The organism is Clostridium sp., assembly GCF_051656525.1.
GTDB lineage: Bacteria > Bacillota > Clostridia > Clostridiales > Clostridiaceae > Clostridium.
In genome coordinates, this window is record NZ_JBOGCC010000151.1 from 1 (window position 1) to 48825 (window position 48825).

A 48825-nucleotide genomic window follows, 5' to 3' on the forward strand; every position below is an offset into this window, starting at 1 on the left:
ATCACTGTCAGATTTAGAGGAAGAGAAATGGAATTAACTCACATAGGTCAGAGAATTCTAGATAACTTCCTTGGAAAGCTTGAAGATGTTTGTATCATCGAAAAGTATCCTAAAAAAGAAGGAAGAAATATGACAATGGTTTTAGCCCCTAAAAAGGCATAACACTTGAGAGGAGGATTTTATCATGCCAAAAATGAAGACACATAGAGGTGCAGCAAAAAGATTTAGAAAGACAGGTACTGGAAAGTTAAAAAGAGGAAAAGCTTTCAGAAGCCATATACTAACTAAGAAAAGCCAAAAAACTAAGAGAAAACTTAGAAAAGGTGGATACGTAGATAGTACACAAGAAAAAGTAATGAAAAAATTATTACCATACTTATAAGATTAGGAAACAGGAGGTTTTTAAAGAATGGCAAGAGTAAAAAGAGCAGTTAATGCTCGTAAAAATCATAAAAAAGTTTTAAAGCTTGCAAAAGGATACTACGGTGGAAAGAGCAAGTTATTCAAAACTGCTAATGAATCAGTAATAAGAGCTTTAAGAAATGCATATGTTGGAAGAAGATTAAAGAAGAGAGACTACAGAAGACTGTGGATTACAAGAATAAATGCAGCTACAAGAATGAATGGTCTTTCATACTCAAGATTCATGAATGGAATCAAATTAGCTGGTGTTGACATAAATAGAAAAATGTTATCAGAAATAGCTATCAATGATGCAAAAGCGTTCGCTGATTTAGTAGAATTAGCGAAAAAACAAATAAACGCTTAATTATATAGGAATGCGACTTAGGTCGCATTTTCTTTATATATTTTTAAATTAAATTTTTATGAATAAAATAAAAAAATAGGGGCTAAACTTTGAGGTGAGTTAATGGAAAAAAAGGCTATTAAAAAAATCAACTTAAGTGGAGTGCAAGTTTTAGCTTTAGGTTTTGCAATCGTTATAATAATTGGAGCAATTCTTTTAAGCTTGCCAATATCATCTAAAAGTGGGGAATCAACAAACTTTTTAGATGCACTTTTTACATCCACATCAGCAGTCTGTGTTACAGGATTAGTTACACTTGATACAGGAACTTATTTCAATACATTTGGGCAAATAATAATAATGCTATTAATAGAAATTGGCGGTCTTGGCTTTATGTCCTTTGCTACGTTTATTGCAGTATTATTAGGAAAAAAAATCACTTTACGAAATAGATTATTAGTTCAAGAAGCTATGAATACTTTTAGCATTCAAGGACTTGTAAAAATGGTTAAATATGTTTTAGGATTTACATTTGCAGTTCAGTTTTTTGGTGCATTATTATTATCTACACAATTTATACCTCAATATGGAGTTTTAAAAGGAATATACTTTAGTATTTTTCATTCAATATCAGCATTTTGTAATGCAGGGTTTGATTTGTTTGGAAATTTTAGTAGTTTAACAAGTTATGTATATAATCCTGTAGTTATATTAACAATAAGTGCATTAATTATAATTGGAGGGCTTGGTTTTACTGTTTGGCTTGAAGTTTATAATTATAAAGGACTAAAAAGATTTTCAGTTCATTCTAAAATTGTTATTTTAGTTACAGTAGTATTAATTATTTTAGGAACTTTATTAATGTTTCTTTTTGAAATGAATAATAATGAAACAATAGGAACTATGGGTGTAGGTGGAAAATGGCTTAATTCATTTTTTGCATCAGTATCACCAAGAACTGCAGGATTTAATAGTGTATCAACAGATGCAATGACAACATCAGGGAAGTTTACAACTATACTTCTTATGTTTATAGGGGGATCACCAGGGTCAACAGCAGGAGGCCTTAAGACAGCAACTTTTGGGATAATTATACTTACTGTTATTTGTGTTATAAAAGGAAGAGAAGATACGGAGGCTTTTGGAAGAAGATTTTCAAAAGATTTAGTATATAAAGCATTTGCATTATTAATGATAGGGGCTTTACTAGTAATAGTAGTAACTATGTTGCTTGCAATTACTCAGCCAAAAGAAAGCTTTATAGATCTTTTATATGAGGCTACATCAGCCTTTGGAACAGTAGGACTTACAACAGGAGTAACTCAAAGACTTAATGATATAGGGAAAATTATAATAATGATAACTATGTATTTAGGGAGAGTTGGTCCTATGACTGTAGCATTAGCATTAGTTAGAAATAAAATGAAACAAACTCATAAATATCCAGAAGGTAAGATATTAATAGGTTAGGGGAGATTAAATTATGGCAAGAAAGCAATTTGTAGTTATTGGACTTGGAAGATTTGGCTCTTCAGTTGCAGAAACTTTGTGTAGTGTAGGACATGAAGTAATGGTAATAGATAAGGATGAAGATTTAATCCAAGATATATCAGATAAAGTAACTCATGCAGTTCAATTAGATGCAACAGATGAAAATGCATTGAGAAGCTTAGGACTTAGAAATTTTGATGTAGCAGTTGTGACTATTGGATCTAATATTCAAGCATCAGTAATGGCAACTCTTTTAGTTAAAGAACTTGGAATAAAATATATTATAGCAAAAGGAAATAGTGATCTACATGCTAAGGTTTTATATAAAATAGGAGCAGATAGAGTAATACTACCAGAGAAGGATATGGGGATTAGAGTAGCTCATAATTTAGTATCTGAAAGTATATTAGATTATATTGAATTATCACCAGATTATAGTATAATGGAAATTCAAGCGTTAAAAGAATGGCATGATAAGTCGGTAGGTGAATTAAAGCTTAGAAGTAGATATGGAATAAATGTTATGGCTATTAAAAATGGTAATGATATAAACTTATCGCCATCACCTGAAGATGTAATCCATGAAAAAGATATTCTAGTTGCAATAGGATCAGCAGAAGATTTAAGTAGACTAGAGGGTATGATAATAAAATTAAATTAAGACTAGAGGTGAAACTTTGATTTATATTGAAAGCAAAGAAAATAATTTCTATAAGGAAGCAAAAAAGCTTAAAGAAAGAAAAAATAGAAATAAATTAAATAAGTACTTTATAGAGGGGTTTAGACTTGTAGAGGAAGCTTTAAAAGCTAAAGCACCTATAGAGGCAATTGTAAGTATAAATGAAGCTCATGAAAAAGTCCTTGAAATTTTAGAGAAATATAATTATAAGGGTAGAGTTTTTGAAATGTCAAAAACTCTATTTTTAGATATATGTGGGACTGAAACACCACAAGGGATTGGTGGTATAGTTAAGATAGATGAGAGAAAAATAGATTTAAATGGAGGGTTTTATTTACTTTGTGATAAAATTCAAGACCCAGGAAATTTAGGAACTATTATAAGAACAGCTCATGCTGTAGGAGTGTCAGGAATTATTTTAACTAAAGGGACTGTTGATATATATAACGAAAAAGTTATAAGATCAACAATGGGTTCAATTTTTTATGTAGATATATACATGGATGACGATAATTTTACAATGATTAAATCATTAAAGGAAAAAAAATATAAAATTATAGCAACATCGTTAGAGGAAAGTTATGATTTCTTTAAAGCAGATTTAAGTGGAAATGTTGTATTAACAGTTGGGAATGAAGGTAATGGAGTATCAAAAGAAATTTTTGAGTTATCTAATTTAAAAGTTAAAATTCCAATGCCAGGTGGATCTGAATCATTAAATGTTGGTGTTGCAACATCTGTCATTCTTTATGAAAAATTAAGACAAAATCTAACTAAGTAAAACATTTTCTTGAAATTATATAAAAAGGAAGGTATAATTTATTTAGTAAAATATAATAAAAAAAGCAATGATGGAGAGAGTAGGTATAGTTTAACTTTAAGGGAGAAAAAATCTTAGACTGGAAGTTTTTTTAAGTGTAAATATACTGAAGTTCACTCTAGAGCTCTAGCTGTGAAAAAATAGTAGTAGCTAGCGGGAAACCGTTAAATTATACGAGATGAGTTTATAGAGGTTTTTATAAACTAATTAGGGTGGTAACGCGGATTCTCCGTCCCTTTGTTTAGGGGCGGTTTTTTTTATGCAAAAATATTGGTAATTAAGAAAGGAGATTTAAAATGCAAGAACAACTTAAAAACATTAAAGAGTTAGCTTTAGAACAAATAAGAAATGCTAAATCTTCAAATGAACTTGAAGAAATAAGAGTAAAATATCTTGGTAAAAAAGGTGAGCTTACAACTATATTAAGAGGTATGAAGGATGTATCACCTGAGGAAAGACCATTAGTAGGAAAAATGGTAAATGAGGTTAAATTTGAAATAGAAGAAAGCCTTGAAGAAAATTTAAAAGAAATAAAAAATAAAGAAAAAAATGAAAAGTTAGCTAATGAAATTATAGATATTTCATTACCTGGGAAAAAAGCCAAAATTGGAAAAAGACATCCACTTGACTTAACTTTAGAAAATATGAAAAATATTTTTGTATCTATGGGATTTACTATTGAAGAAGGTCCTGAAATAGAATTTGATAAATACAATTTTGAAGCTTTAAATATACCAAAAAATCATCCAGCTAGAAGTGAACAAGATACTTTCTACATAAATGATAATTTAGTATTAAGAACACAAACTTCTCCAGTTCAAGTTAGAACTATGGAAAAACAGAGTTTGCCTATAAAAATGATATCGCCAGGAAAAGTATATAGATCAGATGATGTAGATGCTACACATTCACCTATATTCTATCAAATGGAAGGATTGGTTATAGATAAAGGTGTAACTTTTGCAGATTTAAAAGGAACATTAGAGTTATTTGCTAAAAAAATGTTTGGAAATAATGTTAAAACTAAATTTAGACCACATCATTTCCCATTTACAGAGCCATCAGCAGAAATGGATGCAACTTGCTTTGTTTGTGGTGGAGAAGGTTGTAAAGTATGTAAAGGGAGTGGCTGGATAGAAATTTTAGGATGTGGAATGGTTCACCCAGAAGTTTTAAGAAATTGTAATATTGATCCAGAAGTGTACTCAGGTTTTGCATTTGGATTTGGTGTAGATAGAATGGTTATGCTTAAATATGGAATAGATGATATAAGATTATTATATGAAAGTGATATGAGATTTTTAGATCAATTTTAATAGATAAAGTATTGGAGGGAAAAAGATGAAAGTACCATATAGTTGGTTAAAAGATTATGCAGATATAAATGTAGATGCTAAAGAATTAGGTGATTTATTAACGTTATCAGGTTCAGCATTAGAAGGAATCATAGTTCAAGGAGATAAAATAAATAGAGTTATTGTTTGTCAATTTAAAGAAATAGAAAAGCATCCAGAAGCAGAAAGACTAAATGTATGCCAAGTTGATATTGGAGAAGATGAATTACTTCAAATAGTAACTGCTGCAACAAATATGAAAGTAGGAGATAAGGTTCCCGTAGCACTTCATAAGTCAACACTTGCAGATGGAACTGAAATTAAAAAAGGAAAATTACGTGGAATAGTATCTAATGGAATGTTCTGTTCAGAAGCTGAACTTGGCTTAAAGGGTGAAGATGAAGTTGATGGATTAATGATTTTAGATACGGATGCTCCAATTGGAAAAGAAATAAAAGAGTATCTAGGACTTAAAAAAGAAACTTTAGATTTCGATATAACATCTAATAGACCAGATTGTTTAAGTATGATTGGAATGGCAAGAGAAACGGCTGCAACTCTTAGAACAAGTTATAAAATGCCTAGCTTAGAATTTGAAATAAAGAATACTGATAATATAAATGATATTTTAAAAGTTAATGTAAATGATAAGTTATGTAGAAGATACATGGCTAGAATGATTAAGAATGTAAAAATAGGACCTTCACCTAAATGGATACAAGATAGACTTCTAGAAGCAGGAGTAAGACCTATAAATAATATAGTTGATATAACTAACTTTGTTATGCTTGAAACTGGGGAGCCTATGCATGCATTTGATAGAAGATTTATAAAATCAGGTGAAATTGTTATAGAAAAAGCAAATGATGGAGTTAAATTTACAACATTAGATGAAGTAGAAAGAACTTTAACTAATGATACATTATGTATAAAAGATGGAGATGAAATTATAGCTCTTGCAGGAATAATGGGTGGATTAAACTCAGAAGTTAAAGAAGATACTACTGAGATAATTCTTGAATGTGCAAATTTTGAAGGAACTAATATAAGAGTTAATTCTAAAAAATTAGGTGTAAGAACAGAAAGTTCATCAAGATTTGAAAAAGATATAGATCCAAACTTAGCAGAAATAGCTATTGATAGAGCATGTGCATTAATTTGTGAATTAGGTGCTGGAGAAGTTTGTACTGGAACTATTGATGTTTATAATGAAGTTAAAGAAGAGAAAACTATAACTGTTGATTATAAATGGATAAATAAATTCTTAGGAACAGATATTTCAAAAGAAGAAATGAAAAGATGCTTAGATTCTTTAGATCAGAATACTGTAATTGATGGAGATAATTTAGTTGTAACTATTCCAACATTTAGAGTGGATTTAAATATAAAAGAAGATATAGCTGAAGAAGTAGTTAGAATATTTGGGTATAATAAAGTTGAGGGAACTATATTTAAAGTTCAAACAGAAAGAGAACCTAAATATAGAAATGAAATATTAAATGAACAAACTATTGAGATAATGACAGCTAGTGGATTAAATCAAAGTATTAGTTATTCATTTATCTCACCAAAAGCTTTTGATAAAATTTGTCTTTCAGAAGATGACACTAAGAGAGAAGCAGTTAAGATTAAGAATCCACTAGGAGAAGATTATAGTATAATGAGAACAACAACTATAGCTTCTATGATGGAATCTTTAGCAAGAAACTACACTAGAAATAATAGTGAAGCTTTACTTTTTGAAATAGGAAAAGTATATATAAAAGCAGAGAATGAAGAAGATATTCCAACTGAGAGAAATATTTTAACAATAGGAATGTATGGAGATGTAGATTACTTAAATTTAAAAGGAGTAGTTGAAAATCTTATTGATGGTTTAGGAGTTAAAGGAGTTAAAGTTTTAAGAGAAAGCGAAAATAATAGTTTTCATCCTGGGAAAACTGCAAAACTTATTGTAGGAAGAAAAATTGAAGCAGGAGTATTTGGAGAAGTTCATCCAGATGTAAGTGAAAACTTTGGTATTGATAAACCATGTTATATTGCTGAATTAGATTTAGACGCTATATATGATAATTCAGTAACTGATAAAAAATATACACCACTTCCAAAGTTTCCAGCTGTAACTAGAGATATAGCGCTTTTAGTAGATGATGAAGTTTTAGTTCAAGACATTGAAGATGCAATAGTTAAAGCAGGTGGAAATTTAGTTGAGAAAGTTCAATTATTTGATATTTATAAGGGTGAGCAAATACCAGAAGGTAAGAAGAGTATAGCTTATGCAATTTGGTATAGAGATGCTAAGAAGACTCTAAATGATAAAGAAGTTAATAAAGTTCATGATAAAATATTAAAAGCTTTAGAATATAAATTAGGTGCTATTTTAAGATAATTTATGAAACCATCCAAGATTTTGGATGGTTTTTTCCAGTTCTTAATTAAAATTTACTTAACATAATTGTTAAAATGACAAATTTACAATATAATTAAAGGTAGAACAAATTTAATTGAGGGAGTATCAGGGATGAAAAAAATAACTGTTAACATAAATGGGGTAGAATATAATTTAAAAGGAAAGGAAAATGAAGAGTACTTAAGAGAAATAGCATCCTATGTAGATGGAAAGATAAAGGAAGTATTAGGAGTGAATCCAGTTCTTAGTACATCACAAGCATCTGTATTAGCATGTGTAAATATGGCAGATGAGTTACATAAACTAGATAAAAAGCTTGTAGATTTTTTAAGTACTAATAAAAATTTAAATAATGAAAAAACAACTCTTTTTAAATCAATAGATGATTTAAAAAAAGATATAGAGGATCTTAAAGAGGAGAATGCTAATTTAAGAGAGACAAAAGAAAGTCAGTTAGTAGGGTTTAAGAAGGATAGAGAGGATTTAATAAGGAAGAATGAGGAATTAAAAAATAAACTAAGTATAGAAAAGAAAGAAAGAGAATCTCTAGATGGAAAAATCAAAAATAGAGAAGCGGAAATAAAAGCGTTAACAAATAATAAAGTTATTTTAGAAGGAGAGAATGACAGGCTTTTAAAAGAACTTAACAAAAGTAAAAAAAATGAAGAAAATTTATTAAAAGAGAATGAAGATAAAACAAGTAAAATACTGAAGTTAAATGAAGAAGTTTTAGTAAAAGAAAAAGGTCTTATTGAAAAAGAGAATACAATAAAATTAAAAACAACTACCATAGAAGAGGCTTTAAAGAAAGAGGAACTGTTAAAGGCTGAAGCTATGCAAATGAAAAATAAAAAAGAACTTGAATTTAAAGATATGAAAGTATCAAAGGAAAGAGAAATTAAAACTTTAAGAGAAGAAAAAGATAAAGAAATAAGTAAATTAAAGTTTGAAAAAGAAAGTGATGTAAAAAGTTTAACTATTTTAAAAGATAACGAAATAAGAAATTTAAAAGTAGAAAAAGAAAAAAGAATAGAGGAACTTAAGAAAGAAAATGCTAGAAAAGTAGAAGCATTAGCAAGAGAATATAATGAAAAATTAAATTCAAAAGAGAAGGAAATTCAAAAAAAGGAAGAAGGTAAGAAAATATTAGAAGAGCAAATAATAACTATAGAAAAGAACTTCAAATTAGAATTAGAAGGTAAAGAAAATAAATTAAAAGATTTAATGAAAAATATTGAAGAAAAAGATTATAAAATAAGTGTTTTAAGTAAGGAAGTTGATGAAAATAGTAAAGAGATTCAAAGATTGGAAAGTGATATAGAGATTTTAAATACTTCAAAAGCATCGTTAAAAGATGAGATGGATATAGTATTAGCTAAAAAAGATGAATTACAAGATGAGGTTAATATATCAAATGAGTATATTAAAGAGTGTGAAGAGTCTATTGAAAAAAGAAAAGTCGAGATAAAAGCACTGAATTATGAAATAGATAGTTTAAATAATAAACAAAAAGAGCTAATAGATAATATAGAAAGACTGAAAGATGAAAAAAATTCATTAAAAATTAAAGTAGATGAATTAGAGTCCGATCTTTCTGATGAGGTAAATAAGAATTTACTAAAAGAAGAGGAAGGAAGACGTGAAATAAAAAATATAAGAAAAGAAATAGATGAAAAAAATGAAGAGATAAAAGCATTAGAAGAAGGTGTAGATAAGCTTAAAAATGATAGAAAAAATTTATTTGAGTCAGGAAAAGAAATGAGATTAACTCTTCAAACATATAAATATAAAGCAGTTGATCTAGAGAATAAATTAAGAGAAAAGAGTATAGAGCTTGCAGTAGAAAAAAGTAAAAATCAACCGGTATTATTAAAAAAGAAAAAAGTGAAAAATAAATAGTTAGAGAAAATAATAGAAAATAACATGGAAAACAGGAGAAGAAGATGACTAGAGTAGAAATTTTAGCACCAGCAGGAAGTATGGAAAGTCTTTATGCAGCAATAAACAATGGAGCAGATGCAATATACTTAGGAGGAGATAAGTTCTCAGCAAGAGCTTATGCATCTAATTTTGATAATGAAAAAATGAAGCTTGCAGTAGATTATGCTCATAGCTATGGAGTATCAATTTATGTAACAATGAATACTTTAATGAAAGAAGAAGAATTAAAGAAAGCTATTAAATATGTAGGATACCTTTATGAAATAGGAGTAGATGCTCTAATAATTCAAGATTTAGGTCTTTATGAAATGATTCGTGAAAAATATAAAGATTTTGAAATTCATGCATCTACACAGATGAGTATTCATAATGGAGAGGGGGCTGTTTATTTTAATGATAAAGGATTCCATAGGATTGTATTATCTAGAGAGTTATCATTAGATGAAATTAAGTATATTTCTACAGATTTAAAAATAGAAACAGAGATGTTTGTTCACGGTGCACTTTGCGTATCATATTCAGGACAATGTTTAATGAGTTCTATGATAGGTGGAAGAAGTGGAAATAGAGGAAGATGTGCACAGCCATGTAGAATGGAATATGTTTTAAAAGGGGATATTAGCCCAAATGAGAAAAAAGGATATCTTTTATCACCTAAAGACATGTGCACATTAGAAGATGTAAAAGGAATAATAAATAGTGGAACATATTCATTAAAAATAGAAGGTAGAATGAAAAGACCAGAATACGTTGCAGGAGTGGTTAGGAATTATAGAAAAGCTGTAGATAAGGAGCTTAAAAAGGAAAGCTTTGATGCGGAAAAAGGAAAGAGAGAACTTCTTCAGTTATTTAATAGAGGAGGATTCTCAAAGGCTTACTTAAAAAAGAATGTTGGAAGCGACATGATGAGTTACTCATTCCCAAGAAATACGGGAATGTTAATAGGAAAAATAGAAAAGAACGGAGAAATATTACTTGAAGAAGACATTAACTTAGGTGATGGAATGAGAGTAAATGATGGAGGATTTTCACTAAGTAAGATAGTTAAAAATGGGGATGAAGTAAAAACTGCCAAAAGAGGAGATAAAGTTAAGTTATTTCCTGCACAATATAAAAAAGGTGATTTAATTTATAGAATGTCTAATAAGGTTTTAACTGATGATTTAAGTTTAACTGTAAAACCATACTATAAAAAACTTTCTTTAGAAGTGGAAGTTTATTTTAAAGCACTAGAAAATGTAAAATTAAAAACTACCTTTAATGGAAATGAATATGAGGTTGAAGGTAATGAGGTTCAACTTGCATCAAAAAGTCCATTAGATATGGAAAGAATAGAAAAAGCTTTATTTAAATCAGGAGATTATCCATATAAAATAGATAGAGTAATATTTGAAGAGTTTAATGATGGATTTATGAGAGTTGGAGAATTAAATGAACTAAGAAGAGAGCTTTTCTTAAAAATAATGAAAAGTGAATGTTCTAAGTATAGAAGAAGAAGAGACAATATTGAAGAGATAAGGGATATAAATATTAAAAATAGAAGTAATCTAGATATGTTAGTTAGAATATCAAAGATAGAGCAATTAGAGGCAGTTAAAGATAGAGTTCAAAATATTGCAGTAGATGTTTTTAATAGAAATAGAGAAAGTTTAAGGTTAAATCATATAAAGGAATTAAGTGAGACTAATAATGTTTATTTAGCATTACCAAGTATTGTGAAGGCTGAATTTGATGTTGTAGTTAAAAAGATAGAAGAATATAAGCCATATATAAAGGGAATACTTACAGCAAACTTAGGTATTATAAATCTTTATAAAGAAGAGCTAGAAATAATAGGTGACTATAAGCTTAACATATATAACTCTAAAGCATTTAAGTTCTATACAGAAGATATGGATGTAATAACTATAAGTGAAGAGTTAAATAGAAAAGAAATTAAAGAAGTCTTAAAAGGAAAAAAAGGAAAGGCAGCTTATGTTATTTATGGAAAACCAGAAGTAATGATAAGTGAGTACTGTCCAATTGGTAGTACTTTTGGAGGTAAAAATTCTAAATGTGAGTGTACAAAACCTTGTGAAAAAGAAAATTATACACTTATTGATAGAATGAATGAAAGATTCAATATAAAAACAGATATATTTTGTAGAAGTCATATATTAAATAATTTACCAATAAACTTAATAAATGAAAAAGATGATATAAAGAGTTTGGGGATAGATGTGTTAAGGTTAGAATTTACAGATGAAAACTTTGAGGAAACAAAAAAAGTCCTAGATTATCTAGATGGATATAAAATTCCAGAGGATGAGAAATTTACTAAGGGACATTATAGAAGAGGTGTAGAATAAAAAATGAATAGTAAAGCTAGTGTAGCATTAGAATTTGATAAAGTATTAGATATATTAAAAAGTTATGCAAAAACAACAAATGGAAAAAGGTTTGTTGAAAAATTAAGTCCATATGATAATAAGTATGAGGCAACTAATGTTTTGATTGAAACAAATGAAGCATTAGATATTATATCTTCAAAAGGAAAAGCTCCATTTGAAGGTTTAAGAGATTGTTATGAGGCTATTTTAAGAGCGGCTAAAGGTGGAACTTTAAGTATTGAAGAAATTCTTTATGTAGGAAGTATGCTTAGAGTTGTAAGAGAATTTAAAGAGTATGTAAACTTTAAAGCAGAAGGAATAACTCATGAAAAGATAGAAGATTTAGCATCTATTCTTGTACCTGTAAAGAGATTAGAAGATGAAATTGAGAAAGCTATTCTAAGTGAAGATGAAATAAGTGACTCTGCAAGTCAAACTCTTTATAAAATAAGAAAAGAATTAAAAGCAAGAAATTATTCAGTAAGAGATAAAATTAATAGTTATGTAAGAAGTACAGCAGAATATTTACAAGAAAATTTATATACTATGAGAGGTGATAGATATGTATTACCAGTTCGTGCTGAATTTAAAAATAAGGTAAATGGAATAATTCATGATCAAAGTTCTACTGGAGCAACAGTTTTTATAGAACCTATGGAAATTGTAAATTTGAACAATGAAATAAAAGAGTTAGCCTTAAAAGAGAAAGCAGAAATTAATCGTATTTTAAAAGAATTTTCATTAAAAATTTTTGAGAGTAAAGATGTATTAAAAGCTAATAATAAAATACTTGGGATTTTAGATTTCATTTTTGCAAGAGGGGCATATGCAAGAGATATAAAAGGAACTATGCCTAGAATAAATGAAGATAGAAGTTTTAATCTTAGAGATGCAAGACATCCTTTAATTGATGAAAAATTAGTTGTTGAATCAGATATTTATATGAATAAAGACATAAATGCATTTATGATTACAGGTCCAAATACAGGGGGAAAAACTGTAACATTAAAAACTATTGGACTTATGCATATGATGGCATTAAGTGGAATTTTAATACCAGTATCTGAAGGGTCTAGTATTGGGATGTTTAATAAAATATATGCAGCCATTGGAGATGAGCAAAGTATAGAGCAAAATTTATCAACTTTTTCATCACATATGACAACTATAATTAAAATAATAGATGAAGCAAAGATTGGAGATTTAGTTTTGTTTGATGAGATTGGTTCAGGAACAGATCCAGTAGAAGGTGCAGCACTTGCAATGGGAATAGTAGAGGAACTTAAAGGAAGAGGCATTAAAATTGCTTTAACAACTCACTATAGCGAACTCAAAGGTTATGCATTAGAGACTGAAGATGTAGTGAATGCATCAGTTGAGTTCGATATAAAAACTTTAAAACCAACATATAGATTAATTGTTGGAATACCAGGAAAGTCTAATGCATTTGAAATATCAAGAAGACTTGGTTTAAGTGAAAGTGTAATAAAAAAGGCAAAAGGATTTGTATCAGACGATAATAGAAGGTTTGAAGATCTTATAAGTGAACTTCAAGAAAAAAGTATAAAAGCTAATAAAGATGCAAAAGAAGCTGAGTATATGAAAAATGAAGCAAAAAATCTTAAAGCTAAATATGAGGAAAAATTAAAGCGAATAGAAGTAGTTAGAGAAAATACTTATGAAGATGCTAGAATTAAAGCAAAAGATATTATAAGAGAAGCAAAAGAAGAAGCAGATGAAATATTAAAAGCTATGAGAGAACTTGAAAAGCTTGGTATTTCAAATGGTGGAAGAAATAGATTAGAAGAAGAAAGAAAAAAATTAAAAGATAGTTTAGAAAAGAAAGAAAGTAAAATAAAGAAAGAAAAAGTAGAAGGAAAAGAACTGAATAAGTTTAACTTAGGAATGGAAGTATTTTTACCTTCTTTAAATCAAAATGTAATATTATTATCATTACCTGATAATAAAGGGGAAGTACAAGTTGAGGCAGGGATTATGAAAATTTCTGTAAAGGCAAAAGATTTAAGACAAGTAGAAAATAAGAAAGAAGTTAAAGCTAAGAAGAAGAGGGAAGTAAAACTAAATATAGGGACTGTAGAAAGTAGATTAGATTTAAGAGGGCTTGATGCAGAAGAAGCTTGTTATAGAACAGATAAATATTTAGATGATGCATATAGAGGAAATCTAGGAGAAGTTACTATTGTTCATGGAAAAGGAACAGGTGTTTTAAGGAAAGCTATAACAGATATGCTTAAAAGACATCCACATGTTAAAGACTATAGACTTGGAGTTTATGGTGAAGGTGGAGATGGAGTTACAATAGTAAATTTAAAATAAAATTTACTATTTCTTAAAAAACGCGAAAAATATTCGCGTTTTTTCATTTAATTAAAAGAAAATGTAAAAAACTTAAGAAAAATGTAGAAAAAACTTTATTTTTTTTAGTATGTAAATTATAATGTTTATATGTTTTTAAAATAGGGAATGAAAGTGAGCGATTAATAAAATGATAAACAATGATTCATACATACTAGTAATGGGAGCTTCTATAGTTGATATCTTAGGGTTTTGTAAAAACAATTATAAGCAAAAAGACTCTATACCAGGAAATATAAAAATTTCATTAGGCGGTGTATGTAGAAATATTGCAGAAAACCTTGCAAGAGTTGGAGTGAATACAAAATTTATATCAATAATTGGTGATGATGAAAATGGAAGAGGAATTTTAGCAAATTCAAAAACTATTGGATATGATATGAAAGACTCTCTTATTATAGATAGTGGATGTACACCAACATATATGGCGATTTTAGATGAGAAAGGTGAAATGATTTCAGCAGTAGTTGATATGGAAAGCTTAGGAGCTATGGATAAAGATTTTATAGATTCAAAAGCAGAGAAAATTAAAAAGGCTGAGTATACTATATTAGATGCAGATGATGCAGAACTTTTAGAGTACATATTAAAAACATATGAGGGAGAAACAAAATTTGTTTTAGATCCTGTATCAGCAGTAAAAGCAGAAAAATTACCTCATTTAGTTAAATATTTTCATACTATAAAGCCAAATAGATTTGAAGCAGAAATTCTTTGTGGATTTAAAATAGAAAATGATGAAGATTTAAAAAAAGCGGGAAGATATTTCTTAAGTCAAGGAGTTAAAAATGTTTTTATAAGCTTAGATGCAGATGGGATATATTATCTTAATGACAAAGAAGAAGGAAAAATAAAAGCACTTGATGTAACAGTAAAGAATACAACTGGAGCTGGAGATTCTTTTGTGGCTGGAGTTGGATATGGATATATGAAGGACATGTCTTTAAAGGAAACTGTTAAATATGCAATAGCAATGTCTGTTGTTACAATTTCACATGAAGAAACGATAAATCCAAAAATGTGCGAAGATTATGTAGATTATTATTTAAATAAGATGAAGTGGCATGAAACAGAAATTTAAATAATAAAAACCTCTTTCAAAATTTTGAGAGAGGTTTTTTGTTATAATTAAGTAAAATAATTTAAAGGAGAGATAGTAGAAATGATTTTAGTAAGTGCATGTTTAATTGGAGTAAATTGTAAATATAACGGAGAAAATAATTTAAATGAAGATGTATTAAAATTTTTAAAGGAAAAAGAATATATGATTGTATGTCCAGAGCAGTTAGGAGGATTACCTACACCAAGAATTCCAGCTGAAATAAATAACAATAAAGTTATAAATAAAAACTTTGAAGATGTAAGTACTTTGTTTTTAAGAGGTGCAGAGGAAACAGTAAAAATTTCGAAACTAGTAAATGCAAGAGTGTGCATATTAAAAGATGGAAGTCCTTCTTGTGGAGTAAATTTTATATATGATGGAACCTTTACAAAGAATAAGATAGTGGGAAAAGGGATTACGGCAAGATTATTAGAAGAGGAAGGAATAGAAGTACTGTCAGAAAAAGATATTAAATAAAAACATATCCTTAAAATGAATAAAAAAAGTTTTTTATAGAGATAATAAAGAAGACTTTTAAAATTTTAAGGAGGTTTTTATTTAAATGAGTAGCTTAAATGCAGAAATAAGAAAAAAGGAATGTAAAAGTGCTAGAAAATGTAGAAAACAGGGCAAGGTGCCAGGAATATTTTATGGAAAGGAAGCTTCAAATTTTATGTTTGAATTTTCAGAACTTGAGCTAAACAAAGAGGTAGGTGCTGTAGGAGAGCATGGTGTATTAGATTTTAGTATAGGAAATGAAGAAAAAAAAGCACTAATAAAAGAAATACAAAGAGACCCTGTAACTCATAAGATAGTTCATATAGATTTAAATGAAGTAGGAACATCAAATGAAATTCAGACTGATGTAGCTATACAGTATGTTGGAGAAGGAAATCTTTTAAGTAATGGAACTGTACTTCAAAAAGAAAAAGACTCAGTTAAAGTATGTTGTAAGGTAGAAGATTTACCAAAGCATATAAAAATAGATGTGTCTAAAGGAATTGCTGGATCAGTATTTAAATATTCAGACTTAGAAGTAGGAGAAGAAATTTCAATTATAGATAGTATAGACTGTGTTATTGCATCTGTAAGTAATGAAAAAAAGATTAATGTAGAAACTGAAGAAGAAAATGTAAATAATACTATAAATTCAGAAGAAAAATAATATTTGAAAGAGATTCTTAAAAAAAAGAATCTCTTTCATCTTTTTCTTGAAAAAAAAAGATAGAAAAAAATAGAAATTAGTAAATAATAAGATATTTCTATTTACTATTTCATGTAGTATAATAAAGCATGTACAGAATTTTAGGAGGTATACAGATGAATTATAAAGAAAAATATAATGGTTGGTTAACTTCAGATATAATTTCACAAGAAGTTAAAGAAGAATTAAAGGGTATAAATGATGAAAAAGAAATAGAAGATAGATTCTACAAAGATTTAGAGTTTGGAACTGGTGGGTTAAGAGGAATAATAGGTGCAGGAAGTAATAGAATGAATATTTATACTGTATCTCAAGCAACACAAGGGTTTGCAGATTATTTAAATGAAAGTTTTAAAGAAGCAAAAGTTGCTATTGCATATGATTCAAGAAATATGTCAAAAGAATTTGCAGAAGCTACAGCATTAACTCTTGCTGGAAATGGAATAAAAGTATATTTATATGAAAGTTTAGAGCCAACTCCAGTATTATCATATACAGTAAGACATTTAAATTGTCAGGGTGGGGTAGTTATAACTGCATCACATAATCCAAAAGAATACAATGGATATAAAGTATATGATGAGTTTGGTGGACAAGTTACTGATGAAAAAGCAAATAAAATAATATCATGTGTAAGTAATGTAAAAGATTTTAGTTGCATAAAAAAAGCAGTAAAAGAGGAAGCTATAAAAGATAATTTATTAGTTTATATAGGTGAAGATATATTAAAAACATATATAGAAAAAGTAAAATCTTTAACAATAAGAGAAGAGTTAGTAAAAAATAAAGCAAAAGATTTAAAGATAATATATACACCAATTCATGGAAGTGGAAATATTCCTGTAAGAAGAGTTTTAAATGAGCTTGGATATTCAAATCTTACAGTAGTAAAAGAGCAAGAAGAACCAAATGGGAACTTCCCAACAGCACCATATCCAAATCCAGAAGATCCAAAGGTATTCCAAATTGCATTAGACATGGCAAAAACTGAAAATCCAGATATAATATTTGGAACTGATCCAGACTGTGATAGAATAGGAGTAGTTGTAAAAGAAAACTCAGGAGAGTATACTGTATTAACAGGAAATCAAACAGGTTTACTTTTAACTGATTATGTTCTTAATAGTTTAAAAGAAACAGGGAAATTACCTGAAAATGGATTAGTTATAAAAACTATTGTAACAACAGAGGGTGCAAGAGAAATTGCAAACTATTATGGTGTTGAAATAATGGATGTTTTAACTGGATTTAAATATATAGGTGAAAAAATTAGAGAGTACAATGAAACTGGAGAGAAAAAATATTTATTTGGTTTTGAAGAAAGCTATGGATATTTAGCAGGAGATTTTGTACGTGATAAAGATGCTGTAATTGCAGGAATGTTAATTGCAGAAATGACACTTTATTATAAAGAAAAAGGATTAAGTCTTGCAGAAGGTCTAAATAGTCTTTATAATAAATTTGGATTCTTTAAAGAAGATTTAGTATCATTAGAATTAAAAGGAAAAGAAGGTCAAGAGCAAATAGCTAAATGTATAGATAGTTTAAGAGAAAAAGAAATAAAATCGATAGGTGATGCAAAAATAAATATAAAATTAGATTATAAATTAAGTACTGAGGAGAATTTTGAAGAAGGATTTAAAAAAGAAATAAATCTTCCAAAATCAAATGTGCTTAAATTTATATTAAATAATGGATCATCATTTGTAGTTAGACCTTCAGGAACAGAGCCTAAAATGAAAGTGTATCTTGCAGTAAAAGGAAGTAGCCTTGAAGGTGCAAAGGACGATATGGAAGCTTTCAAAGAAAATGTTATGGCTGTAATAAATGAAAATTTAAAATAATTTAATATTGCTGCTATCTTTTAAAGATAGTAGCAATAATTTTTATGAGGTGAAAATATGGATTATAGAAGTTTATTCAAAGAAAAATTAGGGAAATTATTATTTATAGAAGTTGAAAAAGAAGGATTTAAAAAAATGGTTCAAATTCCAGAATACATAGAATTTGAAGAGAAAGAGTTATTCTTACCAATACCGGCAGAGTACTTAACAGAAAATATTGGAGATATATTAAAAATTAAAAACATACCAATATATTACATAATAGAAGGAATATTATTGACTCTAGGAGCAGATGAAAATATAAGATTTAAAAATGATTATATAAAGCTTATAAGACAAATACCAGAAGCAGAAGAGTGTGGTAAGTCATTAGTATTTAAAAAAATAAATTCTAATGAGTTAGTAGATGGTTACTTAATATTAAAAGGTCTATCTTTAATCTTTGAAGATGAAGAGTATATTAAAAAATTATTATTAATAGGAACATCTATAAGAGAAGAAAATAAAGATTTTGAAGATATTTTATTAGAAGATATTGAGAGAGCTAAGAAAGAATATGAAAAATTAAAAGAGCCATATCTTTATAAAAGCATTATATATAGAGATTTAGGAGATTATCAAGGTGCAAGAGTTGAAGTAAATGAGTATTTAAGAAGAGGTGGAGAGCAAACATCAGAAATAGCACTATTAATGAAAGATATTGAAAATATAACATCATATGAAGAAGCAATAGAATTATTAGATAAAAATACAGAAAAATCAATAGGAATACTTTTAGATTTAGTAGAAAAATTTGATGATAATCCATTAATGTATTATTATTTAGGGGTAGGCTATAGAAAAATAGGAAAGCATGAAAAAGCTATAGAATATCTTTTAGAAAGTTTAAGAATTGATAGTGGCATATTAGAAGTTGTAAATGAGATTGGAATTAATTATGCATGCTTAGGGGATTATGAAGAAGCTTCTAAATATTTAAGGAAAGCATTTGAAGCATCAAAAGATGTAGAAATTTGTACTAATTTAATTATGTGTTATATAAATCTTGGAAAAATAGAAGAAGCTAAAGTACATTTAGAAATAGCAGAAAAATTAGATAAAGATGATGAAATAGTAGTAAAAATAAGAAAATTTTTAGATAAAAAATAAAATAATAAAAGAGGTGGATTAATGAATTTTGAGAATTATACAATAGAAAAATTTATAGAAGAGCTAGGATCTGATTTAGAAGCACCAGGTGGTGGAAGTACAAGTGCATTAGTCCTTGCTTTAGCGGGAAGCTTAAATAAAATGGTGTACTCATTAACATTTGGGAAAAAGAGCTTTGATAGGCTAGATGAGAATAAAAAAAGAGAATTAGAAAAATTTAATGAAGAAGGAAATAAATTCATTAAAGAATCTCTTAATCTTATGGAAGAGGATAGGAGAGCATTTAAAGCTTTAATGCAAGGATATAAAATTCCTAAAGAAGAAGTAGGAAGAAAAGAGAAAATACAAAGTTTAACTTATGATGCTATGAATGCACCATTAAAAATGGCTAAACTTGGAATTAGATTTTATGAAAATATAAAATTTGCAGCAGAATATGGAAATAAAGGATTAATAACAGATGCAGGTGTTAGTAATATTTTATTAAACAGTGCAATAGAAGCTTCAATTTTAAATGTACGAATAAATCTTAAATTTATAGCAGATGTAAATTTAAAGAAGAATATAGAAGAGGAAATTGAATTTATTTCAAAAAACTCTAATTTAAGAAAAAAAGAAATAAATGAAATAGTTAATAACGAAATAATATAAAGAGGATGGCAAAAATTTGCCATCCTTTTATAAATCATTTAAAGATTTAAAGCTATAACCTTCTTTTTGTAAGTGGATAATAACATCTTTTAATATTTTTACATTTGTATCAGAAACAGCATGTAAAAGTAAGATGCAACCTGGATGAATTGAAGAGGTTATTTTTTTAAAACCTTCCTCTGGATTAGGTTGGGCATTTATAAGCCAATCTTTATATGCAAAACTCCAAAATATTGTTTTGTATCCAAGGTTTTTAGTTCGCATTAGAGAATCTTCTGAATATTTTCCCATTGGAGGTCTAAAAAATTTAGGAATGTTTTGACCTGTTAAAGCTTTATAGGAATCTTCAACATCTTTAAATTCTTGTTTAAAAGAATTATAGTCGAGTCCTGGCATTGAAAGATGTTTTGATGAATGATTACAAACTAAGTGACCTTCTGAAACCATTCTATTTATAAGATTGGGCTCTTTTTCAATATAAGGTTTAACTACAAAAAAAGCTGCTGTAACATTAGTTTCTTTTAAAATATCTAATATTTTGTTAGTATTTCCATTTTCATAGCCTTCATCAAAGGTAAGAAAAATATCTTTACTATTAGTATTTCCAAGGAAATAAGAATTAGTTGTAGATAAAAAACTTTCTGTTTCTCGAGGTGGAGAAGGTGGTGAATTTTTTCCAGTTGGCATGAAATACCAACCATGCTCAGAATTTGAATGGGAAAAAACATAAATGGTAGGAATAAAGATAGTAAAGATAACTAAAATTAATCCAATTAGAAAAAGTTTTCTATTTTTCATGAAAAAAACCTCCTTTATTATTTAGTATGTAAAATAATAAATTAAATAAACGTGGAAAATTTACTCTATTACATAAGTTTAGGTTCATTATCTTGAAATAAGAGGGATAGTCTAGTATAATCTATAAGTATAGTTTAACAAAGAAAGGAATGTACATAGATGAAGTTAGGAATTGTAGGGTTACCAAATGTAGGTAAAAGTACGTTATTTAATGCAATAACAAAAGCAGGAGCAGAATCTGCTAACTATCCATTCTGTACAATAGAGCCAAACGTAGGTGTTGTAAGTGTTCCAGACAAAAGATTAGATGTATTAGAAAAAATGTATAATACAAAGAAAAAAATATACACAGCAATAGAGTTTTATGATATAGCAGGGCTTGTTAAAGGAGCATCTAAAGGTGAGGGACTTGGAAATAAATTCTTATCACATATAAGAGAAGTTGCATCTATAGTTCATGTTGTTAGATGTTTTGATGATGGAAATGTTGTTCACGTAGAAGGCTCAGTAGATCCAATAAGAGATATTGAAACAATAAGCTTAGAGCTTATCTTTGCTGATATTGATGTTCTTGAAAGAAGAATGGAAAAAGGTGCAAAGCTTGCAAGATCAGGAGATAAAAATGCTAAAGCTGAATATGCTTTAATGGAAAAATTAAAGGCACATTTAGAAGATAATAAACCAGCAAGAACTTTAGAAGTAACTGAAGATGAAGAAAAGTTAGTTAAAAGTTTTATGCTAATTACATCAAAACCAGTATTATATGCTTGTAATATATCAGAAGATGATATGATGAGTGGAAATATTGAAAATGAATATGTAAAGAAAGTTCAAGAATTTGCAAAAACAGAAAATTCAGGAACGGTTGTAGTAAGTGCTAAGCTAGAAGAGGAACTTTCAGGCCTTGAAGATGACGAAAAGGCAGAAATGTTAAGTGAGTATGGATTAGATGAATCAGGATTAGATAAATTAATTCAAGCAAGTTATAAATTACTAGGGCTTATAAGTTATCTTACGGCTGGAGTTCAGGAAGTTAGAGCTTGGACAATAAAAGAAGGAACTAAAGCGCCACAAGCAGCAAGTAAAATTCACTCTGATATTGAAAGAGGATTTATAAGAGCGGAAGTAGTTGCATATAATGATTTAGTAGAATGTGGATCAGAAGCTGCAGCAAAAGAAGCAGGTAAATTTAGATTAGAAGGAAAAGAATATGTTATGAAAGATGGAGATGTAGTAAACTTCAGATTTAACGTATAAAAAAGAGCCGTACGGCTCTTTTTTAATGTATAAGAAAACAAAAAGATTACCTAAAAGGTAACCTTTGGCGGGAATATGTAGGAATTGAACCTACCCGTGATGGTATTAGCACCACAACACGGTGTTGAAGACCGGTAAGTCCACCAGGACTTATCTACTCCCAAGATATTTTATATTGTATCATAAATTAGAGTTTTAAAAAACAAATTTTAAATGAGTTAAAAAAAAATTTACAAAAAAAGAGGAAATTTTGAAAAGTAGTAGAATTAATATTAAGTGAATAAGGAAAACTAGAGGCAATTTTAAAAGAATATGCTAAAATAGAAAAGGATATAATAAGCATAAGAGATTAACTAGAGTAGAGATATGAAAAGAAAGTCAAAATTAACATAATAAATTGAATGTAATTTTTTCAGTATAGAGATTATTAATAGTCTAGATATTTTAGAAGGAGACAAAAGGATGGAATTTAAACACGTATCAGTACTTTTAGATGAATGTATAGAAGGATTAAATATAAAAGAGGACGGTATCTATGTGGATTGTACTTTAGGTGGTGCAGGGCATTCATCTGAAATAATAAAAAGATTGTCAAAAAACGGAACTTTAATTGGAATAGATCAAGATAAAGATGCATTAAAAGCTGCAGGAGAAAGATTAAAGGAATATGATAATAAAAAGTTAGTACATAGCAATTTTTATAGATTAGGAAGCGTTATTGAAGAATTGGGATTAAGTGGAGTAGATGGAATTTTGATGGATTTAGGAGTATCATCTTATCAGTTAGATAATGCAGAAAGAGGATTCAGTTATATGCAAGATGCTCCATTAGATATGAGAATGAACAGAGATGATGAATTTTCAGCATATGATATAGTAAATACCTATTCAGAAGAAGAGTTATGGAAAATAATAAAGGATTATGGGGAAGATAAATTTGCTAAAAGAATAGCAAACTTTATAGTGAAGAGAAGAGAGGAAAAGCCAATAGAGACAACACTAGAATTAGTAGAAGTAATTAAAGATGCAATACCAGCAAGAGCAAGAAGAGAGGGACCACATCCAGCTAAAAGAACATTCCAAGCAATAAGAATAGAAGTTAATAGTGAACTTAAAATTCTTAATAAAACGATTGAGGATGGGGTTAAAAAACTTAATAAGGGTGGAAGAATGTGCATTATAACATTCCATTCATTAGAAGATAGAATAGTTAAACTGAAATTTAGAGAGCTTGCAGATCCATGTACGTGTCCAAAAGAATTTCCTATATGTAATTGTGGGAAGGTTCCAACAGTTAAACTTCTAAAGAGAAAGGCAATAGAGCCAAGTAAAGAAGAAATTGAAGTAAATCCAAGAAGTAGAAGTGCAAAGCTTAGAATAATAGAAAAACTGTAAACTTATGGTATAAAAATAAAAGGGGTTGAATAAAGTGATAGAGAGGGAATTTAAGTATATAAATGGGAACACAGCTGTAAAACCAGAAAGAAAAGTAAAGAGAAATGAGAAAGAATTAAATTATGAGAAGTATCTAAAAGCAAAATTAAAAAGAGAAGCTTTAAGAAAAAAAGAAAAAGCTAAAAAAGGGTTAGCGATAATTCAAGTAGCTATGGTAACTTTAGGTTTAGGTCTTATAACAATTTATAGGAATGCAGAAATATACTCAATGCAAAAGGGAATGGGAGAAGTGAAAAAAGAGATAAATATTTTAAATTCAGAAAATGAAGCAATAAAAGTAGAACTTCTTAAAAATTCATCTTTAAAAAGAATTGAAGAAAATGCAAAGAAAAAAGTAAATATGATAGAAGCAAGTGAAGGAACTAAAGTTAACATAGATTTAACGACTAATCATTTAGGAGAATTAATGAATAATAAGTAAAAGATTAGTGATTAAATGGGGGATTGGGAATTGAAAAAGAGAAATTTTGTAGATAGGGCTCTACAGACAAAAAGGTGTAGGCAGTTTTTTTTAGTAGTAATTCTTATTTTTGCTGCACTATCAATAAGGTTAGCAGCAGTTATGATTTTTCAACATGAAAAATTATCAGCTGGTGCTGAAGAACAATGGACTAGTGAGGTAAGAATAGATGCAAGACGAGGAAAAATATTAGATAGAAATGGTATGGAGCTTGCAGTTTCAGCTAATGTATACAGAGTGGATTTTGACTTGAATACAATAAGAAGATATCTTGAGAATAAAGAATTAAAATTTGAAGATATTTCAGGAAAAATTGCTGAGGCAACTAATATGGAAAATGAAGAAGTTCTTAAAAAATTAAAGACTAAACTACCAAGTGGAAAAAATGCTGGTTCTGCAACTCTTGTAAGAAGAATAGAGAAAGAAAATGCAGATAAAGTAAAGGCATTGAAAATACAAGGAGTTATGGTATCACCAGATACAAAGAGATATTATCCAAATGATAATTTTGCATCTCATGTTTTAGGAAGTACAAATATTGATGGACAAGGACTTACTGGTATAGAACTTCAATATAATAAACAATTATCAGGTGTTCCAGGAATGAAAATTTCAGAAATAGATAAAAGTGGTGGAGATTTACCATATACTATTTCAAAATATACACCGCCTGTAAATGGAAGTGATGTAATACTTACATTGGATGAGAATATTCAATTTTTTGCGGAGAAAGCAGCAGAAAAAGCATTGATTGATCATAAAGCAAAAAATGTTTCTATAACAATATCAAATCCTAAAAATGGAGAAATATTGGCTATGGTTAATAAAAATGATTTTGATCCTAATAAACCATTTGAAGGTGCAGAGAAATTTGATGGGAAAACAGAGTTTGATAAAGTTCAAAAAATGTGGAGAAATAGAGTTGTAAGTGATACATTTGAGCCAGGTTCAATTTTTAAAATTATAACAGCAGCAGCAGCTATGGAAGAAGGACTAGTAAAAGAAACTGAGACATTTGTTTGTACTGGTGGATTAAATTATGGGAAAAGAAGAATTAAATGTTGGAAGACTTCAGGACATGGAACATTAACATTTCCAGAGATAATGCAAAATTCATGTAATGTGGGATTTATGGAACTTGGAAAAAGGGTTGGAAAAGAAAAGTTATATGAATATGCAAGAAAGTTTGGATTAGGTGGGGTAAATGGAATTGATTTACCAGGAGAAGCAAAAGGAATAATGAAGAAACCAGAAAATACATCAGAAACAGATTTAGCAACGATTTCTTTTGGTCAAACCAATACAGCAACACCAATACAATTTACTACAGCCATTAACATAATAGCGAATGGTGGAAAAAGAATACAACCACATATAATGAAAGAAATAACAAGAGAAGATGAGAATGGAGTTAAAATAAATACAGAAACATTTAATGCTATTGAAGAGCAAGTTATCTCGGAAGAAACTGCAGCAAAACTTAGAGAATATCTTGAAAGAGTAGTTCTTTATGGGTCGGGAAAAAATGCGGCGGTAGAAGGATATAGAGTAGCAGGAAAAACGGGAACGGCACAAAAAGTTATTGATGGAAAGTATGCGCCAAATAAGTATGTTTCATCTTTTGTTGGAATGGCACCAGTTGACAATCCTAAAGTAACAATTATGATAACTGTTGATGAACCAAGTAATGGACAGTATTATGGAGGTGCAGTAACAGGGCCAATAGCGAAATTAGTATTTACAGATATATTTAATTATATGGAAAATAGTTTTTCTAAAGAAAATAATTCTGCTATAATAAAGAATGTTATAATTCCAGAGATAAGAGGCAAGAATTTAGATGAGGCAAAAACTATATTAAAAAAAGAGAAAATAGATTATAATATACAAGGAAATGGTGATACTGTAATTGGTGTTAGCCCATATCCAGGATATGCTGTAAAGGAAAATACTAAAATAAATATCTATACTGAGGAAAATAGCACAAAGAAAAATGCCGTTATTATGCCAAATGTTGAAGGATATACAAAAGAATTAGCAAGTAAAGTTTTAAGTGAACTTGGAATTAGTTATAATTTTAATGGTGATGGAACTGTTAGAAAGCAAAGTATTCCAAGTGGGGAGCTTATAAATAAAGGGACAACTGTAGACTTAACTTTAGATTCTTAAATATAGTAAGTTATTATAGCATGTAGGATAGTCTTACATGCTATTTTTAATAAAAAATATGTAATCTTATTAGAAGATGATGCATAAAATTTTAAGAGGAGTTGATTTTAGTGGAACTAAAAAAGCTTTTAAATGGAATAGACTATGAGATAATAAAAGGAGATTTAGAAGGTAAAGTAAGTGATGTAAATTATGATAGTAGAAAAGTAAAGGAAAATAATTTATTTGTTTGTGTAAAAGGATTTACTAGTGATGGACATAAATTTGCAAAAAAAGCTATTGAAGATGGAGCAAAGTATATTATTTGTGAAGATATTATAGAAACAGATGAAGATATTACAATAATAAAGGTTAATGATAGTAGAAAAGCATTAGCTATAGTTGGATCAAATTTTTACGGGAACCCTAAAAAAGACTTGAGAATTATAGGGATTACGGGAACAAATGGAAAAACTACGACTGCTTTTATGATAAAAAAAATATTAGAAAAAGCGAATAAAAAAGTTGGACTTATAGGAACTGTTGCTAACTATATTGGAAATAGAGAAATTCAAACAGAAAGAACAACACCAGAATCTTTAGAATTGCATCAGTTATTTAGAGAAATGGTAGATAATAAAGTAGAGTTTTGTGTTATGGAAATATCATCTCACTCATTAGAATTAGATAGAGTATACGGTATAGAATTTGAAAGTGGTATTTTTACTAATATTACAAGAGATCATTTAGATTTTCATAAAACTTTTGAAAATTATTATAAAGCTAAGTTTAAATTATTTGAAAGATGTAAAGAATCAATAGTAAATATAGATGATGAATATGGAATAAGAGTAGTTGAAGATTTAGATAAAATCGGAAATAAAAATATTACAACATTTTCATTAAAAAATGGAGATGTAGTAGCAAGAAATATAGAAGAAGTAGGTATGGATACAAAGTTTGTAGTTGAAATAGATAATGAAAAAGAACAAATGCTTTTACCTATACCAGGAAATTATAATATATATAATGCTTTAGGAGCTATTATAGCGTGTAAAAATGCAGGGCTAAGCTTAGAAAGTATAAAGATAGGATTAGAAGATGTATCGGTTCCAGGAAGATGCGAAAGAACAGGAAGAGACTTTAATTTACCATATGAAATTTTAATAGATTATGCACATACACCAGATGGGCTGTTAAATATCCTAGAAACTTGTAGAGAGTTTACAAAGGGAAGACTAATATCAGTATTTGGTTGTGGGGGAGATAGAGATAAAGTCAAAAGACCAGAAATGGGTGAAATAGGAACTAGATTTTCAGATGTTGCAATAATAACATCAGATAATCCAAGAACTGAGGATGAAGAAGAAATAATAAAAGATATACTAAATGGAATTAAAAAAGACAATTATATAAAAATTACAAATAGATATGAAGCTATAAAAAAAGCATTAGAAATAGCTAAAAAAGATGATGTTATTTTAATAGCAGGAAAAGGACATGAAACATATCAAATACTTAAAAGTGGAAAAATTCATTTTGATGAAAGAGAAGTTATTGAAGAGATATTAAAGAAAAACTAGAGGTGTTATAAATGGAATTAAGTGTAAAAGAGATAAAAGAATATGCAAAAGGTGAATTCTTAACAAATGTTGTAGAAAAAGAAATAAAAGAATTATCTACAGATACTAGAAAAATTAAAGAAGGAGATGTATTTCTTGCTTTAAAAGGTGCTAATTTTAATGGGAATGAATATATAGAAAAAGCATTTGAACTTGGAGCAGCTGTTTGTATAATTGATGAAGTACTATTTGATGTAGAAAAATACAAAGATAAAGTAATAATTAAAGTAGAAGATACAAAGAAAGCATTATTAGATATAGCTAATGGGTATAGAGAAAAGCTTAAAATTAAAGTGATTGGAATAACAGGTTCTACAGGAAAAACAAGTACAAAAGATTTAACAACAGCATTTTTAAGTGGTAAATATAAAGTATTTAAAACAAAAGGTAACTTTAATAATGAAATAGGAATGCCACTTATGATATTACAATTAGATAGTTCATATGATATTGCTGTTTTAGAAATGGGAATGAGCGATTTTAATGAAATTCATAATTTAGTTAAATGTGCAAAGCCAGATATAGCATTAATAACTAATATTGGAATATCTCATATAGAAAATTTAAAAACAAGAGATAATATTTTAAAAGCTAAGATGGAAATTACAGATTTCTTTACTGAAAAAAATACTTTAATAGTAAATGCTGAAGATGATAAACTTGTAGGAATAAAAGACAATGGGTATGAAGTTGTTAAAGTTGGGTATAATTCAAAATATGAATGTTATGCAACAGATATAAATGCAAGCTTAGAAAAAACAGAATTTACTCTAAATTACAAAGGTGAAAAAACTAGAATATCATTAGATATGGTAGGAAAGCATAATGTTTTAAATGCATTACTTGGAATAGAAGCTGGATTTAAATTAGGTTTAACAATTGAAGAAATGAAAAAAGGGCTTTCAAACTTAGAGGCTACATCTATGAGATTAGAATTTATAGATGGGAAAACTGTTAATATAATAAATGATTGTTACAATGCAAGTCCAGATTCAATGAGAGCAGGATTAGATGTTTTAAAAATGAAAGATGGTAGAAAGGTAGCAATACTTGGAACGATGTTACAACTAGGTGACGAAGGACACAAAGCGCATAGAGAAGTTGGTGAATATGCAAATAATATAGTTGATTTATTAATTGTAACTGGTGATTTTAAAGAAGATTTCAAAGAAGGCTTTGAAAAAGATAGCATAAAATTATATAATACTAAAGTAAACCTTATAGAAGACTTGAAAAATGTTATAAAAGAAAATGATAATATATTAGTAAAAGCTTCAAGAGGCGAAAAATATGAAGATATAGTAAGAGAGTTAAAAAATATCTAATTAAACAAAGGAGGTGAGCTACTAGAAATTAACTAGTAGCAAGAAGATTATGGGGGATTTATCAAATTTAATTAGCCCAACTATGCTATTTGCATTAGGAACGGGGCTGATAGTCTCGTTAATATTAGGACCAGTATTCATACCATTATTACACAAGTTTAAATTTGGCCAAAATATAAGAGAAGATGGGCCACAAAGTCACTTGAAAAAAGCTGGAACACCAACTATGGGAGGAATAATATTTATTATTTCTATAATAATAGTAATGGTGTCTATGAGATATAAGATATCTTCTGAAGGAATGATAATTCTTTATTCAATGGTTGCATTTGGATTTATCGGATTACTAGATGATATGCTAAAGATTATTCACAGGAATAATTTAGGTCTTAGAGCATGGCAGAAAATGGTTTTGTTACTTCTTTTCTCAATTGCAATGGCATACTATGCATATGTTCATGTAGGAACAACAATAAGCATACCATTTACATCATTACATCTTAACTTAGGATTAATATATATTCCACTTGTAATAGTTTATTATGCAGCAACAACTAATGCAGTAAATCTAACAGATGGATTAGATGGTCTTGCAACTACAGTAACAATTATAGTATTAATATTCTTTACTATAGTTTCTGTAAAAGAAGGAAAAAAGGATATAGCAGTATTTTGTATTGGGCTTATAGGAGCTCTTCTAGGGTTCTTAAAATATAATAAATTTAAAGCAAAGATTTTTATGGGAGATACAGGATCACTTGCATTAGGTGGAGCTATAGGAAGTATTGCTTTATTATTAAAAATGCCATTAATAGTAATTATTGTTGGTGGAATTTATGTGTTTGAAGCTGCCTCTGTTATAATTCAAGTTATTTCATTTAAGACGAGAGGGAAAAGAGTGTTCAAAATGGCACCTGCACATCATCACTTTGAACAGTTAGGTTGGAGTGAAGTAAAGGTAGTAACAGTATTTTCATTAATAACAATAGTACTTTGTATAATAGGATATATTTCACTTTAGGGTAAAAATAGTGGAGGATTTTAAATGAGAGGGAGAAAACTTAGTAAAAAAAGAAAAATAAAAGAACCTATTGATATTTGGTTATTAGCAATAACTGTAACATTATTATCAATTGGAGTAGTTATGGTATATTCCGCAAGTTCTTATTTTTCAATGTTTGATAGCAACGATAGTACCGTGTTTTTTAAAAAACAGTTTATGTGGGCAATACTTGGAATAATTGCATTACTTATAATGACTAAAATTGATTATCATAATTTTAGAAATAAAAAGTTAATGTATATTTTATATAGTGTGACAATAGTCTTACTTCTAGCGGTATTTGCATTTCCAGCAACAAAGGGAGCACAGAGATGGATTAAGCTTCCAGGAATATCTTTTCAACCATCAGAGCTTGCTAAATATACGGTAGTATTATTTTTAGCATATAAGTTGACTAAGATGGGAAAAAAGGTAAAGAATTTTTGGAAAGGTGTAATACCAGTTCTTGGATATGCAGGGCTTATTGCAGGAGTTATATTAAGTCAAAAGAATTTAAGTATAGCAGCAGTAACTATGATGGTATCATTTGCAATGGTATATATATCAGGAGCTAAATTTAAACATATGTTTGGAGTAATTGCACCAGCATTAGCTAGTGCAGCAATATTATTTACAGTAAGCTCTGATTATAGGTATGCAAGGCTTATGAATTTTACAAATCCTTGGGCAGATCCAGCAGGAAATGGATATCAACTTATTCAATCCTTATATGCATTAGGATCGGGAGGAATAACTGGGCTTGGTCTTGGGCAATCAAGACAAAAAACAATGTATATGCCAGAGCCACATAATGATTTTATATTTTCTATAATAGGTGAAGAGCTTGGTTATATTGGATGTTTAGTTATAATAGCATTATTTATTTTCTTTATATGGAGAGGAATAAAAATTTCTATGGAAGCTAAAGATAGCTATGGTTCATTAATTGCAATAGGAATAACAGCTATTATAGGAATCCAATGTTTAATTAATATTGCTGTTGTAACTGGTTCTATGCCAGTTACAGGGGTGCCACTTCCTTTTATAAGCTATGGAGGATCATCTTTAGTTATAAATTTAGCGGCCGTAGGTATTCTATTAAATATATCAAGACAAAAAAGTAAAGAAGCATAAATTTAAAAGTCTTATAGAGGAGGTTCCTTTATAAGACTTTTAATTTTAAATAAAAAATAAAATATGGATATTTTTTTAATATATTATTAATTAAATAGTAATGAAAAAAATATGTAAAGATGATATTATATTAAAGAGAGAATAAAAAATAGGGGATTTATGAGAGATGACAAAAAAATATGGGCAAATGAAAAAGCAAAAAAAAGGTAATACTTTTTTAAGGGGGATTTGTATTTTTTCTTTTTTATTAATGGGGTTAGTTTTGATTTTAACAAAGTCAACTTTTTTGAATGTAAAAAAAGTTGTAGTTGAGGGTGAAAACTTGGCATTGAAGGAGAGTCTAGAGGAAAAAGGTGAAATTTTTTTAGAACAAAATTTACTGTTTATAAAACCAAATGAGGTAGAAAAGAAAATTATGGAGAATCCATATGTTCAAAAAGTTACTATTTCTAAAAAACTTCCAAACACTATAAAAGTGAATGTTGAAGAAAGTGATATTGCATTTTATACTGGTAAGGGAAAAAATGCCTATATATTAAGCAGCACATTAAGAGTTTTAGAAAAAAACAATAATGGAAACTTAAATAAAGATATTAAAAATCTTGTTGAAATAGTAGGAATTAATAAAAAAGATATTAAGCCTGGAGATTATTTAGTTCAAACAGAGGAAAAAATTATTGAAGGTGTATGTGAAGATATTTATAAAATAAAAAAGGTAAATAAAACAAAACATAATATATCAAAAGTAGATTTTTCAAATTTATCTAGAATAAAGGTTTGGATTGGATTAGTTGAAATAAAAGTTGGAGATGGGTCAGATTTTATTAGAAAAATAAATGACTCTTTAAATATACTTGAAGATAAAACATTAAAAATGGAAAGTGGGTATATTGACTTAAGTTTTAATGGAACTCCTATAATTAATAGAGATATAAAAGGGGAATTTTAAATGAGAAGGGTTGTTTCGCAAGTATCTATAGCTATAGTATGTATAATACTTGGATTTTTATTAACACATCAGTTAAAAATTTTAACAAAAAAAGATGAGAATAATTATAATAAAAATGATATGATTACACAGATAGAAGGATTAAAGAAACAAAAGGATGAATTAGAGAAAACAAATACAAATTTAAATGTAAAATTAAAAGAGCTTGAAGATGCAGCAACTAAAAATGGAGATGTAGGATTAGAGGTTAAAAATAGATTAGATACAGCTAGAATGATATTAGGACTTGTAGATGTAGAAGGTCAGGGAGTAGAAATAACAATAACTCCCAAAACATCTATGTTTTCATCGAATAATGAACTTGGAAGTAGTTTGGTTACTGAAGAAGAGATTGTTCATATAGTTAATCTTTTAAGATTTACAAAAGCAGAGGCAATTTCTATAAATGGGTATAGGCTAACACCACAAACAGGGATAAAGAATTCTAAAAATTACATTTGGATTGGAAATGCCGGACAAATTAGTCCAGAACAAAAAATAACTATAAAAGCAATTGGAGATAAAGCAAGATTAAAGGTTGCTTTAAATTTTCCAGGTGGAATAGATTACGGAGCATTACAAAACTATGATTGTATTGTTGAAGAAAAAGACAAAATTACAATTGAGAAAACTACTCAGAATTTAAAAACAGATTATTTAAATGGAATAAAAGAGGAGGAGAAGAAGTAATGGTTCCAATAATTGGATTGATGATAGGTGTTTTTTTAGGATTTGCACTGGACATAAATATATCAGATAAATATTCACCATATATGTCCGTTGCAATACTTGCATGTTTGGATTCTGTATTTGGAGCAGTTAGAGCAAATTTATCTAAGAATTTTAGAACAGATATATTTGTTTCTGGTTTTTTTGGGAATGCTCTACTTGCAGCAGGGCTTGCTTATTTAGGTGATAGATTAGGAATTCCAATTTATATAGCTGCTGTAATAGTTTTTGGTGGTAGAATATTTGATAACTTTGCAACCATAAGAAGGCTTTTATTAGAAAAGCTTCGAGGTAGATAGGTAAAGGGTATGAAAAATATGAGAGGGAAAATAATTATTTTTATTTTATCAATATTCTTAGGTGTATTAATTTCATTAAATTCAAATTTTGATGGGATTAAAAAATATTTTTCATTAAGTTATAGAGAATATAATGATGCAGCATTAGAAAGAAATTCATTATATAAAGAGATTGCAAGCTTAACAAAAACAAATAAGGCTATAGAAGAGATTATAGGATCTTATAAAGGAAATGATGAGAATGAAGAAGATGTATTAGATCTTATGAGAGAGCAGATAAATCATTATGGGTTACTTGATGGGAGTGAATCGGTTGAAGGTAGTGGTATTAAAGTAACAATTAATGATGGGGATATTCATAATAAGGATAATACAAATTTAGAAATATCAAATAAAATTTTTCATGATAGAGATGTACAATTAGTTATAAATGAGTTCCGTAAGGCAGGAGCAGAAGCGATAATGGTTAATAATTATAGGCTTCTTCCAAACTCTGGACTTTCATGTAATGGACCATTTATAATATTCGAAGATGATCATACTGAATATGCACCATTTAATTTTTATGTAATTGGAAATCCTGAAGAGCTTGAAGCTGCTATTCTTTCAGAAGAAAGCCATATAAGACAATTACAGCTAAGAGAATTAGATATAAAGATTGAAAAAAAGGATAAAATAAAAATGCCAGCTAGAGTAAATGTTAGAAAAAATAAATATATGCAAGGAATTGTAGAAAAATAAGAAAAAATTGAATAAAATTTACTTATAAATAAAGGGATTTAGGGTTTTATAGAGAATATATAATTAAGGGTCATAAACTATGGAGGCTTATGTATGAGTATAAAAGAAAATATATTTAAAATAAAAGAAGAAATAGGGGATGATGTAAAGTTATTAGTTGTATCTAAAACAAGAACTTTAGAAGAGATGGAAGAAGCTTATGAAATTGGTGAAAGAGATTTTGCTGAGAATAAAGTTCAAGAATTAGTATATAAAGAAGAAAATTTTCATGATGATGTAAATTGGCATCTTATAGGGAAACTTCAAACTAATAAGGTGAAGTATATAGTTGGAAAAGTAAGTTTAATACATTCATTATCTAGTATAAAGTTATTGCAAATGATAGAAAAAAAATTTGGAGAAGAAGAGAAAATAGCAAATGTTTTAATCCAAATAAATATAGGTAGAGAAGAAGCAAAAAGTGGAATACTAGAAGAAGAGTTAGAAGACTTAATAAAAGAAGTAGAACAATGTAATTTTGTAAAAGTAAAAGGTTTAATGGTTATCATTCCACAAGGAGATGAAGAATCAAATAGAATGTACTTTAGAAGAACAAAAAAAATATTTGATGCATTAAAAGAAAGAAGTTTTAAAAATATAGTTATGGAAACACTTTCAATGGGAATGACACATGATTATAAAATAGCCATAGAAGAAGGAGCTAATACTGTCCGTGTTGGAACTGGAATATTTGGTGAAAGAGATTATAGTAAATAGGAGGAATAAAAAATGGCAAACATGGTTTCAAAAATGAAGAACTTTTTCGGATTAGGGGATGAAGATGAGGATATAGAAGAATACGGAGAAGAATACGGGGAAAATGAATTAGCAACTGAAGAGGAAGCGTATGAAGAGAATGGACCTGTTATAATTGGTGGAGGTAGAAGAGATAAGGTTGTTAATATTCATAATAATGTAGCAGCTAAAGTATTAATAACAAAGCCAACATCATATGAAGAGTCAATGGAAATTTGTGATGCTTTAACAAATAGAAGAATTGTTGTTATAAATACAGCAAACTTAGAAAATAAAACAGCAAGAAGATTATTAGACTTTATTAGTGGTGCATCATATGCTTTAAAAGGTGATTTCCAAGAGATTGATAAAGGTGTATATATTCTTTCACCATCAAATGTGGAAGTAACTAATGAGTTAAAAAGTGAATTAACGTCAAAAGCATTATTTAACTGGAGTAAATAGGCAGATAATGTTTATGAAAAAAGAAGATTTTTTAAAAAATTTTAAAGAAGAAGATAAATCTGAAGTAATTTCAATTTATGATAAATTGAAATTAGCTTTAGATAAAGATATACCATTATTTACGACAGAATTTTACACACCTAATATATGGAAGGCTTTAGAGGAGAAAATCAAAATAAAAGATTTTAAGATAGAATCTTTTGGGATATTCAATGATGCAGAGAGAAAAGTGATAAGTTTTAATAATATCTATAATATTGAGTATCCTATAAAGATTGTAAGAATAAAGAATAAATCTAAGTTTAAAGATTTGACTCATAAAGATTATTTAGGAAGTTTAATGAATTTAGGAATAAAAAGAAGTAAAATGGGAGATTTGATTGTAGAAGATAACTTTTGCTATGTTTGTGTTTTAGAAGATATTGCAAACTATATAAAAATAAATTTAGTTAAAGTATCTAGTTCAAGTTGCGAAGTAGATATTTTAGAAGAGGACTTAAATGTAAATCATAATTTTAATGAAGAAATAATTACAGTCCAATCGATAAGATTGGATTCAATAGTTTCTAAAATAACAAAAAAATCTAGAAGTATAGCAGAAGACTTAATATCAAATGGAAGTGTTTTGGTTAATTATTCAACATTTAGAGATAAAAGTAAGGAAATTAAAAAAGATGATAGAATTACAATTAGAAAATATGGGAAATATATATTAGGTGATGTAAAAGGAAATAGTAAAAGTGGAAAATTAAAAGTAGTTATAAAAAAATATACATAAGAGGTGTAGAAAAATGAAATTAACTCCAATGGATATAAACAATAAGGAATTTAAAAAGGGATTAAGAGGATATAGTCCTGATGAAGTAGATGAATTCTTAGATGAAGTAATTGAGAATTATGAAGAATTATTTAAAGAAAATTCTAAAATGAAAGAAAGAATAACAGTTTTAAGTGAGCAAGTAGATCATTATGCAAAAATAGAAAGTACAATACAAAATACTCTTTTATTAGCACAAAATGCAGCAGATCAAGCAAAAGAAAGTTCACAAAAAGAAGCTGAACTTATTGTAAAAAATGCTAACGAAACAGCTCAAAAAATAGTTGATAAAGCTCATAATGATGTAATTCAAATAAATGATGAGTTTGATAAAATAAAACAAGAGTTCATTAAATTCAGAGCAAAATTTAGAAACTTTATGAATACTCAATTAGAGACTTTTGATGATTTAGAAAAAGATTTAAATAAAAGTTATTCAATAGTAGCGCCAGTTGATGATTTTATGGCAAAAGAACCATCTTATGTAGAAGAAAAGCAAGTTAATGAATCTGTAGAAACAGATAACTTAGATGAAATAAAAAGCTTTTTTGCAAGTGAAGCAGAATAAGATAAAAGTAAGGTTGACATTTTAAAATAAATGTCAACCTTTTATAGTGTTATTGTTATAAAACGTGTATTATATTATAATTGAGAGAGAAAACGAGGTGTAAGAAATGGAAGAAAAACTTTTTGTAATAAATGAAGAAAATAAAGGAACAAGAATAGATAAATTCATAACAGAAGTTATGGAAGGTAAATCAAGATCGTACATACAAAATATGATAGAAGAAGGCTTTGTATTAGTTAATGATAAGACTGTAAAAAGTAATTATAAATTAAGAGATAGAGATGTAGTAAAAACTAGTATAAAAGAGCCAGTTGAATTAGAAGTGAAAAAAGAAGATATAGATATAGATATTATTTATGAAGATAAGGATATTATTGTTGTAAATAAAGCTAAAGGAATGGTTGTACATCCTGCGCCAGGAAATTATGAAGGAACTTTAGTAAATGCATTATTATATCATTGTACTGATTTATCAAGTATAAATGGAGTAATAAGACCTGGAATAGTTCACAGAATTGATAAGGATACAACCGGGGTTTTAGTAGTAGCTAAAAATGATGAAGCTCATGTAAAGTTGTCAGAGCAATTAAAAGACCATAGTGTTAAGAGAGAATACTATGCCTTAGTTGAAGGAAGAATAGCTAAAGATAAAGGAACAATAGATAGACCTTTAAAAAGAAGTAAAAAAGATAGACTTAAAATAGCAATTGTAGAAGATGGAAAAAGAGCAGTAACACATTATGAGGTTATTGAAAGATTTAAAAATACAACTCTTGTAAAATGCATACTAGAAACTGGAAGAACACATCAAATAAGAGTGCACATGTCATCTATAGGATATCCATTAGTAGGAGATCCGTTATATGGGTATAAAAAACAAAAGTTTAAAGATGATGGACAGATGCTACATGCAAAAGTATTAGGTTTTATTCATCCAGGAACAGGAGAGTATATGGAATTCTCTACAGAGTTACCTGAAAATTATAAAGTTTTATTAGAGAATTTAAGAAAAGATAATGTTTAGGAGGAGTAAAGATTGAAGTTAAAAGCTAATTTATTAGATGATAAAGCTATAAAAAGAAGTTTAATAAGAATATCACATGAAATTATTGAAAGAAATAAAGGTGTAGAAGATTTAGTTTTAGTTGGTATAAAAAGAAGAGGTTATCCATTAGCTAAGAGAATTTCAAAGCAAATTGAAAAAATAGAAGGAATAAAAGTAGAAGTTGGCTATGTGGATATTACTCTTTACAGAGATGACTTAACTACTAATTTAGAAAAGCCAAATTTTAAAGGTACTGACTTAGGAGTAAATATAAAAGATAAAAAAGTAATATTAGTAGACGATGTATTATATACTTGTAGAACTGTTAGAGCGGCTATAGATGCAATTATAGATGTTGGAAGACCGATTGGTATACAACTAGCAGTTTTGATAGATAGAGGGCACAAAGAACTTCCTATAAGAGCAGATTATGTAGGAAAGAATATTCCAACATCAAAAGAAGAGGTAATTGGAGTTAAAATAGAGGAATTTGACGGAGAAGACTCAGTTAAAATATACGAGAAAGAATAAAAGGAGAAATGTATGGACTATAATTTAATAGCAACAACAACCTTTGGAATAGAAGGAATTACAGCAAAGGAACTTAGAGTTTTAGGATATGAAAATTTAAAATCAGAAAATGGAAAAGTATTCTTTAAGGGTAATGAAAGAGATATAGCAAGAGCTAACATTCATTTAAGAACAGCAGAGCGAGTTCTTATAAATATGGCAGAATTTGAAGCTAGAAGCTTTGAAGAGTTATTCCAAGGAACTAAAAAAGTAAAATGGCATGAATTAATTCCTCAAAATGGAATGATGCATGTAACCGGAAAATCAATAAAATCAACACTTTATTCAGTACCGGACTGTCAGTCAATAGTAAAAAAAGCTATAATAACAAGTATGACAGAAGCTTATGGAACTACAGAGTTTCCAGAAGATGGACCAATTTATAAAATAGAAGTTGCTATATTAAAAGATAAGGTAACTTTAAGTATAGACACTTCAGGAATAGGACTTCATAGAAGAGGATATAGAGAAAACTCAGGTGTAGCGCCATTAAAAGAAACATTAGCAGCTGCAATGGTACTTCTTTCAAGATGGAAGAAAGAATATACATTAGTAGATCCATTTTGTGGTTCAGGTACAATTCTAATTGAAGCTTGTATGATAATGCAAAATATAGCACCAGGACTTAAAAGAAGATTTGTTTGTGAAACATGGCCAACTTTTGATAAAGAAGTAGTTACAAAGGTTCGTGAAGAAGCTAAAAATGCAATAAAAGATGAAGAATTAGATATTATAGGATACGATATAGATAAATGGGTACTTAAAACTGCTAAAAACAATGCAATAAAAGCTGGTGTAGATAAATGGGTTAAGTTCCAAGAAAATAACTTCTATAAATTCTCTAATAAACATAAATACGGATTTATAATCTCGAATCCACCATATGGTGAAAGATTAAGTGAAAAAGAAGATGTTGAAATGTTAAACAGAAAATTTGGAAGACTTAAAAGAGAGTATGATACTTGGGAATTTAATATACTTACAGCTTATGAAAACTTCTATAAGACTTTTGGGGTTAAAGAAAGTAAAAATAGAAAATTATATAATGGAAAGCTTAGATGTTACTACTATCAATATTTCCATAATGATAAAATTAAAAATTCAGGAGATACTGTTATACAATGTTTAATTAAGCAAAATTAAAATATAAATTTTAAAAAAAGCCTAAGTGATTTTACCTTAGGCTTTTTGGTTTATAATTTTTGTATTTTAAGACTATTAAAATCACTAGGTTCAGTATAGAGAGTCCAGTTTGTGTGATAAATGACCATACCCATTTTAGAACCAGTTGGTTTTTTTAAGTTTTTTACAAAGGTATAATCAACAGGTACCTTTGTTCCAGTTTTAGCTTTGCTGTAATAAGCGGCTATAACAGAAGCCTCTTCAAGAGTCTTATCTAAAAGTTCATCAGTACAAAGAATTACATGAGAGCCTGGAACATCTTTAGCATGCATCCAAATCCAACTTTTTTTAGCAAATTTAAGACTTAAGTAATCATTTTGAATATTATTTTTTCCAACATAAATATCTATACCTTCAGATGAGATAAAGTGAAGTGGTTTAGATTTTTTATTGTTAGTCTTTTTTAATTTTTTAAATTTTAAATATCCTGTTTCCATAAGTTCAGATTTGATTTCATCAATTTCACCATAATCTTCAATATTATGAAGGTTTGTTAAAACTGAATTTAAATAATGTAATTCTGCCTCGTTTTTTTGAAGTTGGATTAAAGCTTCTTCTTCTCCTTTTTTCATTTTATTATATTTTTTATAATAGTTTTGAACGTTTTGAGATGGACTTTTATTTACTTTTAAAGGAATAGTAATGTCCTCTAAATTTTCAGAATAAAAGTTTTGTAGTGTAATTTCCTTCATACCTTCTTTTATTGAATAAATATAAGAGGTTAAAAGATCACCATATATTTTGAATTTTTCTTTTTCCTTAGCATCTTCTATTTGTTTAGTTAAGATTCTCTCTTTTTTTAAACATCTTTCAATATTTGTAGTTATAAATCTTGATAAATCATTTGATTTGTTATGAAGTCTATCTTGTTTATCTTTCTTGAAATAAAAATCTTCAATTAAAACTCCAGCATTATCATAAGGGATATAATTAAATCCTTCAAACTTTATAGAGTGGAAGTCTTTAAAATTTCCATTTGAATCGGTAAAAATATAAAATTCTTTAGAGTTTTTAAGTTCTAAAAATATATTTATACAGAAATTAAATAGCTCATTTGTATCTTTAAAATCTATTTTTTTGTCTAAGAGTCTTTTTGTAAGTTCATGAGATAAAGGCTTACTAACTCCTACAAAAATGTCAGAAAAAAAGTTTTCATTTAAACTTTCTAAAGTATTTACAAATGGAGTAAATTCATCTAAAGTAAATTTATAAGGATTTAACTTTTGAGATTTTGGTGGATATACGTAAGAAGTTCCAGGATATAGAACTCTAAAAGTATTTATATCAGGAGTTATATGTTTTATAGACTCCATGACCTTATTATCTCTTTTTCTAACAAGAGTAATATTTGAGTGTCTTCCCATAATTTCTACAATAAGTGAATACTGACTGTTAAATCCAAGCTCATCATTAGAAGATATAAGAATTTCAACTATTCTATCTCCATCTACTTGAGTAATATCTAAGATTGTACCTGATATAAGATACTTTCTAAGAACCATTGTAAAAAGTGGTGCCGTTAAAGGATTATCCTTTTGAATGTTAGTAAGATGAATTCTAGAAAATCTAGGAGAAGCTGAAATTAATAATTTTAAATTTTTACGATTTTTACGTATAGTTAAGATTATTTCATCTTTTTCAGGTTGATTTATTTTATCTATTTTTCCATCTATTAAACATTCTTTTAAATTAGAAACTAAACTATTTAAAAAAATTCCATCTAATGCCATAATATTATCCTTCTTTCTTATTTGAATATATAAAGATAGTATAACATTAGATAGAATGATTTATCAATAAAAGTACTGTGAGGGATGAAAATGAATTTTGTAAAAATGCATGGAATAGGAAATGATTTCATAATAATAGAAGATTTGGAGAATAAAATAAAAGATGAAAGTGAACTTTCAAAAAAAGTTTGTCATAGAAGATTTGGTATTGGAGCAGATGGACTAGTATTAGTTAGAAAATCAAACTTCTGTGATATTCAAATGGTTATTATAAATAGTGATGGTTCAAGACCAAATATGTGTGGAAATGCAATAAGATGTTTTAGTAAATATGTTTATGACAAAGGAATAGTAAAAAATAGTAACTTTTCTGTAGAAACAGGAGATGGCAGAAAAGATATTATTTTAACTAGAGAAAAAGATAAAGTTACAGGAATTAGAGTATTTATGGGAAAAGAATCTTTTGCTGGTGAAGATATAAAGCTAAAGGATTCTTTAAAAGAACTTATTAATTATAAAATAACTATAAAAGATAATGATATAGAACTAAATTCAGTATTAGTTGGAGTACCTCATACTATAGTAATAGATAATGAGGATAAACTAGATACTGAATTTGGACAAAATATAGAGAAATTAGATTTATTTAAAGAGGGAACAAATGTAAATTTTATAAAGGTAATAGATAAAGACAATATTGTAGTTAGAACATGGGAGCGTGGAGCAGGTGCTACTTTAGCTTGTGGAACAGGTGCATGTGCTAGTGTAAAAATGTTAAATAAACTAGGTATAATAAGAGAGAATGTTCTAGTTAAATTACCAGGTGGAGAATTAAAGATAGAATTAAAACCAGAGGGAATATATATGATAGGACCAGCAGAGTATATATGCAAGGGTGAATTATTATAGAAGGAATAGAGAATGAAAAGAAGTAAAAAGATTTTTTTAGTTTTAGGGGTTATATGTAGTGGAATTGTATTATTTGGATGTGCTGAAAAGGAAAAGGTAGAATGTTTTAAAAAAGTGGAAGTTTTAGAAGGTGCATTAATAGAAAAAGATAAAGAGGAGTTTTATAATTTAAATTTAAATGGTGAGAGATATGTAAAAGGAAATGAAAAATTTGCTATTTTAGAAGATACATTAAAAAGCCAGTTAATATTTGAAAATGGGAAACATTATATTTTGTATAATGGAGAAAAATTAGAGATTCCAAGTGAAAATTATAATAATTTAAATTTATCTACAGATGGTAAATATTTAGCATATATGGTGTATAAAGATGGGTATAATTTGAAAATTTTAGATTTAGAGAAAAATCTAGAAAGAAATTTAGACTTGAAGGTAAGTATATCTGGAACTTTTTTTGATTTTATAAGTAATAATACTCTGGTTTATTATGGTGTATCAGAAGATAATAAAAATGGAATATTTACTTATAATTTAGAAACTAATAAAGAAGAACTTCAGTATGAAGTGCCAGAAGGATATATTGAATTTTTAAAGGGTAATAAAGATGAAATAATCTTTTTAGAAGAGGGAGAAGAGAAAAAGGCATTAAAAAAATTTATATTAAAAGATAAAAAAATAGAAATCATAAGAGAAGATATAACTTTTATTTATGATATTATAAAAATTAAGGATGAATACTTTCTTTTAGGTAATGTAAAAGAGAAGGGTGAATCTTTGTATAAAATAAATAAAAATAATGAAATTGAAAGAATAGTATATGACTTTCCAAAGAAAATAGATATGAAAAAAGGTCTAAGTATGACAAATGAAAATAATATTTTATTTATAGGAGAGAATATGGATTCTAAAGAAAATGATGTTTATGAATATAAGGATGAAGAAATAAAATTAATTACTGAAAATGAAGGAATATATAATTTTGTAAAAAAGACTAGATTTTAAAATTTAGTCTTTTTTTTATTTAAAAAAATGTATATTTTCAAGGGAAGTGACAAGAATTTAAATAAAGGAGTGATGCTATGAAAGAAATGATAAAAAATATAGATTTTAAGCAGATAGATAAATTAACTTTAGAAAAGTGCATGGAGTTAGAAGTTATACCTATTGAGATAGAAAAGAAAGTAATAATTCTATGTAAGTATATAGATGAAGAAGCTAAAGAAACTATAAGATTAATTTTTGATGAAATAAAAATTAAAATTATTACTGAAGAAGAATTTGAAGAGATTAAAAAAGTTATATTTATAAATAATAAAAATTTAGAATCAGAGATTATTGGAAAAGCTATAGCTGAGGGAGTAAGTGATATACACTGTGAAATAGAAAAAACAGGAGTAAATATAAAATATAGAATAGATGGATTACTAAATATAAGGTATAAAATATCAAAAGAAGTTTATAATAAATTTTTATCACGAATAAAAATAAAAAGTAATTTAGATATTGCAGAGAAAAGAAGACCACAGGATGGAAAATTTAAATATGAAACTTTAGGAAAAGAAGTGAATTTAAGAGTATCAGTTATAAACACTATAAATGGTGAGAAATTAGTAATAAGAATATTAAGAGATGCACTTATTAGAGAAGATTATAGGGATTTAATAAGTATAGAAAAACAAAAGGAAGTTTTAAATAAAATAGTTAAAAGAAAAAACGGATTAGTAATTATAAATGGGCCAACTGGATCTGGTAAATCTACAACATTATATTCAATATTAGAAATAAGCAAAAAGGAAAATGTGAATATTACAACAATAGAGGACCCTGTAGAAGTTTCTATTGAAGGAATTACACAAATTCAACTTAATTCAGAAATTGGACTAGACTTTTCAGTAGCATTAAAATCAGTTTTAAGACAAGACCCAGATATAATAATGGTTGGTGAAATAAGAGATAAAGAAACAGCTAAGATAGCGGTGAGAGCATCTATAACAGGACATAAAGTATATACAACAGTACATTCAATTTCAGGAAGAGAAGTTTTGTATAGATTAAAAGATTTAGATATTGATGAAGGATTATTAAAACAAGCTCTTGTAGGAATAGTTTCACAAAAACTTATACGAAAGTTATGTAATAGTTGCAGAGAAAAGATAAATGTAAGTTTAAAAGGTGAGAATTTAATAGTCTACGAAAAAAAGGGGTGTAAGGCTTGTAATTATTCTGGAAATAAGGGAAGAACATTAGTTACTCAAATATATAAATTAGATAGAAATTTTGACTTTTTAGAAATTGAAAAAAATAAGGAGCATTTTTCAAATAAAGAAATGAAGGATGTTGCATTTGAATATTTGAGAAGTGGACATATAGGTTATTCAGATTACTTAGAATTTATTGAAGAACAGGAGGGATAAATGAAAAGAAAAGTCTCATATAAAGATATTGGAATTATAAGCTATAATTTATCAAAACTTTATAAGGATGGAATAAGAATAGTAAAAGCTTTTGAATTATTAAATGGGATACCATTAAAGAAAAATTATAAGGATAGCTTGAAAGAAATAAAAAATAGTATAGAAAAAGGAAATGGAATTAGTGAAAGTTTTAATTTATTTAAAGACTTATATCCAAGCTTTTTTATTAAAATGCTAAAAATAGGTGAAGAAACAGGAAAATTAGAAAAAGTATTAAAAAGCTTAGCTAAATATTATAAAAGTAGAGAGGAATATAAGCAGAAGGTTATAGAAAGCTTAATATATCCCTGCTTAACAGCAATCTGCCTAATACTAGCAATGCTTACAATGTTTTATTTTCTTATTCCAATGATAAAAGATGTAATATTTGATATAGAAAAGCTACCTATGGTTACAAGGATTGGAATTGGGATATCTAATTTTTTAGTTGAAAATAAAATAATAGGAGCTTTATATATGATAGTTCTAATTATAGTGTTTCCAAGTGTTATTTGGTATTTAAAAAAAGAAGAGATAATGAGAATTTTAAAGAAAAAATTAAAACTTCTTGAAAAAAGAGAAGAGTATAGAATCCTTTTAGGAATAGGCTTATTAATAGAAAGTGGAGTAAATATAAAAATAGGAATTGATTATTTAATAGAGTCAGAAAAAGGAGAAAATAAAGAGATATATGTAATTTTTAGAGATGAATTAGAAAAAGGAATAACTATTGAAAAAGCATTAAGAAAAACAAAAAAAATAAGTGATTATTCATTAGCAATTATAAATATAGGAGAAGAAAGTGGAAATTTAGACAGAAGAGTAAATAAGCTTGTAGAAGAATTAAATAAAGATAATAAACAAGCAATGGGAAAAATTGTAGCTTCAATACAACCAATAGTAATAGGCGTAGTAGGATTTTTCTTTGTACTATTTGTTTTAGTATTTATTCTACCAATAATAAAGGATATTTATGGAGGAATAAACTAATGAAGAAGAAGGGTTTTACAATGATTGAAATGATGATAGTATGTACTATTTTAATTATTAGTTTAGGAACATTACAAATTAGTGGGTACTATATAAAGGATTATAAGATAAAAGTAATAGAAGAGGGATTTTTAAATGAGGTTTATAGTCTTATAAATTATGGAAGAGAAAAATGTATTTATAAACAAAGTCAAGGTGAAATAAGACACTTAAAAACAGCAAAAGAAATAGTATTTGATACTAATGGAATAGAAGATGATGTAACAATAAAAATTCCTAAAGAAATTACATACGAAACACTTACGAAGTTAAAAATTAATAGTACAGGAGATTTAACTGCTATGAGTTTAAATTGGAATGGAAAGGAAACAGGTAATGTGTATAGATTAAGTATTGGTGTAGGAATAAATATGATACGGGTATATGTAAATGAAGAAGAAAGATGGTAATTCATTAATTGAGGTTATTGTAGCGATGTCAATAATTATTATGGCATTAGGATTTTTTGGTATAGGAGTAAATAGATTTTCAATATTAACTAATAAAAAGAAGGAAAAAGAAAGAATAGAAAATATTTTAGAAATAATAGAAAAAGAAATAAAATATGAAACGAGTCTTTGTGAGATAGGAGAAAAATTTAGGTTTAATAATAGTATATTTTTTAAAGGAGAAAATTCTTTTGAAAAAGAAATATTAACTAGTAATATATTAGATTTAGCTAATCATGAAGATGGGAAGATAGAACTACAAAAGGAAGGGGAAATAAGAGCTGGATTAAAGCTAAAAATTATATATAAGGAAAGAGATTATGAGAAAAAATTTGAAAAGGAAAAATGGATGGAAATGCAAGGGGTATACACTAATTGAAGTTATGATTGCTATGAGTATATCATTATCAATGATTCTTATTATAGGTAAAGGGATTATTGAAATAGAAAAATTAACAGGTGTAATATATGAAGATAATCTTAAAGAAAATTTGGTGAAAACTATAAAAATCAATTTACATGAGTATTTAACAAGAAGTAATAACATGTTTTATAATGTAGAAAATGGAAAATTGCAAATATATATAAAGTCAGGAGATAAGGAACTTAAAGATGAAATATATTCGAATGGAAAAGAGTTAAGCATAAAATATTTTAGAGATGGAGGAGATTATGAGAAAACTATATGTCATAATATTAAAAAGTTTGAAATTATCAAAAAAAAGAGAATTGTATACTTAAATATTCAAGTGGGAGATGAAGAGTTTTATGTATGTCTCTAAAAGAAAAGGAAATATCACTATAATTTCTAGTAGTTTTTTAATAATAGCAATAATATTTTTTTGTGGAATATATAAAACTATAAAATATAGTTTATATAAAATGGAAGATATAACGATTTATAGAAGTGGACTTGAATTTGAAGAAAAAAGAGAAACAGTTTTAAAAATATTGCAAGAGTATTCAAATTCTATAGAAATGAAAGAAGGGCAAGTATATGAGTATAAAAATAGGCCAGTAGAGGTTGAGTTGTACCAAAAATATGCAATAATGAATCTAAAAATTAGCTATAAAGGAAATGTTGGAACAATAGAATTTTTAAATAAAGCAGTAGGAGCAGAAAAGATAGAAAAGACAGAGGTATTTAGAGAAAAACTTAAGCTATGTAGTTGTGAAGAAAGAAGTTGTACTTTTAATAGAGAAGAGGTAATTTTAATTCCGCAAAAGGAGGTTAGATAGAATGTTTAAGAGAAAAATTATTTTGATTAATGGTAATGAGATATTATTTGGAAAAGAAAAAATACCCTATGAGAATTTATGTAAAATAGTAAAAATAAAAGAAAAGTTCAATGTAGTTGTTTTAAATAAAAATATGGTCTTTAGAGAAATTGAAGTAGAAAATAAATTAGATATATATAAATTTATAGAGAAGGAATTTTTAGAATATAATAATCAGCATTTAATTCACTATGAAAAAATAAATGGCCGAAAGAAAGTTATTATATATGCAATTAGAAGTAGTAGAATCATAGAAAATATAACCAGTAAATTTATTAATGCTAGAATAATTCCAATAGAGGTCTTTATTAAAAATATTTTAAGAAAAGATGGAAGATATAATATTAGATATTTAGAGAATGAATATGAAGTTTGGATAAATAATGGAATTCTATATTCAGGAATAAAAAATGATGAAAATATTATAAAGGGAAATCTTATAATTAATAGACAAGGTGGAGAAGTTTTTTATGAAAGAGGGAATGTATAAGAATTTTATATCAAAAGAAAATTATTTAAAAAAGCAAAAAGAAAAAAACAAGAAAGAAGGATCATTAATATTGGTGATTTTTGTAATTAATATAGTTATGTCTTTCAGATTTTTTAAAATATTTTCTGAGAACAAAGAGAAAGTTAGTGCTATAAATACTAATGGAGTTATTGAATATAGTAAAAAAGAAAGTTTAGTTAACTGTATTAATGTATTAAATGAAAGAGTAAAAGAAGCTAATATAAATAATGGAAAAGGAACTGTATTAATTAATCTTAGAGATGTTAATGAAATGTTAAAAAAATTAGCAGTTGAAGATATAGAAATTAATAAAGAAAGGGATGAAGCAAAGCTAAGAATTACTGAGGTGAGAGATGATAGATAAAAATAAAATATGTATAGTCCTTATGGGAATGATGTTTTTTCAAACTATATATATTATGAAGAATAGCAAAAAAGAAATTGTTGAAGTTAAAAAAGAAAAAAAGACTATGTCTTTAATGTATAAAGATTTAGAAGTAAATGAAAGAATAGGGATTCTAGGGATAAAAGAAAGCAATAGTGGACCAATAGGGAAAGTCGAACTAGAAGGAAATAAAAATGAAATAATTGAAAATATAGATAAATTAAAAAACTATAATATAAAAGATTATACTATTATTTTTAATGATGGAAATTTTAAAATTAATATTGAGATAAAATAAAAGTATAAAAAATGCAAAAAGGTGAAACAATATAAATGAATTAAAAGTTAAATAGGCAATTATAAACTATCAAAAAAGAAAATATCTAATAAATAAAACTACTTAGCAATTGCAATTAAGTTAGGATTTTGATAAAATATCATTGTTATGTCAGAAGAAACCAAAATATGATTATAATTGATATATAATATGTTATTGGATTTGAATTTATACTTTTGGAGGGATATTTTATGATATCAGCAGGAG

Annotated in this window: 49 protein-coding genes, 1 tRNA gene and 1 other annotated feature; of the genes, 47 read left to right on the forward strand and 3 right to left on the reverse strand. The window is 27.5% G+C overall.

Going from position 1 to position 48825, the window contains the following annotated elements; all coding sequences use genetic code 11:
- The 17 genes from ACRDDY_RS07575 to ACRDDY_RS07655 all read left to right on the forward strand — a co-directional run.
- Nucleotides 1-162, forward strand: a 162-nt coding sequence (locus ACRDDY_RS07575) for a translation initiation factor IF-3 C-terminal domain-containing protein (RefSeq protein WP_438564390.1), incomplete at its 5' end; no start/stop codon positions are given.
- A gap of 22 nt (nt 163-184) precedes the next feature.
- Complete coding sequence (gene rpmI / locus ACRDDY_RS07580; protein WP_438544156.1) at nt 185-382, forward strand: 50S ribosomal protein L35; 198 nt, start codon at nt 185-187, stop codon at nt 380-382.
- A gap of 27 nt (nt 383-409) precedes the next feature.
- Nucleotides 410-769 (forward strand): 50S ribosomal protein L20, encoded by a 360-nt coding sequence (gene rplT / locus ACRDDY_RS07585; protein ID WP_438564343.1) that lies wholly within the window; start codon nt 410-412, stop codon nt 767-769.
- 102 nt (nt 770-871) lie between these two features.
- On the forward strand, nt 872-2218 hold the full coding sequence (locus ACRDDY_RS07590; RefSeq protein ID WP_438564344.1) for a TrkH family potassium uptake protein: 1347 nt from the start codon (nt 872-874) through the stop codon (nt 2216-2218).
- Between the two features lie 13 nt (nt 2219-2231).
- A complete protein-coding gene (locus ACRDDY_RS07595; RefSeq protein ID WP_438564345.1) occupies nt 2232-2900 on the forward strand; it encodes a potassium channel family protein in 669 nt (222 codons plus the stop codon).
- A gap of 16 nt (nt 2901-2916) precedes the next feature.
- Entirely contained in the window at nt 2917-3699 is a 783-nt protein-coding gene (locus tag ACRDDY_RS07600; RefSeq protein ID WP_438564346.1) for a TrmH family RNA methyltransferase, read from the forward strand.
- Nucleotides 3700-3757: 58 nt separating this feature from the next.
- Nucleotides 3758-3978, forward strand: a binding site (T-box leader).
- Between the two features lie 56 nt (nt 3979-4034).
- On the forward strand, nt 4035-5054 hold the full coding sequence (gene pheS, locus ACRDDY_RS07605) for a phenylalanine--tRNA ligase subunit alpha (RefSeq protein ID WP_438564347.1): 1020 nt from the start codon (nt 4035-4037) through the stop codon (nt 5052-5054).
- Between the two features lie 25 nt (nt 5055-5079).
- Entirely contained in the window at nt 5080-7461 is a 2382-nt protein-coding gene (gene pheT, locus ACRDDY_RS07610) for a phenylalanine--tRNA ligase subunit beta (RefSeq protein WP_438564348.1), read from the forward strand.
- A gap of 132 nt (nt 7462-7593) precedes the next feature.
- Entirely contained in the window at nt 7594-9381 is a 1788-nt protein-coding gene (gene zapA, locus ACRDDY_RS07615) for a cell division protein ZapA (protein WP_438564349.1), read from the forward strand.
- 44 nt (nt 9382-9425) lie between these two features.
- Nucleotides 9426-11771 carry a DUF3656 domain-containing U32 family peptidase gene (locus ACRDDY_RS07620; protein WP_438564350.1) on the forward strand — a complete coding sequence of 782 codons (2346 nt, stop codon included), beginning with the start codon at nt 9426-9428 and terminating at the stop codon, nt 11769-11771.
- 3 nt (nt 11772-11774) lie between these two features.
- Nucleotides 11775-14129, forward strand: a complete 2355-nt coding sequence (locus ACRDDY_RS07625; protein ID WP_438564351.1) for an endonuclease MutS2 — start codon at nt 11775-11777, stop codon at nt 14127-14129.
- Between the two features lie 169 nt (nt 14130-14298).
- Nucleotides 14299-15249, forward strand: a complete 951-nt coding sequence (locus ACRDDY_RS07630) for a carbohydrate kinase family protein (protein WP_438564352.1) — start codon at nt 14299-14301, stop codon at nt 15247-15249.
- A gap of 81 nt (nt 15250-15330) precedes the next feature.
- A complete protein-coding gene (locus ACRDDY_RS07635; protein WP_438564353.1) occupies nt 15331-15747 on the forward strand; it encodes a DUF523 domain-containing protein in 417 nt (138 codons plus the stop codon).
- Between the two features lie 85 nt (nt 15748-15832).
- Complete coding sequence (locus ACRDDY_RS07640) at nt 15833-16435, forward strand: 50S ribosomal protein L25 (RefSeq protein ID WP_438564354.1); 603 nt, start codon at nt 15833-15835, stop codon at nt 16433-16435.
- 155 nt (nt 16436-16590) lie between these two features.
- Complete coding sequence (locus ACRDDY_RS07645; protein WP_438564355.1) at nt 16591-18318, forward strand: phospho-sugar mutase; 1728 nt, start codon at nt 16591-16593, stop codon at nt 18316-18318.
- Between the two features lie 57 nt (nt 18319-18375).
- Nucleotides 18376-19467, forward strand: coding sequence for a tetratricopeptide repeat protein (locus ACRDDY_RS07650; protein WP_438564356.1), 1092 nt, complete (start codon nt 18376-18378; stop codon nt 19465-19467).
- A gap of 21 nt (nt 19468-19488) precedes the next feature.
- On the forward strand, nt 19489-20118 hold the full coding sequence (locus tag ACRDDY_RS07655; RefSeq protein ID WP_438564357.1) for a cyclodeaminase/cyclohydrolase family protein: 630 nt from the start codon (nt 19489-19491) through the stop codon (nt 20116-20118).
- Nucleotides 20119-20145: 27 nt separating this feature from the next.
- On the opposite strand, the gene pdaA is transcribed toward ACRDDY_RS07655, so the two are convergent.
- Nucleotides 20146-20916, reverse strand: a complete 771-nt coding sequence (gene pdaA / locus ACRDDY_RS07660; RefSeq protein ID WP_438564358.1) for a delta-lactam-biosynthetic de-N-acetylase — start codon at nt 20914-20916, stop codon at nt 20146-20148.
- Nucleotides 20917-21075: 159 nt separating this feature from the next.
- Here pdaA and ychF point away from each other — a divergent pair, with 159 nt between their 5' ends.
- Nucleotides 21076-22173, forward strand: coding sequence for a redox-regulated ATPase YchF (gene ychF, locus ACRDDY_RS07665; RefSeq protein ID WP_438564359.1), 1098 nt, complete (start codon nt 21076-21078; stop codon nt 22171-22173).
- Between the two features lie 65 nt (nt 22174-22238).
- Here the strand turns inward: ychF and ACRDDY_RS07670 are convergent.
- Nucleotides 22239-22335: transfer RNA gene (locus ACRDDY_RS07670), tRNA-Sec, on the reverse strand.
- A 300-nt stretch (nt 22336-22635) separates the two neighbouring features.
- On the opposite strand from ACRDDY_RS07670, the gene rsmH reads away from it, so the two are divergent.
- From rsmH to ACRDDY_RS07760, 18 genes are all read left to right on the forward strand, one after another.
- Nucleotides 22636-23568, forward strand: coding sequence for a 16S rRNA (cytosine(1402)-N(4))-methyltransferase RsmH (rsmH, locus tag ACRDDY_RS07675; protein ID WP_438564360.1), 933 nt, complete (start codon nt 22636-22638; stop codon nt 23566-23568).
- 34 nt (nt 23569-23602) lie between these two features.
- Complete coding sequence (locus ACRDDY_RS07680) at nt 23603-24049, forward strand: septum formation initiator family protein (RefSeq protein WP_438564361.1); 447 nt, start codon at nt 23603-23605, stop codon at nt 24047-24049.
- Nucleotides 24050-24079: 30 nt separating this feature from the next.
- Entirely contained in the window at nt 24080-26257 is a 2178-nt protein-coding gene (locus ACRDDY_RS07685; RefSeq protein WP_438564362.1) for a stage V sporulation protein D, read from the forward strand.
- 110 nt (nt 26258-26367) lie between these two features.
- On the forward strand, nt 26368-27819 hold the full coding sequence (locus tag ACRDDY_RS07690) for a UDP-N-acetylmuramoyl-L-alanyl-D-glutamate--2,6-diaminopimelate ligase (protein ID WP_438564363.1): 1452 nt from the start codon (nt 26368-26370) through the stop codon (nt 27817-27819).
- Between the two features lie 11 nt (nt 27820-27830).
- Nucleotides 27831-29183, forward strand: coding sequence for a UDP-N-acetylmuramoyl-tripeptide--D-alanyl-D-alanine ligase (locus ACRDDY_RS07695; protein WP_438564364.1), 1353 nt, complete (start codon nt 27831-27833; stop codon nt 29181-29183).
- A gap of 49 nt (nt 29184-29232) precedes the next feature.
- On the forward strand, nt 29233-30204 hold the full coding sequence (mraY, locus tag ACRDDY_RS07700; RefSeq protein WP_438564365.1) for a phospho-N-acetylmuramoyl-pentapeptide-transferase: 972 nt from the start codon (nt 29233-29235) through the stop codon (nt 30202-30204).
- Between the two features lie 24 nt (nt 30205-30228).
- Nucleotides 30229-31359 (forward strand): stage V sporulation protein E, encoded by a 1131-nt coding sequence (spoVE, locus tag ACRDDY_RS07705; protein ID WP_438564366.1) that lies wholly within the window; start codon nt 30229-30231, stop codon nt 31357-31359.
- Between the two features lie 166 nt (nt 31360-31525).
- A complete protein-coding gene (locus ACRDDY_RS07710; protein WP_438564367.1) occupies nt 31526-32308 on the forward strand; it encodes a cell division protein FtsQ/DivIB in 783 nt (260 codons plus the stop codon).
- On the forward strand, nt 32309-33037 hold the full coding sequence (locus tag ACRDDY_RS07715; protein WP_438564368.1) for a DUF881 domain-containing protein: 729 nt from the start codon (nt 32309-32311) through the stop codon (nt 33035-33037).
- Nucleotides 33037-33375, forward strand: a complete 339-nt coding sequence (locus ACRDDY_RS07720; protein WP_438564369.1) for a small basic family protein — start codon at nt 33037-33039, stop codon at nt 33373-33375. The genes ACRDDY_RS07715 and ACRDDY_RS07720 overlap by 1 nt, the downstream gene beginning before the upstream one ends.
- A 9-nt stretch (nt 33376-33384) precedes the next feature.
- Nucleotides 33385-34116: a DUF881 domain-containing protein gene (locus ACRDDY_RS07725; RefSeq protein ID WP_438564370.1), complete on the forward strand. Its 732-nt coding sequence runs from the start codon at nt 33385-33387 to the stop codon at nt 34114-34116.
- 93 nt (nt 34117-34209) lie between these two features.
- Nucleotides 34210-34872 (forward strand): YggS family pyridoxal phosphate-dependent enzyme, encoded by a 663-nt coding sequence (locus tag ACRDDY_RS07730; protein ID WP_438564371.1) that lies wholly within the window; start codon nt 34210-34212, stop codon nt 34870-34872.
- Nucleotides 34873-34884: 12 nt separating this feature from the next.
- Complete coding sequence (locus ACRDDY_RS07735) at nt 34885-35355, forward strand: cell division protein SepF (RefSeq protein WP_438564372.1); 471 nt, start codon at nt 34885-34887, stop codon at nt 35353-35355.
- A gap of 13 nt (nt 35356-35368) precedes the next feature.
- The gene (locus tag ACRDDY_RS07740) at nt 35369-36133 is read left to right on the forward strand and encodes an RNA-binding protein (protein ID WP_438564373.1); all 765 of its coding nucleotides are present in this window, start codon (nt 35369-35371) and stop codon (nt 36131-36133) included.
- Nucleotides 36134-36146: 13 nt separating this feature from the next.
- On the forward strand, nt 36147-36740 hold the full coding sequence (locus ACRDDY_RS07745; protein ID WP_438564374.1) for a DivIVA domain-containing protein: 594 nt from the start codon (nt 36147-36149) through the stop codon (nt 36738-36740).
- A gap of 106 nt (nt 36741-36846) precedes the next feature.
- On the forward strand, nt 36847-37764 hold the full coding sequence (locus tag ACRDDY_RS07750) for an RluA family pseudouridine synthase (RefSeq protein WP_438564375.1): 918 nt from the start codon (nt 36847-36849) through the stop codon (nt 37762-37764).
- A 12-nt stretch (nt 37765-37776) separates the two neighbouring features.
- The gene (pyrR, locus tag ACRDDY_RS07755) at nt 37777-38316 is read left to right on the forward strand and encodes a bifunctional pyr operon transcriptional regulator/uracil phosphoribosyltransferase PyrR (RefSeq protein WP_438564376.1); all 540 of its coding nucleotides are present in this window, start codon (nt 37777-37779) and stop codon (nt 38314-38316) included.
- 12 nt (nt 38317-38328) lie between these two features.
- Nucleotides 38329-39498, forward strand: a complete 1170-nt coding sequence (locus tag ACRDDY_RS07760) for a THUMP domain-containing class I SAM-dependent RNA methyltransferase (protein ID WP_438564377.1) — start codon at nt 38329-38331, stop codon at nt 39496-39498.
- A gap of 50 nt (nt 39499-39548) precedes the next feature.
- On the opposite strand, the gene ACRDDY_RS07765 is transcribed toward ACRDDY_RS07760, so the two are convergent.
- On the reverse strand, nt 39549-41267 hold the full coding sequence (locus tag ACRDDY_RS07765; protein WP_438564378.1) for an Rqc2 family fibronectin-binding protein: 1719 nt from the start codon (nt 41265-41267) through the stop codon (nt 39549-39551).
- Between the two features lie 90 nt (nt 41268-41357).
- On the opposite strand from ACRDDY_RS07765, the gene dapF reads away from it, so the two are divergent.
- From dapF to ACRDDY_RS07820, 11 genes are all read left to right on the forward strand, one after another.
- Complete coding sequence (dapF, locus tag ACRDDY_RS07770; protein WP_438564379.1) at nt 41358-42176, forward strand: diaminopimelate epimerase; 819 nt, start codon at nt 41358-41360, stop codon at nt 42174-42176.
- A 12-nt stretch (nt 42177-42188) separates the two neighbouring features.
- Complete coding sequence (locus ACRDDY_RS07775) at nt 42189-43178, forward strand: hypothetical protein (protein ID WP_438564380.1); 990 nt, start codon at nt 42189-42191, stop codon at nt 43176-43178.
- A gap of 77 nt (nt 43179-43255) precedes the next feature.
- Nucleotides 43256-44590, forward strand: a complete 1335-nt coding sequence (locus tag ACRDDY_RS07780; protein WP_438564381.1) for a GspE/PulE family protein — start codon at nt 43256-43258, stop codon at nt 44588-44590.
- Nucleotides 44591-45619, forward strand: a complete 1029-nt coding sequence (locus ACRDDY_RS07785; protein WP_438564382.1) for a type II secretion system F family protein — start codon at nt 44591-44593, stop codon at nt 45617-45619. It begins immediately after the preceding gene.
- Nucleotides 45619-46068, forward strand: a complete 450-nt coding sequence (locus tag ACRDDY_RS07790; RefSeq protein ID WP_438564383.1) for a prepilin-type N-terminal cleavage/methylation domain-containing protein — start codon at nt 45619-45621, stop codon at nt 46066-46068. Before ACRDDY_RS07785 ends, ACRDDY_RS07790 begins: the two co-directional genes overlap by 1 nt.
- Nucleotides 46049-46486, forward strand: a complete 438-nt coding sequence (locus tag ACRDDY_RS07795) for a type II secretion system protein (protein WP_438564384.1) — start codon at nt 46049-46051, stop codon at nt 46484-46486. Before ACRDDY_RS07790 ends, ACRDDY_RS07795 begins: the two co-directional genes overlap by 20 nt.
- Nucleotides 46428-46889 carry a type IV pilus modification PilV family protein gene (locus ACRDDY_RS07800; protein WP_438564385.1) on the forward strand — a complete coding sequence of 154 codons (462 nt, stop codon included), beginning with the start codon at nt 46428-46430 and terminating at the stop codon, nt 46887-46889. Before ACRDDY_RS07795 ends, ACRDDY_RS07800 begins: the two co-directional genes overlap by 59 nt.
- On the forward strand, nt 46876-47346 hold the full coding sequence (locus ACRDDY_RS07805; protein WP_438564386.1) for a hypothetical protein: 471 nt from the start codon (nt 46876-46878) through the stop codon (nt 47344-47346). Before ACRDDY_RS07800 ends, ACRDDY_RS07805 begins: the two co-directional genes overlap by 14 nt.
- Before the next feature lies 1 nt (nt 47347).
- Nucleotides 47348-47875 (forward strand): hypothetical protein, encoded by a 528-nt coding sequence (locus ACRDDY_RS07810; RefSeq protein ID WP_438564387.1) that lies wholly within the window; start codon nt 47348-47350, stop codon nt 47873-47875.
- Nucleotides 47856-48260 carry a hypothetical protein gene (locus ACRDDY_RS07815; protein ID WP_438564388.1) on the forward strand — a complete coding sequence of 135 codons (405 nt, stop codon included), beginning with the start codon at nt 47856-47858 and terminating at the stop codon, nt 48258-48260. Before ACRDDY_RS07810 ends, ACRDDY_RS07815 begins: the two co-directional genes overlap by 20 nt.
- Nucleotides 48250-48579 carry a hypothetical protein gene (locus tag ACRDDY_RS07820; RefSeq protein ID WP_438564389.1) on the forward strand — a complete coding sequence of 110 codons (330 nt, stop codon included), beginning with the start codon at nt 48250-48252 and terminating at the stop codon, nt 48577-48579. Before ACRDDY_RS07815 ends, ACRDDY_RS07820 begins: the two co-directional genes overlap by 11 nt.
- Nucleotides 48580-48825 lie beyond the last annotated feature (246 nt).

Coding starts and splice junctions, on each gene's coding strand:
- rpmI (WP_438544156.1), top strand. CDS start 185: ATGCCAAAAATGAAGACACATAGAGGTGCAGCAAAAAGATTTAGAAAG.
- rplT (WP_438564343.1), top strand. CDS start 410: ATGGCAAGAGTAAAAAGAGCAGTTAATGCTCGTAAAAATCATAAAAAA.
- ACRDDY_RS07590 (WP_438564344.1), top strand. CDS start 872: ATGGAAAAAAAGGCTATTAAAAAAATCAACTTAAGTGGAGTGCAAGTT.
- ACRDDY_RS07595 (WP_438564345.1), top strand. CDS start 2,232: ATGGCAAGAAAGCAATTTGTAGTTATTGGACTTGGAAGATTTGGCTCT.
- pheS (WP_438564347.1), top strand. CDS start 4,035: ATGCAAGAACAACTTAAAAACATTAAAGAGTTAGCTTTAGAACAAATA.
- pheT (WP_438564348.1), top strand. CDS start 5,080: ATGAAAGTACCATATAGTTGGTTAAAAGATTATGCAGATATAAATGTA.
- zapA (WP_438564349.1), top strand. CDS start 7,594: ATGAAAAAAATAACTGTTAACATAAATGGGGTAGAATATAATTTAAAA.
- ACRDDY_RS07620 (WP_438564350.1), top strand. CDS start 9,426: ATGACTAGAGTAGAAATTTTAGCACCAGCAGGAAGTATGGAAAGTCTT.
- ACRDDY_RS07625 (WP_438564351.1), top strand. CDS start 11,775: ATGAATAGTAAAGCTAGTGTAGCATTAGAATTTGATAAAGTATTAGAT.
- ACRDDY_RS07630 (WP_438564352.1), top strand. CDS start 14,299: ATGATAAACAATGATTCATACATACTAGTAATGGGAGCTTCTATAGTT.
- ACRDDY_RS07635 (WP_438564353.1), top strand. CDS start 15,331: ATGATTTTAGTAAGTGCATGTTTAATTGGAGTAAATTGTAAATATAAC.
- ACRDDY_RS07640 (WP_438564354.1), top strand. CDS start 15,833: ATGAGTAGCTTAAATGCAGAAATAAGAAAAAAGGAATGTAAAAGTGCT.
- ACRDDY_RS07645 (WP_438564355.1), top strand. CDS start 16,591: ATGAATTATAAAGAAAAATATAATGGTTGGTTAACTTCAGATATAATT.
- ACRDDY_RS07650 (WP_438564356.1), top strand. CDS start 18,376: ATGGATTATAGAAGTTTATTCAAAGAAAAATTAGGGAAATTATTATTT.
- ACRDDY_RS07655 (WP_438564357.1), top strand. CDS start 19,489: ATGAATTTTGAGAATTATACAATAGAAAAATTTATAGAAGAGCTAGGA.
- pdaA (WP_438564358.1), bottom strand. CDS start 20,916: ATGAAAAATAGAAAACTTTTTCTAATTGGATTAATTTTAGTTATCTTT.
- ychF (WP_438564359.1), top strand. CDS start 21,076: ATGAAGTTAGGAATTGTAGGGTTACCAAATGTAGGTAAAAGTACGTTA.
- rsmH (WP_438564360.1), top strand. CDS start 22,636: ATGGAATTTAAACACGTATCAGTACTTTTAGATGAATGTATAGAAGGA.
- ACRDDY_RS07695 (WP_438564364.1), top strand. CDS start 27,831: ATGGAATTAAGTGTAAAAGAGATAAAAGAATATGCAAAAGGTGAATTC.
- mraY (WP_438564365.1), top strand. CDS start 29,233: ATGGGGGATTTATCAAATTTAATTAGCCCAACTATGCTATTTGCATTA.
- spoVE (WP_438564366.1), top strand. CDS start 30,229: ATGAGAGGGAGAAAACTTAGTAAAAAAAGAAAAATAAAAGAACCTATT.
- ACRDDY_RS07710 (WP_438564367.1), top strand. CDS start 31,526: ATGACAAAAAAATATGGGCAAATGAAAAAGCAAAAAAAAGGTAATACT.
- ACRDDY_RS07715 (WP_438564368.1), top strand. CDS start 32,309: ATGAGAAGGGTTGTTTCGCAAGTATCTATAGCTATAGTATGTATAATA.
- ACRDDY_RS07720 (WP_438564369.1), top strand. CDS start 33,037: ATGGTTCCAATAATTGGATTGATGATAGGTGTTTTTTTAGGATTTGCA.
- ACRDDY_RS07725 (WP_438564370.1), top strand. CDS start 33,385: ATGAAAAATATGAGAGGGAAAATAATTATTTTTATTTTATCAATATTC.
- ACRDDY_RS07730 (WP_438564371.1), top strand. CDS start 34,210: ATGAGTATAAAAGAAAATATATTTAAAATAAAAGAAGAAATAGGGGAT.
- ACRDDY_RS07735 (WP_438564372.1), top strand. CDS start 34,885: ATGGCAAACATGGTTTCAAAAATGAAGAACTTTTTCGGATTAGGGGAT.
- ACRDDY_RS07740 (WP_438564373.1), top strand. CDS start 35,369: ATGAAAAAAGAAGATTTTTTAAAAAATTTTAAAGAAGAAGATAAATCT.
- ACRDDY_RS07745 (WP_438564374.1), top strand. CDS start 36,147: ATGAAATTAACTCCAATGGATATAAACAATAAGGAATTTAAAAAGGGA.
- ACRDDY_RS07750 (WP_438564375.1), top strand. CDS start 36,847: ATGGAAGAAAAACTTTTTGTAATAAATGAAGAAAATAAAGGAACAAGA.
- ACRDDY_RS07760 (WP_438564377.1), top strand. CDS start 38,329: ATGGACTATAATTTAATAGCAACAACAACCTTTGGAATAGAAGGAATT.
- ACRDDY_RS07765 (WP_438564378.1), bottom strand. CDS start 41,267: ATGGCATTAGATGGAATTTTTTTAAATAGTTTAGTTTCTAATTTAAAA.
- dapF (WP_438564379.1), top strand. CDS start 41,358: ATGAATTTTGTAAAAATGCATGGAATAGGAAATGATTTCATAATAATA.
- ACRDDY_RS07775 (WP_438564380.1), top strand. CDS start 42,189: ATGAAAAGAAGTAAAAAGATTTTTTTAGTTTTAGGGGTTATATGTAGT.
- ACRDDY_RS07780 (WP_438564381.1), top strand. CDS start 43,256: ATGAAAGAAATGATAAAAAATATAGATTTTAAGCAGATAGATAAATTA.
- ACRDDY_RS07785 (WP_438564382.1), top strand. CDS start 44,591: ATGAAAAGAAAAGTCTCATATAAAGATATTGGAATTATAAGCTATAAT.
- ACRDDY_RS07790 (WP_438564383.1), top strand. CDS start 45,619: ATGAAGAAGAAGGGTTTTACAATGATTGAAATGATGATAGTATGTACT.
- ACRDDY_RS07795 (WP_438564384.1), top strand. CDS start 46,049: ATGAAGAAGAAAGATGGTAATTCATTAATTGAGGTTATTGTAGCGATG.
- ACRDDY_RS07800 (WP_438564385.1), top strand. CDS start 46,428: ATGAGAAAAAATTTGAAAAGGAAAAATGGATGGAAATGCAAGGGGTAT.
- ACRDDY_RS07805 (WP_438564386.1), top strand. CDS start 46,876: ATGTATGTCTCTAAAAGAAAAGGAAATATCACTATAATTTCTAGTAGT.
- ACRDDY_RS07810 (WP_438564387.1), top strand. CDS start 47,348: ATGTTTAAGAGAAAAATTATTTTGATTAATGGTAATGAGATATTATTT.
- ACRDDY_RS07815 (WP_438564388.1), top strand. CDS start 47,856: ATGAAAGAGGGAATGTATAAGAATTTTATATCAAAAGAAAATTATTTA.
- ACRDDY_RS07820 (WP_438564389.1), top strand. CDS start 48,250: ATGATAGATAAAAATAAAATATGTATAGTCCTTATGGGAATGATGTTT.